Genomic DNA, 57,671 nt, shown 5'->3' on the forward strand with positions numbered 1-57,671 from the left:
AAAACGAATGCCAGGAGATTGTGAAGAAAATAAATGACGCTGTGAAAGCCGCAAAACCATATTTTGATTGGGTCGCAAATGAAGCTGCAAAACAATCTAATTTAAATGTTTTAAATCTTAGTCTAAGATTATATAGTCGGTACATCTTTTTTCTTGAAGAATATAAGAAAAAAACTCAAGAGGATGTATCTCATAAAGATGCAGAAGAAACACTAGATATTGGACAGTTTTTAAGCATTTATGCAGAATCTAAGGAACTTAAAAAAGAAACAGAATGGTTAGCACTATCAGTAATTGATGCATTTTATAGTTTTACTGAACATATATTCATTCATGCTGCAATAATAAAGGGTGCTTTGTTGACAGGAGAAGATGTAGGGCGGCTTGCTCAAGATGACTGGGCAACTAAATTTAAAACATGTCTTGATGTCCAAGATAAATTGGTTAGACCACATTACGATAAGTTAGCTTTGATCAAAAAACAAATAAGAAACTATATGGCTCATGGAGCGTTTGGTAAAAATGGCGAAGCTTTTCAGATTCACTCTAAAGTAGGTGCTGTTCCGTTACTTATGACTAACCAGAAAAGTGGTTCACGATTTTCTATCCAACCTGATACCGAATTTGAGGAAAAGGAAGCACTCAAAGCGATAGAAGATTTTATACATTTCTATTGGGATTCAGACGACTTTTTAGAAATTATTTATATAAGAAGTGCTTTGCCAAGTATCCTTACTTTCACCAATGACTCCACTTATGAAGATGCTCTGAAATCACTTAACAATATGGAAAGTCTAATTGAGCACTTAAATACAGTCAGTGATAATAGTGCAAATATGGATTGGTAGATATTACTTAATAGACTTTTTATTTTCAAGATTACTCAAGCTTGGACTGGAAGCTAGAATCTTTTACTAAAGATTTATAAATTCTTCTATATTAAAATACTGGCTTAAAAACTACTTGATAGCAAAGTTTTAGACACAAAAAAGCAGCAAGATAATCTACCTTGCTGCTCTCATAACTTCTAACTTAAACCTTAAATCGCTGCCGCAACCTCAGCACCATCACGAATCGCGCGTTTGGCATCCAATTCAGCGGCAAGCTTTGCACCACCGATAAGATGGTATTGCGCGTCCGGTGCATCACCGACATTTGGCATTAACTCAACGACAGACTCTTGACCGGCACAGACTACGACGCTATCGACACGGAGCAGCTGAGTTTGGCCTTGATTATTGGTAATCCAAACACCTTCATTGGTGATTTTGTCATACTGCGCCCCCGATACTTGAATGACACCATGCGATTTGATATGAGCACGATGTACCCAGCCCGAGGTTTTATTCAGACCACTACCCAAGCGACCTTTGGTACGCTGCATCAGATAGACTTGGCGAATAGGCTTGATGGCTTCAGGCTTAATCAGACCACCCTCAGTTTGGTAATCGGTATCAGAAGTTACGCCCCACTCTTCACGCCACTCGCTAACTGACTGCGCTTTTGGACGATAGCTTGGGTCTTTCAACAGCTCAGGGCCTAGCTCATCAAGCGGCTGACCATGCTTAGCTGTGAGATATTCACTGACGTCAAAACCGATACCACCCGCGCCAATAACGGCAACCGTATCACCGACTGATTTTTCACCAGAGAGCAATTCAGCATAGCTCATCACTTGTGGCAAGTCAGCTCCTTCCAGCTTACCTGCGAGACTTCTAGGCACGACACCAGTAGCGACGATGACATGATGGAATTTGGCTTTTTCTAGCATGGCTTTATCGACTTTGGTATTGAGTTTAATCTCAACGCCTAAGTGTTCAAGCTCATTGATATAGTAGCGAATGGTCTCAAAGAATTCTTCTTTACCCGGGATGACTTTGGCATAATTGAACTGCCCGCCCAAGATATCTTTTGCTTCAAATAGCGTGACCTTATGACCACGTAGCGCGGCGACGTGAGCGGCTGACATGCCAGCGACACCGCCACCAATGACTGCGACCTTTTTAGGTTTTTTGGTTTTCTTATAAACCAATTCAGTCTCGTAGCAGGCTTGGGGATTGACCAGACAAGTTGAGCGTTTATTGGCAAAAGTATGATCGAGACAAGCTTGGTTACAGGCGATACAGGTATTGATGCGATCGGCTTGACCGTTTTTGGCTTTATCAACCCAATGGGCATCGGCTAAGAATGGACGCGCCATTTGAATCATATCCGCCTGACCACTGGCGACAATATCTTCAGCGGTTTCTGGCATATTGATACGGTTAGCCGCCATCATCGGAATGTTAATATGCTTTTTAATTTCAGCGGTAAAATCAACAAACGCCGCACGCGGTACACTAGTGACAATCGTCGGAATGCGAGCTTCATGCCAGCCGATGCCCGTATTCATGATGGTCACGCCCGCCTCTTCTAACGCTTTGGCAACAGTGATGACTTCGTCCATGACGTTACCGTCTTTGACCAAGTCAATCACTGATAAGCGAAATAGAATAATAAAGTCTTCACCGGCAGCTTCTCGCACCGCTTTGACCACATCAACCGCAAACTTCATACGATTTTGAATGTCACCGCCATACTCGTCCGTCCGTTTATTGACATGGCGCGATAAAAACTGATTCAGCAAATACCCTTCTGAGCCCATGATTTCGACACCATCATAACCCGCCTGCTTAGCAAGCTTTGCGCAACGGGCATAATCTTTTACCGTTTGCTCGATATTTTTAATGCTCATCTTACGCGGTTTAAATGGCGAGATTGGTGATTTTATCGGACTCGATGACACCACAAACGGTTGATAACCGTAGCGTCCACTGTGCAAAATTTGCATGATGATTTTGCTGTCATACTTATGTGCTGCACGAGTGACACGCTGATGATTAATCACATCAGCTTTGGTATTCATCGTGCCACCAACAGGCGACAACCAACCTTCACGATTCGGCGCAATACCACCGGTGATCATCATCGCCACGCCGCCTTTGGCACGCTCTGCGAAATACGCCGCTAGTTTGCCGTAATTATAAAAACGGTCTTCAAGCCCCGTATGCATCGAACCCATCACCATGCGGTTTTTAAGCGTGGTAAAGCCCAAATCTAGCGGCTCAAATAAATGTGGGTAGTGTTCGTTGGTGCTGGTGGTCTCAATAGAATTGGCAGTACGGCTGGCGGACATATCATTTTCCTTATGAATGGTTTATGAGAATATTTTTTAGGAATGCTTTGTAAGAGTGCTTATATTGCTCGTGCTATAGGATTTAGCGTTACAGTATCGTACCACACCGCTATTATCATCAGCTATGCAGACAAGCGACTGATGAGTGAACACTAATTAATAGCAGCGCTGAACGATCCTATTAATTAGTGAGGTTTTTTGCAGATAGTTAAATAAACTCCACAAAACCTGTCCAAACTTTGCCTGCGACTGTCTATAATAATTAGATCCTGATACAGTTGATTGGCGACAGCAAAGCACCATTACTGCGTCATCGACTATAAAAACATACGATAAAGGACTATCTGCATGACAGACTTCCATACCGGTCTCGGCAGAAATGCTGCCAACCATCAACCGCTTACTCCTATTGATTTTATCATCCGTAGCGCGCAGGTCTATCCTGACAGAACCGCTATTATCTATGACGACTTAGAACATAATAACCTCACCCAAACGTGGCAACAGACTTATGATCGTTGCAGACAACTGGCGGATGGTCTGCGTAAATTAGGCATTGATAAAAATGACACGGTTGCAGTCATGATGCCAAACACCCCAGCGATGGTCGAATGCGCTTTTGGCGTACCCATGTCAGGTGGCGTACTTTGTACGCTGAACACCCGCCTCGATATCAACGCCCTGACCTTTTGTCTACAGCATTCAGAAGCAAAGGTCTTAATTTTAGACAGCGAGTTTGCTGAACATGCTGAAATGATCGAAGAAGCATTTCCTAATCTCATCGTGATTCATGCGACAGATGCGGCGCTCGATATTGAAGGTTTTGGACAAATGAGCTACGAAGCATTAATCGCCAGCTCAGACAGTTTGGATAATTGGGAAAAACCATTAGATGAATGGGATGCTATCGCGCTCAACTATACCTCTGGCACGACGGGTAAGCCCAAAGGCGTGGTCTATCATCATCGAGGTGCGACGCTCAATGCCGTCTCCAATATTTTAGATTGGGATATGCCAAAGCACCCTATGTATCTATGGACGCTGCCATTATTTCACTGTAATGGTTGGTGCTTTCCGTGGACGATTGCCGAACGTGCGGGCGTCAACGTCTGCTTGCGTAAGATTGATGCTGATTTGATTTTGCAGCTGATTGCCAAGTATAAAGTCAGTCATTATTGCTCAGCACCCGTGGTACACAATATGATTGCAGGCGGCAAGTCTGAATATAAAGACGCCATTAATCATGAAGTCAAAGGCTGGGTTGCTGGTGCGCCGCCGTCTGAAACCATGCTTGCTGCCATGGAAGCAATGGGCTTTCATATCTCGCACGTTTACGGTCTTACCGAAGTATATGGACCGGTTACTGTATGCGCTGAGCAGCAAGAATGGGATGAGCTGGATGTCGCTGCTCGTGCGCAAAAGAAATCACGTCAGGGCGTAACGTCACATTTGATGAGTGGCTTTGAGCTGTTTAAACAAGGGACTACTGAGCCAGTTGCTGCTGATGGCGAAGAGATGGGCGAGCTGGCACTGCGCGGTAATATGGTAATGAAAGGTTATCTAAAAAGTCGTAAAGCCACCGAAGAAGCCTTGACTGATGGCTGGTTCCGCACCGGTGATTTAGGGGTCAAATATCCTGACGGCTATATCAAAATCATGGACAGGCTTAAAGATATTATCATATCAGGCGGTGAAAACATCTCTAGTATCGAAGTCGAGAACGTCCTATATAAAATGCTAGAAATTCAAAGCTGTGCGGTCGTCGCCGCGCCGCATGATAAATGGGGCGAAGTACCTGTCGCCTTTATCGAGATTCATGAAGGCAGCACTTTACAGCGCGATCATGTGATGGAACATTGCAAACAGCACCTTGCTGGTTTTAAAGTACCAAAATATATTGTCTTTGCTGAAATCCCAAAGACAAGCACTGGTAAAGTGCAGAAGTTTGAGCTGCGTCAAGCGGCCAAATCCTTAGCACATGAAACGCCAAAAGTAACGGCTAGTGCTAAGTAAGTGTTTATCATTAAGCCTTAATAATACGGAAGTATCGTTAATATTAATGAATCATCATTGATAAAAAAGGTCAGCCTAATGAATGTAGGCTAACCTTTTTATTGTGCTAAGAAAACCAAGCTTATTATTAATCAAAAAACTAATTAAGCCTTGGCTCCAGCCATTGATACACCAGCATACCGATTATCATCGCTGGGATAAAAACATATGCCTGCCATTGTCCTGTGCCGAGCAGCACAATACCAGGACCTGGGCAAATACCTACCAAGCCCCAGCCGATACCGAATAGCATCGCGCCGATTAACAGTTTTTTATTAATCACTGTTTTGCTGGGCATCTCAATTAAGGTGCCAATCCAGCTGGTCTGTTGACGCTTAGCCAATTGTACACCGACTATCGCCACCATTAGACCGCCACCCATCACCAAGGCAAGGGAAATATCCCATGCACCAAAGACGTCTAAAAAGCCCTGTACTTTAACAGGATCAGTCATACCTGAGATTAATAACCCAATACCAAATAGCAGACCTGCCAGTAACCCAATTATATTTTTTAGCATCATTATGTCTCGCACTTCATTCGTGGATATAAGCTTTTATGAATCCTATTCAACGTTGTCTTAGCAATGTGTTGTTTAAATTAAGCCCAAGAGATGTCGACCAATATAAACCGTCACAATACCAAATAACATAAAGGTCACTGTTGCCGCCATCGACCGTGGCGACAGTCGCGCATTACCACAAATACCATGTCCGCTGGTACAGCCTGAACCTAAACGCGTCCCAAAACCAACCAATAGCCCTGCACCGATTAATAACGGTATCGAGGTACTGATTTCGATATCAGGTAACGGTCTAAATAAACTATATAATAATGGCGAGAGAATCAGACCTGCAATAAATAATACCTGCCACATCTCGACGCGCTTGGGTTTAAGAAGACTTGAGAAAATACCACTAATACCCGCAATACGACCAATGCCCAATAGCAAGATAACCGTTGCAACGCCTAGCATCAGCCCGCCTACCAAGGAAATTGGCGTAAAAGCTTGCCAGTCTATTTGTATACCCATAATGATTACCTAAGCTGATTTTTTATTAAAAATGGTTTTATATCTTCAATTGAGTTTAACAACGATATTGTACTACTGCTATAAACGATTTTTTATTGTTTATATCTTACTACATATTATTTTATATAAATACATTATATTATAAAACATAATGAAAAAGTAAAAAAATACTGAACATTGCGTCACGCATTGCTCAGTATCTCTTCATTTGATGGCTGACTGGCTTAATAAATATAGTCGTTAATAAACGAGTCAGCCTCTCAAATCATTTTGCTAGGACTTCATCAAGCGCTTTTTCAAAACGCTCTACCGCGCCGTCGATATCGGTTAATTTATCCAAACCAAATAGACCTAAACGGAACGTTTTGAAGTTATCAGGCTCACCGACTTTTAGCGGTACGCCAGCAGCGATTTGCAATCCAGCTTCAGCAAAAGCAATGCCTTTATGGATGTCATCACGGTCGGTATAAGATACGACAACGCCTGGTGCTTCAAAACCTTTGGCAGCAACGCTTTCAATACCTTTATCTGCCAGTACCTTACGGACGCGGTTGCCAAGCTCCCATTGTGCATCACACAATTTATCAAAGCCAATCTCTTTTGCTTCCAAGATAGTATCGCGGAATTGACGCAAGCTATCGGTTGGCATAGTCGCATGATAAGCGTGACCGCCGTTTTCGTACGCACGCATGATGGTTAACCATTGCTTTAAATCAAGGCTAAAGCAGTTAGACTCCGTGGTTTCTACCTTTTTGATAGCAGCGTCACTGAGCATAACCAGACCTGCACATGGTGTGCTACTCCAGCCTTTTTGCGGCGCACTGATGAGCACATCAATGCCCAATTTTTTCATATCTAACCATACACAACCTGAAGCGATACAGTCAATAACCAATAAACCGCCAACACTATGTACGGCCGCGCTTAATGCTTTGATGTAGTCTTCTGACAAGATAATGCCCGACGACGTTTCAACGTGCGGTGCATAAACGACAGCAGATTTGTCTGCTTTAATTTTGGCAACCGCCGTTTCGATATCCACTGGCGCAAATGGTTTTGGCGCTTCCGTCTCTTCTGTACGCTCAGCCGTTAGTACCGTAGATGATTTGGCAAATTTGCCTTTTTCTAATATTTGCGTCCAGCGATAGCTAAACCAACCGTTACGGATAATGAGACAATCTTCATCAATGGTCAGCTGACGGGCGACTGCTTCCATGCCGTAGGTACCAGAACCTGGAATAATAACCGCGGCTTCAGCGTTATAGACTGTTTTTAGGTTGCTGAGCAAATCATTCATCACCTCTTGGAAGGCTTTTGACATATGATTAAGGGCGCGGTCGGTATAAACCACTGAATATTCTAATAAGCCGTTTGGATCAATATCTTGACGTAATGCAGTCATGTGACGCTCCTGTCTGTTGTAATATTTTTTAAGTATGAGTGATAACAAAATCTAGATACTGTCTTAGTCAATTTAGGTCAGCTATTATTTTAATCAAACATTTTTTGACCAACGTAATATGATAGCCAGATACGTTTATAGATAGCATTCACTAAGTACGAATATCGAGTAATAATTGAGAATATGACGCAGGGTGGACGATGTAGCACTTTATCCTAGCGCTATTGCCGTTGACGGTGGTATCTTTTACGTCGTTGATGTCATCAGATATTGAGTGAAAGCGCATAAGATACGCAAACCATTATCGTTGCTACGCGGTAGTAGACTGATAACAGTAGTGATTGAAAATGATTGATTGGATAGATAAAAGTTAAATAGTATAAAGACGCTAGTGTTGTAACGAATACCGCTCGAGTATCCTAAAAACAGTCCCTATTCATCAATCAAGCATCATCACTTAATATCGTCATAACAGCTCGATATTAGCACTGATAATGCAGGTTGACAATGCTATGTTTGCGTTAAAACCATACTGATACAATTTATTATTTTTGATGATAAAAGGCAACTATCAGTGATTCCGATGGGCGTCTTGTAAACCTGATACCACAAAATCGAGTAATTCATTGTCACCTTCGCGTGCCGCCTTACGCATGAGCTTGGAGGGCGCATGGGTCAAGTTTTGCGTTAAGCGCCGCGTTAGCTCAATCATAATATCTTCAGGGTTAGCATTATCGCTTTGCAGCTCTGCGATAGACGCCTGCAATAGTTTGTTTACCTGCTCATGAGTACGCGCGCGATATTGCTGAATATCCTTGCCTACTTGGCGTACTTGAAAGCGGCGATCCATCTCAACCACCAATTGACTGACTAACAGCTCAGCATCTACTGCTGCTTGACGGCGTTGTTCAATATTACCGGCTATCACATGTTGTAAGTCATCGACAGAATATAGATAAACGTCGTCTATCCGGCTGACAGTCGAATCAATATCACGCGGCACCGCCAAGTCAATCATCAGCATCGGCTGATAGCGACGGCTTTTCAGTGCTCGCAGCGTCATGGTTTTATCAATCAATATGTCCATGCTACCGCTACAGCTGCTCACAATATCGGCTTCTGCCAATACTTGTGGCAGCTCTTGCAGCGTTCTGACTTCGATCCGGCGATTGGGATTGCGCAGCTCAGCCGCTAACGCTTCTGCGCGTTCAGGATTACGGTTGCAAATAATAACGCGACCGACTCCAAGACCTGCGATATGCGTCGCTACCAAGCGGTTCATCTCGCCAGCAGCTACCACCAGCAAAGTACGACTTGGCAAATCATCAAAGATTTGCGTCACCAGTTTGGCAGCAGCATAGCTAAGTGATACGGCTTGTGCGCCAACTTGGGTCTCATTACGTACTCGTTTTGCCGCTGCAAATACCTGATCAACAATCCAACCTAGCTGATTGCTAAGCGCTTTTTGATCTTGCGCCATATGCACAGCGCGCTTGATTTGCCCCAGTATCTGCGGCTCACCGAGTATCATAGAGTCAAGACCTGCAGCCACTCGTAGCCAATGGGTTAAGGCATGCGTATCTCGATGGACATACAAATAAGGGTCAATCTCATCCAGTGATAATTGCTTAAAACCTGCAAGCCAAGTTTTAATTTTTAGGATGTGAGCACTGATGATAGTCGATGAAAGGTTGGCGCTGTTGTTAGCCGTTACACTAGACTCTATAACTGAAGTCTCTACAACTGCTGAGGCTGAATTTGGCAATAATGTTGTGTTTGGGGATAATATGCTTTCTGGGACCAATGCATAAATCTCTGTCCGGTTGCAGGTGGAGACTATTACGCTACCGTCGCTAAAGCCTTGTAGCTGCGCAAGTGCGATATTGACCTCGTCACCGACAAGCGCCAAGCGCTCTCGTAGAGCGACTGGTGCAGTTTTGTGATTGACCCCAATGACCACTAATCTCATTATTGACAGACCATAAATATGATATTCACTCGCCAACCAAACACCTTTAGCGGTTTTTAAAAAATTAAAATCCCGTTTTTCAAAGACAGCTTTTGACAAGAAATCTTTGAAAAATAGCTTTTATTAGGCAACTTTGAAAGTAAAATAATAAAAAGCGTTTATTATATCATTATTGATAGCTTTATTTAACACTCACCTCTATAAGCCAGCACTTTGTCTGTATCTGGGCGCATGGCTTACAAATCAACTGCGATTACTGGCTTAACATTCAAACACTTGCATATAGGTTTACTTAAAGCTAACAATGTTACCCTTAAATTCGGGTGCTACTATAGTTGATCCACTTTTAAAAGAATACAGAACTACTGGGGTTGATTATTCGCAGCCTCTGTCTGCGCAGGCACAGCGTAATCACAGCAAGCAAGAAAAATTAACCCCAGTAGTGATTGATAACATTTGTATTTCTTTTATTCAGGACTGTCAATAGAATAAATTTGCCCTATTGCTGATGCCTAAGTAACACGGCTGCTATTGTGTATCCCTTCATGCTACTCTTATAATGTTTGACATCATTATTCGTCACAGATATCTGTTTTTAAAACGATTATAATAAACCCAGCCTTCTATGCTGCAAATCCTTTTACTAGGCATAGAAACAAGGTCAGAATAGGTGAATACTGTACGCTATGGTCTTTTTTGGGTCTTCATTTAGACGACAATCTATGCATAACGCTCAATCTAGCCTTAGCGCTTTGTTGCATGCTCTCATTGATCGGCTATGCCAACGTTATAAGCTAGCGTTTTCGTTGGCGGTTTGTTTGTGCCTAGGATTCCCTGCCTATGCTGACCATGCCATTGTCTCACCAAACATAGCTTTGCCCAAAGTCTCTCCCACTAACACTAGTAGTGCCACCGTTACCAGAACCATTAATGCCTCTAGTCAAGTCATTAACAGTCACACACCAGTGACTAAAAGCATCGATAATAAAAATTTGATAACTGATGCTTCGATAACCGAAAGTACTCCGTCATCTGACCTCAATAAAATAAGCAATGAACCAAGCTTGTATGCCTTATTAGATGCAGAATTTTCTGCAAATCGTGATGATACCGAGCGTGCGCTGATTATCTATAAGCAGCAATCATTTAAACAAGACGCCACAGCCGTATTTGAGCGCGCGCTGAGCTTGTCGTTACGTAATGATAGGGTCGAAGAATCTTTACAATTTGCCAAAGCATGGCAAGATGAAAACCCAGACCATGTGCCTGCTTGGTTTTATGTTGCTCATTTGGCACTGCGGGCGCACGATTATGAGTTGGCAGGCGAAACTCTAAATCGCATCTTGAGCTATGATCCTCGCGCCGACCTTAGCGAAATTCTGATTGGCATTTACCCAAACAGCGATGATGATAAGCGTGAATTACTCGCCGCTCTGCAACCTATCGCCAGTGAACAAAATGCCTCGCTGTCAGTCTTAAAAGCTGGCTTGCTTTATCAGTTTAATGAACCTGAGATTGCCATTGTTCATATCAATCGAGCAGTTGAGCGCCAGCCGGATTATGTGCCTTTTATTACCTTAAAAGCAGATATCTTGCGCAAAATCGAAACGCCAGAAGCAGTCATTGAGTATCTCAGACAAGCACGCTTGCGTAATGCTGACAGTAAGAATCTATACTTGTATGAGATTCGCTATTTGCTTGATTTAAAACAGAATGAGCAAGCGTGGCAGCTATTGTTAGACGCTCATCAGCGCTTTGCCGATGATGCTGAGATTACCTTGTTAGCGGCGCTGGTTAGCTTAGATATTGAAAAATATACTAGTGCCGATCAATTGCTTAATACGCTTGCCAAAAATCCCGCTTATTTAGATCAATCTTATTATTATCTGGGCATCAGTGCCGAGCGTCAGCAAAACTTTGAGCAAGCCAAATACTATCTCAATGCTGTCATGCAAGAGGACTTGGTATTGGAAGCTCGACGAAAAGTGGTCGCATTAGACTTACTCAATAATAATATTGATGCCGCTATCGCAACGTTAGAAAAGCTGCGTAAAGACTTTAGCGTCTTCGCTCCTGATAGCTTTGTGCTACAAGCGGATATCTTATGGCAACAGAATGAACCTGCAGAAGCCTTACGCCTATTAACTAAGGCTGCTCGTAAATACCCTGATAATGAGATGCTGCTTTTTGCACGCGCCCAGCTCCTTGATGATAAAGAGGACTATATCGTCAAGCGTACCTTACTTAATCACTTGCAAGCGCTTGACCCCAGCAATCCTGCTTATCAGCTAAGTTACGCCCAGTTATTGCTGGCCAATGAGCGTGGTTCTGAGCAAGGATTGGCGTTGGCGACAGCGATCATACAAATACGCTACGATGACCCTCGCTATGACAATGAGCTGCACCTGCAAGCCCTCAATGTACTGGCAAGTAATGCGCTGGCAAACGAGAATTATCAGCAAGTGATCGACTATCTGCAAACGCCTTACGATGTGCTCCCTACTTTACGCTCAGGGACATTGCTATTACGCGCTTATCAAGGCTTAGGCGACAATGAAAAAGTTGACGCTATACTTGCCGACTTGCAGCAGCGCTTCTCATTTGGGCAACACAATATCAATGACCGTATACAATTGTATTAATAACAAACGATATAATTAATAAGCAATGGCATAGTGCTTCTAAGTCCTCAAATACGACATCCTATTATTACAAGTCATGTATAAGAAGCTAACAGCCACGCATAACTGAGTAACAAATAACACTTAAGCTAACCTGCTTTCGAAACAAAAATTTTGCAAATTTGTCTATTTTTGAGGAAACATCATGTCTACCCTGCGATCTTTTTATAAACCTAATAAATTGGCCCTATTTGCCGCTATGACAGCAGCAATGGTAATTACCTCTGGCTGTCAGTCTATGAAGACCGCCAACGCGACCAACCAGCCTAGCACAACCATTCAAGGTCAAAATACTGAGCAACCAAAGAAACTTGAGAGCTTTAATATTACAGGTAAGATTGGTGTTACAACGGCTGCGAGTGATACAACAGGGGCGCAAGGCGGCAGTGCATTTTATGCATGGGGTCAACAGAATGATCGCTTTGCCATTGAACTCATTGGTGCGTTAGGCATTGGTAAAACCAATATCGAATACAATGGTCAATCTGCGACTTTGGTGAGCGAAAAAACCGGTACTTTGAATGCGGCTGACCCTGAAACCCTGCTTAAAAAAGCCACCGGTTGGCAAGCACCTATCTCTCAGATGCCTTACTGGATTTCTGGACGCCCAGCACCTTCAGACAGCGCACCGCAGCTTGATGTCCAAAAACGTCTAATTAGCTCGGTAAATGGCGAATGGCGTGCCAGCTTTAGCTACAAAGGCAATGATAAATTACCAAATAAAATCAGTGCCGTTCAATCGCAAGGTAATAAAGTTGTTATGACAATTGATCATCAAAAGTAATAGCACCAATTAGATTTGATCGCTATTGCAAACAGCCATTTTTATAAATGGCTGTTTGCGTTTTAAAATTGCACCTGAGAATTGTGACCATCATTTATGATTAAGAACGCTACTAATTCATCTGTCATCATGCGCTTATCACCAGCAAAGATTAATTTATTTTTGCATATTACCGGTAAGCGCGCTGATGGTTATCACAATTTGCAAACGGTGTTTCGCCTGCTCGATTGGGGCGATTATTTGCATTTTTCAGTAGCAGATGAATTAATAATTACTATTGATAGCGTAGCAGACAATAGCGCTGTAGATAATAGTAGCCTGTGTGGTCAGCTGCTTACGCTAAGTGGTGCCGACACCATAACCAGCAGCATAGAGGACAATTTGATCTTTAAAGCGGCTAATGCCCTACTGACAGCTGCCATAGACTCAAATTCGCTACCTAAGAATCTACCGAAAGTGTCAGTGAGGTTAGATAAGTACTTACCAATGGGCGCAGGCTTAGGTGGTGGCTCGTCCAATGCCGCGACGACATTATTAGTCTTAAATAAAATATGGCAGATTAATTTTGATCAAGATAGGCTGATAAAAATTGGCGCAAGCATTGGCGCTGATGTGCCGATATTTATTTTTGGACAAGATGCTATTGCGATGGGCATTGGCGAAGAGCTGACAGCGATTGATTTGCCCGAGCAACAGTATTTAGTATTGACCCCTAATGCTCACGTTAATACTGCCAAGCTTTTTGTGCACCCCAAGCTACAGCGAGATATCGCTCCGCTATCAATTAAGACCATTCAAAACCAGTCCAATGACTATGTGCAACCTTTAAACACGCCTTATCAAAATGTCTTTACTCCAGTGGTCACCAGTCTTGCTCCTGCCGTCAATGAAGCACTACGCTATTTGCAAGAGTTAGAGACTCAAGCATTGGGCACAGCTCGTATGACTGGCTCAGGCAGCGCAGTGTTTTTGCCATTGGATGCAGGTGTGATATCTGATAGAGCGCGTTTGGCAAAGTGGATTGAAGGGGCGCCCTGTCCTGCCTATTTAGTTCGTAATTTATGAGTTAGATTTGAGCTATAGTGTGAAAGTAAAGGGCTATAGATACAGCGTAAAAAGTTTTATGAATCCAATACCCGTTTTATTTCTAACCTATTTTTTAATAAAAGCTATAAAAAGGCGCAAATGACTTGCAAAATCTGAAAATTTAATTATAATAGGTCGCCTCAATAGGGGTATAGCCAAGTTGGTAAGGCATCAGGTTTTGATCCTGACATCCGTTGGTTCGAGTCCAGCTACCCCTGCCATTTTTAAGCTCAAAGCATTAGATGTGTGCTTATTATAAGCAGTTTATAGACAGCCGCTTATCTTATCGACATTGACAATGTTATCCCAGTTTCGGTATAGTTCGCAATGAACACCGTTAGGGAAAAGTTATGTTTTAGACGGTTTTTCCGTTTATCAGATAACGAACAGGTCGTGACGCTATTCTAATAATAACTTTTATTAAAAGTTGCTTTTAGATATCGACGTACACAGCCTAGACATTACAGGGGTATAGCCAAGTTGGTAAGGCATCAGGTTTTGATCCTGACATCCGTTGGTTCGAGTCCAGCTACCCCTGCCATTTTTTACTGTAATAGTAGTCATCAATCTTTTTCACCACTCTTTTCTGAATTTGAGCAGTTTGACACTGCTTAGCGGTCGCTGCTTGAGTCAATCAATAGGACTTCTGTCATGCCTTATTTGGCGATTTTTACGGGCAATGCCCACCCAGAATTAGCAAAAACCGTAGCCGATCATCTCCATATACCTCTTGGTAAAGCTGACATCACGCGTTTTTCTGATGGCGAAATTGCCGTAGAAATCAAAGAACACGTGCGCGGTAAAGACGTGTTTATCATGCAGCCTACTTGTGCACCGACCAACGACAATTTGATGGAAATCATGATGATGGCAGACGCTTTGCGTCGCTCTAGTGCTGGTCGTATTACAGCAGTCATGCCGTATTTTGGTTATGCCCGTCAAGACCGTCGCCCTCGTTCAGCTCGTGTGCCTATCTCTGCTAAAGTCGTTGCTGACATGTTGAACATCGTTAGTATCGATCGTGTGATGACCGTTGATTTGCACTCAGATCAGATTCAGGGTTTCTTTGACATCCCAGTCGATAATATCTACGGCACGCCTGTATTGCTTAACGATCTACAAAAACAAGATTATGATAACATCATGGTTGTCTCTCCTGACGTTGGCGGCGTGGTTCGTGCACGTGCGATGGCTAAGCAGTTGGGCGATACTGACATGGCGATTATCGATAAACGTCGTGCCCGTGCCAATGAGTCGCAAGTGATGCACATTATTGGTGACGTCCGTGACCGTGATTGTGTCATCGTTGATGATATGGTCGATACGGCTGGCACGCTATGTAAAGCTGCCGAAGCGCTTAAAGCAAATGGCGCACGCCGCGTAGTGGCTTATATCACCCACCCTGTATTATCTGGTAATGCGCTTAAGAACATCAGTGAATCAGAATTAGATGAGATTGTCGTTACTGATACCATTCCATTGTCTGATGCTGCCAAAGCTTGTAGCAAGATTCGTCAAGTGAGCATCGCGCCAATGTTGGCTGAAAGCTTACGCCGTATTAATAACGAAGAATCTATCAGCGCGATGTTTGACGCTTAAGAGTTATCGTAGATTGAAAAAAGCGCCAAGTTTCATTACTTGGCGCTTTTTTTGTTTAATGATTTTAATTAACAGTTTTGCGCTGTTGTTCGTATAGGTGTTTTTCATAAGGATCTTGCATAAGGGTTTTGCCCAGCTATTTTACGTAGGTCTTTCTTATTATTAGCCAATCACGTATAATGCGCGCCTGTGCTGACCGTTTTTTATGATTTAAAACAGTCGGTATTATTAAAAGTGCTGATCACGTTTAAAATAATGATTTTCTTGATAATTTTTATCATGGCAATCATTAGGTTAAGCACATGGCTAGATTTGATTATCGGCGTTTATCACGCACGACAAATACTAGCTATCATCACGTATTAGTGGATTGGTCGCAAATCCACTTTTTTATGACCAGACACTTCATCATTTTTCTATAGGATTACATCCATGACTATTAATCATTTTGCATTAAACGCAGTTGATCGTTCTGCTGAGCTTCAAGGTAAAGGTGCGAGCCGCCGCCTACGTAAGCAGAACCTAGTTCCTGCTATCATCTATGGTGGTGGTGAGCAGCCAACCGCTATCTCTATCAAAATCAATGAGCTAGTAAAATCACTAGAATTTGAAGCTTTCTTCTCACACATCTTGACTTTGAATGTAGATGGCGAAGAACATCAAGTAGTTATTAAAGACTTGCAACGCCATCCTGCTAAAGGTTTCCCAATGCATGCTGATTTCCAGCGCGTTGTGAAAGGTCAGAAAATCAACATGAATGTTCCTGTTCATTTCTCTGGTCGTGAAGAAGCGCCTGGTACTAAGGCTGGTGGTGTTCTATCAACACTAGTAACTGACATCGAAATCGTTTGCATACCATCACAGTTACCTGAATATCTAGAAATAGATGTATCTGGTATGGAAATTGGCGATTTGTTCCGTCTGTCAGACATCACTCTTCCTGAAGGCGTGGTTATTGCTGAGCTTGAATTAGAAGATGGTCATGACCGTACGATCGTGAACATGCAGCCACCAACGGTTGAAGAAGTTGACGAAGCTGCTGAAGTTGATGCCGCTGACGTACCTGCGACTGAGCAAGGTACTGACGAAAGCAAAGACGGCGAGTAATAAACCGGCTTTATATAGCGACTTATTGTTGTCTATATAATGTAAGGTTCGTTCAGTCAAAAAAAATAGCAGGTGATGAATATCTCCTGCTGTTTTTGTAAGTAAGGTTTGAGAAATCAGACCTGACCACTCATTTATTATAGTCAAGCAGGGTGTTTTTATGGCCATAAAGCTTATAGTCGGTCTTGGTAATCCGGGTCAGGAATATATGTTTACGCGCCATAATGCAGGATTTTGGTTCGTCCTTCATTTGGCTCAGCAGTTTAATATCACTCTCGCCCCCGACAAAAAATTCCATGGAGTGACAGGACGCGGGCAGATTCATGGGCATGACGTGCGTCTATTGATGCCGCTGACTTTTATGAATAAATCAGGTCAGTCGGTCGTGCCCATGGTTAAATTTTATGGCATTGATAATGACGAGCTGTTAATCGCCCATGATGAGCTTGATATTCCTGCTGGTAGCATCAAACTCAAAACTGACGGTGGTCATGGCGGTCATAATGGTCTGCGTGACATAACCCCCCATATTGGCAACGACTTCCATCGTCTGCGTGTGGGTATTGGTCATCCGGGTCACAAGTCTAAAGTCAGTGGTCATGTGCTTTCAAAAGCTGCGCCAGATGAGCAAATTGCTATTGATAGTGCATTATCTGCTGCTTTTGACGCCCTGCCTTTACTATTAGGCGGTGATGTCGAAAAAGCACGTTCGCAAATTAATGGTTTTAAATTACCTGAATGAATGGTGTTTCAATTATAATAGCCTTTTATTTTAGCAAGTTAATCCCCATTAACGTTTTGATTTGACTCATTTATATCCGTTACACTAAGGAAGCAATCTATGCTACTTAATATGCTCAAGTGCAAATTACATCGTGCCCGTGTTACTCATGCCGAACTTCACTATGAAGGCTCATGCGGTATCGACGGTGATTTGTTAGACCTTGCCGGTCTGCGTGAAAACGAATCTATCGACATCTATAACGTCACCAATGGCAAACGCTTTCGCACCTATGCTATTCGCGCTGAAGCGGGCTCTGGTATTATCTCCTTAAACGGTGCAGCGGCTCATATGGCAGACCTAGGCGATATCGTTATCATCTGTGCCTATGCACATTTTGATGAAGTTGAAGCGTCAACGTATCAGCCAAGACTGGTGTATTGCAATGAAGACAATACAGTTAAAGACACCGCAAATATTATTCCAGTACAAGTGGCCTAAGAAAATCATTTAAGAACTTGTTACATAAACCATGAGTAAATACATGGTCACACGGTTGCCATTTCTGTCAAAATCCCATTAAAATACTTGTACTTATATCGAAGCTGAATCCAGATTGTGATTCAGCTTTTTTTTATGCCATTTTTATATGACATAAGCTTGCTCAAAATCCAATATCTGTTTTTTATCTCTAACGAAGGAGTTATCTAAATGTGGTTGGCAGTTATTGCAATATTGATTGGTCTTGCGATTCTTGTTTGGAGTGCCGATGTCTTCATTGATGCCGCAACAGCATTGGCAAAAAAGTTTAATGCGCCCAGCTTCTTAATCGGGGTTATCATATTAGGAGTAGGCACATCTGCCCCTGAGATGGTCGTTCTGCATTGGCAGCATTGGAAGGCAGCCCTGAGCTAGCACTGGGTAATGCGTATGGCTCTAATATCATCAATATTGCTTTGGTCTTGGGTGCAACGGTACTCATTAGCCCTATTATCATTCATAAAGGTGTCATCAAGCGCGATCTGCCAATACTGGTAGTCATCACTGCATTGGCAGCGTGGCAGCTTCGTGATGGGCTATTAAGCCTAACTGATGGTCTAGTACTATTGGCATCATTGGTTATTGTGTTGGGAATTCAGATCATTCTTAGTTTACGTGAAAGCAAATCAAATGATGAAGAGGCTACTACAGAAAATTTGAGCGGTACAGAGGACAACCATCCTAGCTTGATGCGCGGTTTAGGCAGTTTAGTCATTGGCTTATCAATGCTGGTAGCAAGCTCGCAAGCCATCGTCTGGGGCGCTGTTGAGCTGGCAACGTTTTGGGGATTGAGCGAGCTGATTATCGGTCTGACTATTGTTGCTATTGGAACCTCGCTACCTGAATTGGTCGCAAGCTTATCAGCCGCGCGTAAAGGTGAGCACGACATGGCACTGGGTAATATTATCGGCTCTAATATATTTAACACCTTGGGCGTCGTTGGTCTCGCAGCGCTTATAGCGCCAATCACAGTCAGCCCAATTATCTTATCACGTGATATATTGGCGATGGGTCTGGTCACGCTCTTACTGGTAGCTATGGCGGTTTTTGCCTTTATGAGTAAGCGTCCATTCAGTCGCACTTCTGGCTCGACTTTGGTCTTATTCTTTGTCGGCTATACTTTATGGCTGATGCAAACAGCCAATATGTAAGGCTTAAAGTATGTTGACAGACTATGGCAATGATAATGCGGTTTATTTTCCTCGCTTGCGGTTTCTAATCACTCGCCATAGTCCTTCATTCTCTGTTTTTGGCATTTTTAAGGTAATGGTATTCGATAGCATATCTTGCACTGCGAGACCACGTGAGTTGAATAGGCAAAAAGCATAATTAAAAACAAAGCCCAGAAAGACACTGGTCAATAAAATAGCACGCGAGCCACCGATGACACTACCAATGAGACCAAATATAAGTGGCATGATACTGGCTGCTAGAACACGCTTAAAGGATTGCCCCCACGTGAGCAGATGACCGTTGTTATTAACGGTTTTAAGCCGCCAAGTCTGCATACCTAATGTCTGCCCACCGCGACGCCAGAACAACCCATAAAACCCTACCAACGTCAGGATAAAAGAGGGTGTCATAATAACGTTTTGATACCATGTTGGCAGTGATTGAGCTTGTGACGACTCGCTACCCGTCTCCATCGTCAACAAGGTGCCAACCACTGTCAGCACCGTCCCTACCAAAAATAATAATGCTAAAATCAGCATACCATCATAAAGAATCGCTGCCATGCGGGTGCTGGGTTTAGCAATCGCTAGCTCTTCAACCTCAGAGATATGAGTTGCAGATTTTTTGGCTTTAGCAGCGGATTTAGACGGACGTTTAGATAAACTCTTTGACATGGTACCAGCTCATAGCAAGCAATGAATAATAGCGCTATTGTACCGTAATTCAGGCACTTATCGTACACTATACTCAGGATAGTCGATTGGATATAAAGAAATCGCAGACGTAAAAAAACCGCCAAATTGTCATAAGACAGGCGATTGATTTAGTAAATAGGCGATGATGTAAAATGGTGCGCTTGGAGAGATTCGAACTCCCGACCCCTTAGTTCGTAGCCAAGTGCTCTATCCAACTGAGCTACAAGCGCGTACTTTACACATCATTTACTGCTTTGTTAATAACAATTACAGTAAATTAGGTTGGTCATTATATAGATAATTTCGCTTGTGTCAATATCTTTTTTTATTAAAATCAAATTAATTTTTATTTTAACAAAACAGAAGATAATTAACGCCGTTTTTGCGTGATTACTCTAATAACAACGAATAAATGGCGGTGAAGGAGGGATTCGAACCCTCGATACGCTTACACGTATGGTTCCTTAGCAGGGAACTGGTTTCAGCCACTCACCCACTTCACCTAACGATTTAAGACACTTATCAAAGTATTTTTTATAAAAACACCTCTTTAAACATAGTACTGATGCTAACAATACGTCTTATGCCGTGGGCGAGTATTATAGCAAAGCCAAAACGAATTGCAAGCATTGTCTGTCCTTTTAATCATGCTTTTTGCATAATTATCGATTTATCGGTCTTTATGGCTTTTTTGGCAGTAGATGGCTATAGTATTTACCACTTATTATAAAAGATATCAAAGGATGTGTTATGCGACCAGTCGTATTGTGCTTTTCAGGCTTAGACCCCTCAGGTGGTGCTGGATTACAAGCGGATATAGAAGCCATCGGTCAAGCAGGCGCTCATGCTGCTATCGCTTGTACGGCTATTACCATACAAAACTCGCAACAGGTATTTGGCTTTGAAGCTTGTGCCGCAAATTTAGTTAAAGATCAAGCCAGCGCTGTACTTAATGACTTATCTGTCAGTGTCATTAAGTCAGGCATGCTTGGTACGACTGATAATATCACTATGCTCACCCAGTTATTTGCTGACGAGATTATTGTTAAGGGTACTCCTTTTGTATTGGACCCAGTATTGGTCGCCAACAGTGGTGGTAGCTTAGGCGATGAGCAGACGCTAGTCAGCGCCTTTAAACAGCTGCTACCCTATGCCACCTTGATTACCCCTAACACTCATGAGCTGCGCGCCTTGAGTGCTGAACAAGACTTACATATAGGTGCTCAGAAGTTATGTGCACAAGGCACTCATGCAGTACTGGTCAAAACCTCACACGACTTCGATAGCGGTGATATTGAGCAGTATTTATACATAAAAGGCGAGATGGTACATAAAAGTGTCTTACCACGTCTAAAAGGCGAATTTCACGGCTCTGGCTGTTCACTAGCGAGCTTTATCGCTGGGCGCTTAGCGATGGGTGATGCGCTTATTAAGGCGATAAAGGCGGCAGATAGCTGGATTACCAAAACGCTGCGCGCCGCTGATGCACCGTACCCTGAGGATGCTAACGCCCAATTGATACCCAACCGCTTTGTACGCTTTTAGCACTTAGTATTTATCGTATAATTTTATCTAAATAACGAACATAAAAAAGGCGCTCTATCTTGTATAGAGCGCCTTTTTTATTTGAAATTTTATTATCTCGAAAATCTTTTTAACTTAACTGGCTTAACCTAACATCGGCATAAAGCTTGATGCCAAACCACCGATGAAGATTTCGAGTAGGTAAAAGGCAAAAAAGGCAATCATCGGTGATAAGTCAATCATGCCTAAGTTTGGCGTAATACGGCGAAACGGTGCCAAAATAGGTTCTGCTAAATTAACAATAATACCGATAAGCGGATGCTGAGACTGTGTAAAAACCACAATCCAGCTAACGATGATAGAACCAATCACCAAGTAGCGGCACATACGTAAAAAGTCTAAAACCAAGCTGATAGTACCGGTAAAAAACAATGGGACTGGCGCAATACCCTTATGTGTTAATGCTGCTTTTCCTGCGATATCAATCAGACGAATCAAAAACATCAGGACGATGGCAGCGATACTAATACGACCTTGTGCAACGGTTGGGAAAATACGTCCAAAGACATCGACGATATGGGTCGCTTTATAGGCAGGCGCAATCATAGGATTGCTAGCATCCATCCCTGCAAACTGCAGCATAAAACGAATAAACACCAACATCATGGCGAAGGTGGTGACCAAATCAAAAATTTGCAATAACATGTTGTTCATGAAGCGCTACTCAATGTGACATTATTAACAGGTTTTAGAATGACGAATGTCATTATCAGGCATTTATTATAACCAGTCAGAGGCAGCATTTTATAAAATACTACCTCTATTATAAAGATGATTATTTGCTCATCTCTTCACTCAAGGCTTGGCTGCGATCGTAGCACGCTTGCATGGCTTCACCAATTTGACGACCAATGTCATTGGCTTGCATTGATTCAATGGCGGCTTGGGTTGTGCCGTTTGGTGAGGTCACTTTACGACGTAGCTCGCTTGGCGCATCTTCGCTACCCATTGCCATTTTTGCCGCGCCTAACATGGTTTGCATCGCCAATGCTGAAGCCTGCTCTTTATCCAAACCTAAAGCCACTGCCCCATCAACCATAGCTTCAATAAAGTAAAACATATACGCTGGTGCTGACCCTGATACGGCTGTTACCGCATGCATTTGTTCTTCATTATCGACCCACATGACCAATCCTGATGCTTCCATGACCGCCGTTGCCAATTGCTTCTGTTCAGCAGAAATATTATCAGTACCGTACAGACCCGTTGCGCCCATTTGAATCATTGCAGGTGTATTTGGCATTGCACGGACAATATTGTCATAGCTACCCAACATGTCAGATAGAAGCTCAGTTGACAAACCTGCTGCCACTGAAATCACCAGCTGCTTGTCTAAGACATCCGCAAAGCTACTGACCACCGCTTTCATCACTTGCGGCTTAACCGCCAGCACCACAATGTCAGCATCGATAACGGCAGCTTTTGCATCAGCAGTTGGATCAACCGTATTCAATCCCTTAGCAACCAATTGCTCGCGCGCCTCGCTACTCGGATCAGCAACAGTAATCAGACTCGGTTTGACGCCGCAGCTGACTAGCCCGCTAATCAAAGCCTGCGCCATATTACCGCCACCGATAAAGCTGATTTTCTTATTATCTAATACTGACATACATGTCTCCTATTCAAAAAACCAAAGGTATTCAAACTAACATAATGATAGGTAAAATGACACTCAGTTTACCATACTGCTACTGGCGCTGTTCGGGAAATTCAAACGCTAACTAATAGTACTACTAGTACTACCGTTTAATTGAGATACTAAATTAACATCAAATATCACACAGCTTACCTGTTAGATTAAAAAGTCGTTTAAGTAGAGTGGTACAGGGGAAAAACATGTTTTGCATTCGTAAAGCTCATTCAAAAGATTTTGCGGATATTGCTCATATTCATTGTAAAAGTTGGCATGACGCCTACTTGAATCTGCTACCTAAGTCTTATATCAATCATAAAAACAATCTTCTTGAAAAAACGAAAATGTGGCAGGAAGTGATCACTCATCCGGATGTCATCATTTGGATAGCCTATGATGCTAATCATAAGAGCCTGGGATTTATTGGATATTTTACTAAAAATAATAGCTATGAAATCACAACTCTCTATGTTTTATCAGAATATCACGGGCGAGGTATAGGCACCGAATTGATGAACACTTCATTGCAAGCCATATTGAGTTTTAATATCAATGCAAATTTTTATTTATGGGTATTAGAGGATAACGCGCCTGCCATTCATTTCTATAAAAAATTCGGTTTTATCTGTAATGGTGAAAAAAGTGGAGAAAATTATAAAGATACACAAATAGTAGATATCAAAATAATCAAAAAAAATGAAGATCTACCCTACTCAAGTCTTTGAGTAACAAACATCAAAACGAGCTAGGTACAGTTAAACAGTTGCTAATAGCACTTTCTATATAATGAGGATTGCTTTCTAACAACTTATCAGAAGCTAATACCCAGTTTTCAAGAGGTGATAATAATAAAATAGGTTGTTCTATCGGGCAATCGTTCTCTAAAAGCTCGTTTTCACTACTTTCTTTATTTATCAAAGTCACGCTAACGACTACCAAACTCTCACGCATCCATGATGGAATACCTAAGGTTTGATAGAGCTTTTTGCCCGATTGTGGACGCGACGCCAATGCGGTTTGCACACGCTGATTGCGATCTAATGGCGCAAAGGTAATCCTAAGCTTATCTTTATCGCTTTCTAATAGTCGCGTTACGTCATTTGGCATAATCTGCACGTGCCAAGCAAATGTATCATCACTACGTAAGGTCATTGAAAATGATTCACTATCCACCTTATAAGTATCAGCCACAGTAAGATCGAGTAAGGTTTGCGTTCGTTCGATAAGCGGGATTTTTAGCCATGCTAGCCACTCATTACTAAGTCGATAAAGCTGCTGACGATAACGGCGAATAGTATATGACTGTTTGCGTCCTTGCCAAAACAGTTCCGTTTGATGATCATGATCATGACGCTGGCTTAAGCTCAATACGTTATCGACAAGCTGCTTAGCAGGCGGTAATGGCTCATCTTGACCAAGCCAATAATGCAATAGTTGTCGTTGGCGATAAAGTGGTAGCTTTTGTAGTTCATCTATATCTAGCACACGCTGGGCAGATGATAGCTGTAATGATGCTACCTCTGTCCACTGTAAATCTTTTGCCGCTTGTGCATTAACCGTTAATTGCGCATCGCTTAGTAGCTGCGCGCTACGCGCTATGTTATCAATAACGTTAGGATTGTATTTCGCTAATACTGGCATGATGTCACGGCGCAGTCCACTACGAACATTATCACCGCCGTCATTGGTGGGATCATCGATATAAGGCAGCTTTAGGCGCTTAGCATAGGCGCTGATATCGGCGCGCTGTATAATGAGCCAAGGTCGCCATAATATGATGCGATGCGCGTCCTGCGTTTGTACACGCCACGGCTGCATACCCGACAGACCATTTACTCCTGCGCCTTGAATCAACCGCATCAACACAGTTTCAGCTTGGTCATCAGCATGATGGGCTAATAGTAATACATCATCTTGATTGAGTTGCGCACGCATCACATCATAACGTGCTTGCCGTGCGGCTTGCTCATCATGTCCATTTACGTGTGCTTGCAAAATAGTGCATGGTATCTTTTGAGCTTTTGCCCAGTTAGCAACATGCCTCGCCCAAATAGCGCTATCCGCTTGCAAGCCATGGTTGACATGCAATAGTTGCGGTAAAAATGGCAGTTGACCTTGCTGATAGAGTTGCACACATAGAGCTGCCAGTGCCAATGAATCACGCCCACCACTACAGGCCAGCCAAATTCGCCGACCCTGTAGCTGCTCGCCATACTCAGACATACTGCTCAATAATGCCTTTGCCAAATTATCGTCAATCGGCAGTTCAGCTATTGGCTCAATAGGATGTGGTAGGATTGCACTGCTGCTCATCATTGACCTTATCTCATTAGTTAGTATATGAATTAATTGACAAAAAAAACGCGCCATAACATGACACGTTTTTATTTTAACATTAAGCGTAAGCCTCTAGTGCTAAAAGCTGATTGTCAACTATTTAGACACAGGACATACTAGCAAGGCAACATGACTTCTGAGTTAAACGATTTGAATTTCTCATAACGTAGTTCACAACGCGTATGGGTATCTAAATCTTTCAGCTCATCCAATTGCTCAACCAATAGAGCTTTTAATGCCGTCATTACTGGCTGTGGCTGAATATGAGCACCTTCACCTTCGTCGATGACCGCATCAATCAAGCCCATTTGATACAGATTGATAGCATTTAACTTTAAGGCTTCACTGGCATCTTGCGCTTTTTCGGCAGTTTTCCATAGAATAGAAGCACAGCCTTCAGGAGAGATGACGGAGTAAATACTATTTTGTAGCATATTCACTTTATCACCAACGCCAATCGCTAATGCGCCACCTGAGCCGCCTTCACCAATAATGGTGACGATGATAGGCACTTTTAAACTAGAAAACACAGCGATGCTTTCAGCAATGGCTTGTGCTTGTCCACGCTCTTCTGCGCCAATACCCGGATAAGCTCCTTGAGTATCGACAAAGGTCATAACCGGAATATTAAAGCGCTCAGCCATTTTGACCAAACGAATGATTTTTCGATAGCCCTCAGGGTTTGCCATACCAAAGTTATGCTCAATACGCTCGCGTGTGCTGCGACCACGGTGTTGACCAACGACCATCACTGGCATACCGTTTAGGCGCGCAAGTCCACCCAGGATTGCCTTGTCATCAGCAAAAGCGCGGTCGCCGTGCAACTCATCAAATTCGGTAAACAGCTGATTCACATAGTCCATAAACAATGGACGTTTGGCATGCCGTGCAAGCTGAACGCTATCCCAGACGGTACTCATAGACGCTTCCCTTTCTTAGTTATACTTAATAGAGCTATGTTCAATATGGTTATATTTAATAATAACATCGTTATCGGCTTTAGGATAATGAAAGTACAGTTGTAAACTCAATAAAAACTATAATAGCACATCTTATATGCCATAACATTACCGACAACACCGCTTTTGTTATGTTATTTCTAACCGCATTAATCAAGTAATCTATTAACAGTTTTAGCTGATAAAAAAATTAAACCTCAATGACGCTTAGTTTGACGCCCCATTTGGCAAATTGTTCTATTTCAGTCTGCAAATCAGATAATAAGAAAGCGTAGTGCTCGCTGCTATCACCAACCATGATTTGCCAATGATTGTCATCATCTACTTTTAATTCTAATGTTGGTAATTCATAATCACTGCGACTGTGATGTGCCAGTACTGCCAAACGTAACAGCAAGCACAGATAAACGAGCTGATCACCGCCGATAGTACACGTCTGCTCTAACATATCTGCTTTGAGCTTACGGCGATGATTTAACATCAGCTGTGCCATACGTTTTTGGTCGACTTGTGAAAACCCTGGAATATCAGAATGTTCCATCAAATACGCACTGTGTTTATGATAGCTACTATGAGCAATCGCCAGTCCTATCTCATGTAAAAATGCAGCTCGCCTGAGTAGATCGCCATCTTCCGTACTGAGTCCAAGTTTAGTTTGCACTTGCCCAAAAAGGTGTCGACTGGTTTTGACTACTTGCTTAGCCTGCTTTTTATCGCCTGAATAGCGCTTAATCAGTGCCAATACACTGCGGTCACGTACGTCTTCACTGGCAAATCGTCCAAGCATATCGTACATGACACCTTCGCGTAGCGCGCCATCTGAGTAAGTAATAGCATCTACGCCCAACACCTTCATGACTGCTCGTAATACCGCAACGCCTGCTGGAAATACGGCTTTACGGTGCTCTTTGACGCCTTCTAAATCAATGTCATCAACGTTGCCAATTTTAAGCAATAATCTTTCTAACTTTTTAACACCTTTATAAGTGATGCGCTCTTGCTCGTCTGCCCAACCTTTTGAAACAAGGACGTTACGTACCGCTTTAATCGTACCACTCGATCCAATGGCGCTGCTCCAGCCTACTTTTTGGTAGCGCCCATTGATCGCCAGTACTTCTTTGCGCGCAGCCGATATGGCGTTGTTAAAGGCTTCTTTGGTAATTTGCCCATCAGCAAAATACTTCTGCGTAAAGGCAACACAGCCCATCTGTAAGCTCTCAGTCAATAATGGATCAAACTCTTGACCAATAATAAACTCTGTTGAGCCGCCACCAATATCGATAACCAGACGCTTGTCACTACTGGCATTGGTATGCGAGACACCTAGATAAATCAAACGCGCTTCTTCTCGTCCCGCGATAATCTCAATAGGCTTGGGTAAGATTTTATTGGCACGGCTGATAAAATCATTGGCATTTTTGGCTTGGCGTAAGGCGTTGGTCGCAACAATACGAATACGCTCAGGAGGCACCGAATCTAGACGCGCCACAAAGCGGCTGAGACAGTCTAAACCGCGCTGCTCCGCTGCTGCACCCAAAATATTATGCTCATCCAGTCCTGCAGCTAACTGAACTTTTTCAGACATAGACACCACTTTTCGCACTTCACCATGATCGAGGCGAGCAATGGCTAAATGAAAACTATTGGAGCCAATATCAATGGCTGCCATCAGTTCATCTTCTGCGAGTGGTGGATTTTTTAGGTTGTCTTTGGGCATAAGTAAGGTCGTTACCGTGTCAGATCAAAAGATAATTAAAAGGGTTTAGGCTTTTAAAATAGAAAGTACGTTGGATTAAAGTAAGGACTACCATATATAAAAAAGATAATAATCACATAAATGATGGCAAGTTTTGCCATTAAAACATTTATGCCAAACGCTGGCAAGTAAGCGAAAACAACCGCTAAACAGCGGCTAAAAACAGGATAGATACTTTTTGAAGCAAAAAACATCTTCTACCCTTAGCCATTATTTGTTTAATATTGGCTTGCTACCACCACTATTGTCTATATTATAATAGAGAACAAGTACTTACCTATGAGCTTTATGGTATCAAGCTATTTCATTCTACTGACAAGACTCATTACGGATAGATGAGACATAACCTACAAGGAAGCCAAATCGATGAATAACACCCCTACGCAAACGTCACAAACTAAAGAAATTACTGCTGAAAAAGACAGCCAGAACAATCTGATAAAAATGGATAGCTCAGACAAACCGTCATTTTATGACTTTTATCTTGATGAGCATCAAAATATGGCTTGCCGTCGATTGCATTTTGCAGGCAGTAGCTTTGGGTTAATTGGACTGGCAAAATCTGTTAAGAATCGCTCAGCAAAACCCTTACTTAAAGGTATTGCCGCAGGATACGCTTGCGCTTGGGTCGGACATTTTTTCTTTGAAAAGAATAAACCCGCCTCTTTTAAATTTCCTTTAAAAAGCTTTGCTAGTGATTTTCGTATGTATGCGGATGTGCTGCGCGGTAATTTGAGTCTGAGAGACCGTAAGTTTGATAAAGTGCGATAAACACAACTGCCTTTATTATTCATAAAAAAACCAGCACAGTAATCTTGTCACTATGCTGGTTTTTTTAAACGCCTAAAACTGCTGTGTTACGCTTTTGCCATTTCTGCAAATATTTCATCAGCGGCTTTAATAGTCGCCTCGATATCTTCGTTACTATGCTTGATAGACATAAAGCCTGCTTCATAAGCAGACGGTGCCAGATAAATACCGCGATCAAGCATACCGTGGAAGAAGGTATTAAATAGCTCCATATCACACTCAGTCACATCATCAAAGTTTTGAGGTACAGTCGTCGCACTGTCTTTGACAAAGAACATTCCAAACATACCGCCCAATTTATTGGTACGCATATTGAGGCCATGCTTGTCAGCAGCCGCTTGGAAACCATCAACCAAATGATCTACTTTCGCTGATAGTTCATCATAGAAACCGTCTGCCGTTAAATCCTCAAACATGGCGATACCGGCGCGCATCGCCAGCGGATTACCGGATAACGTACCCGCTTGATAGACACCGCCAAGTGGCGCGATGCAAGACATGACTTCTTTTTTGCCGCCAAAAGCACCAACTGGCAATCCTGCACCGATGATTTTACCAAAGCAAGTCAAATCAGGGTCGATACCGAAGTGCGCTTGCGCACCGCCAAGTCCAACACGAAAGCCCGTCATCACTTCATCAAAAATCAATACTGCGCCATTGGCAGTACATTCTGCACGCAAGGTATCATGGAATTCTTGGCTTGGAATGACCATATTCATGTTACCAGCGATAGGCTCTAAGATAACGCAGGCAATCTCTTTACCCCATTTTTCAAAACAATCTTTAATCGCTTGCGGATTGTTATACGGAAGCGTAATAGTATGCTTAGCAAAATCTGCTGGAACGCCTTTTGACGTTGCTTCACCAATATCAAGCATACCTGAGCCCGCTTTTACTAGTAGACTGTCTGAATGACCATGGTAGCAGCCTTCAAACTTGACGATTTTGTCACGCTGAGTATAACCACGTGCCAAACGAATCGCACTCATCGTCGCTTCCGTGCCTGAGCTGGTCATACGAATCATCTCAACACTCGGGACGATTTCGCAAATTTTATCGGCAACGGTGGTCTCAAATGGCGTTGGCGTACCAAAGCTCAAACCATCATCAGCCGCTTTTTTGACCGCATCAATAACTTTTGGATGGGCATGACCCAAAATCATTGGACCCCAAGAGCCAACATAATCAATATAAGCATTGTCTTCGGTATCATAGATTTTGCTACCATTGGCACGGTGCATAAAGATTGGCGTACCACCGACACCCGCAAAAGCTCGGACAGGCGAATTTACACCGCCAGGGATATGCTTACGTGCTTGCGCGAATAATTGTTCATTTTTAGTGCTCATAGTTATTCTCTATTTAATCGTTTTTTATTTAGTGATTTTATACGTAAGGATTGTCTATTCAGTAATTTGTATTATTTTTTTCACAATAAATGTATAGCTTAAGCTTTTTTAACTACCGATGATTTAAGTTTCATCGGACCATAGCCATCAAGCTTACAATCAATATCATGACCATCGGACGCATCTGGCAATAGACGAATACTTTTTGCTTTTGTTCCTACTTTGATGACGGTTGAAGAGCCCTTGACTTTCAAATCTTTAATCACGGTCACGGCATCGCCGTCTTGCAGCTCATTACCAACGGCATCGCGAATGACCGCGTCTTGATCTTCAGATTGTGCTACATCGGTTTCTGCCACTGTCCATTCATGAGCACACATCGGGCATACCAGCAGCGCGCCATCTTCATACGTATATTCAGCATCACATTTCGGACAATTTGGTAAGCTCATAATTTCCTCGGCAGCCATCATATATTAGGTTTATTCCAGAGCTCACATTGTACCGTAACTCGCGCTCTTTAACCAATTTGTACGCTTGAAAACCGCTGGCTGTGCCCAATCTAACGCTTGATAGCTATCTTAACGATGACGTTTTTTATGAGGGTGTTTTTTGTGGTACTCTTCTTAGCCTCATCTGATTTTATAATTGTTTATCTTGGCATAAAAATCTGAGCTATCATTTTTTGATACTTATTCTTAACATTTAGTGCTTTATAAAAAACCTCTTTTTAGAAGGATAATAACAATGACTCAATCTATCAATGCGGCGACGTTACCACAGTTTTCCCAATTATCTATCCAAGGTGAGGATGCCGAAAAATTTTTACAAGGACAATTAACTTGTGATGTCACTAAGCTCGGACTCAGCTATCAAGCCGCAGCCATTGGGAATTTAAAAGGTCGCATAGAATTCGGTATTTGGATTAAAAAACAAGCTGAAAAGCATTTTGATGTGGTCATCAGTGCAGATTGCGCTGAGGCTTTCCAAGGACATTTAAAAAAATTCGGTGCCTTTTCAAAGTTTGATACTAGTGCCCCGACCTCTATTTATCCTTGTGTTATTGACGAAGTGCCGACTTTTAGCCATCAGGACGACCATAATACATCTAAGGATATCCAAGCTTGGATGCAGTCTAGTATCGCAACTGGTAACTATTGGATAGTAGCGGCGACGCAAGGCGAATTCCAACCACAAGAGTTGCGTCTGCATCAGCGCGGCGGCATGGACTACGACAAAGGCTGTTATTTGGGTCAAGAAGTCATCGCCCGTATTTACTTTAAATCAGCGCCGAAAGCGTTTTTGCACTATGTAAAAGGAACAAGTGTAAAAGGGTCAGGTACAACCCCTGCCGCTGGTGAAAAACTGGATAAAGTACAAGTCGTCAATGCGATTACTACTAGTGAAGGCTTTGAAGCATTGGTCGTGGCTCGTCCAGAACAGTTGGCTGAAAGTAGTCTGACCATATTGGATTTACCATTGGCGTTACAAGCGGATGTCGCTCGCCCCAAGTAATACCAGATAACAACGCTCTCATCTAATTTCACCAATCGCAGCAGAGTAATCTATGACCCATATTGCGGTACTCGGAGCAGGCGTGGTGGGCGTGACCACCGCATGGTATCTACGCCAAGCAGGCTATGATGTGACCGTGATTGAGCGTGAGTCAGCCGCTGGTATGCAAACCTCATTTGCCAATGGCGGACAAATATCAGTCTCTCATGCAACCCCTTGGGCAAATCCTACTGCACCGATAAAAGCACTCAAATGGTTATTTCGCGAGGATGCACCGCTGCTTTATCGATTGCGTGCGGATAAGGCGCAACTTAAATGGGCGATGCAGTTTTTGCAAGAGTGCCGTGCAGATCGTGCGGATGCAAATTTAGTACAAATGGTACGTTTGGGATTGTACTCACGCGACGCTTTACAACAATTACGCACGGATATTGGGATTAATTACGAGCAGCAAACGCGCGGTATTATGCATTTTTATACCAATCAAGCGGAGTTTGATGCTGCAATAGCGCCTACAGAGCGTATGCAGGCGCTCGGCTGCGAGCGTTATGTGATTGACATCAATAATGCCGTTAGTCTCGAGCCAGCACTTTATCCCATTGCGCATAAGCTCAAAGGCGCGACGTATACCAGCCATGATGAGTCAGGCAATGCCCATCTATTTACTCAGCGTTTAGCTGAACGCTGCGCTGAGGCTGGCGTTAAGTTTTTATACGACACTGAGATCTTAGCGATTAATATGGATGCTGACTCTGCGCGTCCGCACGTACATAGCATTACCATTCGACCTAATGGCGAAAATGCGCAAACCTTTAGTGCAGATAGCCATGTACTGGCGCTTGGTAGCCATAGCGTCGCTTTAATGAAACCTCTTCGTATGCATCTGCCTATTTTCCCTGCCAAAGGCTACTCGGCCACTTATCAAATCAACCCACGAGCACCCCATTTAGCACCCTTTGTCAGTCTCATTGATGATGAATTTAAGCTGGTCACATCGCGTCTCGGTGATAAATTGAGAGTGGCGGGGACAGCAGAATTTAATGGCTACAACTTAGATTTGAATACCATACGCTGTGAGGCCATCACTCGCCGCGTGCAGCAATTGTTTCCCAAAGGCATAATTGCCAACTCTGTACAATATTGGACAGGGTTACGACCAATGACGCCCTCAAATGTCCCGTTAATAGGGCGCGCGCATATGGGTAAAGTCCGACATGGTAGTCGAAATATTGACGCTACTTTTGATAATTTATGGCTCAATACTGGTCATGGCACGCTTGGCTGGACGCATGCATGTGGTTCGGCTAAAGTAATTAGCTTATTGATACAGGGTGAGATACCTGAGGTTGATTTTGATTTTATCGGTATCTAGATTTAGTCTAAGACAAATTAATAAGGTAAATAAAAAGCGCTTATCATTATAAATAAGCGCTTTCGAGTCCAATCTTAACTATAGGACTGATTGTATTTATGCAGCACTACCCGACTCGGCTTTTGAATGTGACGAAGAGTTCGAACTATTTGACTCAGCAGCTTCTGAGAATATAGTTTCTGCGTGTATAGCTTCTAATTGCACAGGGACGCCATTTACAGCGGCATTACCGCTTAACTCATCAATCAACGTATCATCTGTCAGATCATTCACACTGACGCCTGCATGCGCTTGAGCGATTTTTTGTTTAACGCCTTTACGGCCGTGACCAAAGCCATGCGGAATACTCACTACCCCCGCCATCAACTCATCAGTGATTTCTGCTGCAACAATCACGCTACCGACGCGCGAGGTGACTTTCACGTCTTGACCATCCTCAATACCATATTGCGCAGCAGTATCTGGATGCAGCATGAGCGTACAGCGCGGCTTACCTTTTACCAAGCGATAGCTGTTATGCAGCCACGAATTATTACTACGGACATGGCGACGACCTATCAATAAAATCTCGCTGTCATCATAATCTTGCATCATCGCTTGCACGCGGGCAAGATCTGCTTGGTAAAAATCGACATTCAGATGAATCTGCTTATCTTTGTGCCGTAAAGCTTGCGGCAACATGGTTTTAAGCGGTCCTAAATCAAGACCATGAGCATTTTTCTTGAGCTTGTTCAGTGTCATGCCAGCATAAGGTCCACGCCGCAATCCTTGATCGAGTATGAATTTCGGTCCTAATCTCTCTATTAACAACTGTTCGACTTTGGTTGCTAAAGACGCTTTTTTATCCAAGCGTTTTGCTAGCTCCAGATAGATTTGCCAGTCATGCTTGGCGTGCTTATTTTTACGAAACAACGCTTTTGAATATTTAGCGACGTTGTGTACGGCAAAATTATTAAAGGTAACGTCGTAGTGCTCGCGCTCTAAGGGTGAGACTGGTGGCAAAATAATATTAGCATGGCGACTGGTTTCATTGACAAAATAATCAATGGCGACCATAAAATCTAACTGTTCAAAGGCTTGATCTAATTTTTCGCCATTGGGTGTACTCAAGACAGGATTACCTGCCACAGTCATAAAGCCTTTTAATTGCCCCTCACCTTCGATCAATATCTCATCACTCATGGCAACCACGGGATATTCACCATTAAAGTCAGGTAGCTTGCTGACACGACTATGACGCTTACCCAAATACCCCGGACCAGAATTATTCACCACATCGACTGCAGCATTCGGGAACATCAAACCACCCACCTCATCTAAGCGCCCTGTCACGATATTAATAACCATAGACAAATACTGGCTTAATAAACCAAATTCCTGCACTGATATACCCATCCGACCATAGCAAACCGAGCTTTTTGCTTCACAAAATTCTGTGACCAGTTGCTTGATGTCAACCGCAGCTATGCCCGTAATAGCGGCAACTGACTTTGCACTATAGTCTTTGGCAAAATCTGCCAGTCGCTCTATTTCTGGCGCGAGTGCTGCTGCTCTATTATTGATACTTGCTTTATCAGCATAGCCTTGCAAATAAATCTCATTGAGCATCGCTAATAATAGCAACACGTCAGTCGCTGGACGAATAAAGTGATGCTCGCTTGCGATATCAGCGGTTTCAGTACGTCTTGGATCGATGACGACGACTTTGCCACCACGTGCTTTAATGTCTTTTAGTTTTTGGCGCATGTTTGGTGCCGTCATGATACTGCCGTTAGACGCTAGCGGATTGCCACCTATGATAAGCATATAATTAGTACGGTTGACATCAGGCACAGGAATACGCAGCATATGCCCAAATAAATGCATGCTAACGATATGGTGTGGTAATTGATCGACCGAAGTGGCAGAGAAGCGACTGCGCGTTTTGAGGCTGTTTAGCAGATGCTTAATCGTTAGCATGCCACCCAGATTGTGTACGTTGGGATTGCCCAAATAAACACCAAAAGCATTTTTGCCATGTTGTTTTTGCACTGCACCAATACCAGCTGCGACTTTATCTAACGCTTCAGTCCAGCTAATTTCTTTCCAGCCTTTAGCCGTTCTTTCAACAGGATGACGCAGGCGGTCAGGATCCTCATGCAAATCTTGCAAGGCAGTCGCTTTTGGGCAAATATACCCTTTAGAAAATGGATCGCTCTTATCCCCTTTAATCGATAAAACCTTTTTTCCATCGTGCTTTATCTCGATACCACACATTGCCTCACACAGAGTACAGGTTCTAAAATGCGTCTGCTCTTTGGATTTGGTTTGTTCAGTCGCCACGGTCGCGCTCCCTGTTTTATATTATCATTCTCAATAAATCGATACTGAATTCCTTTTTAAGACTGTGATTACTGACAGTCTATTCTCTACTATATCTCGCTAATGCTGTAACTCATAGTCAAATGTGTGCACTGTAGTTATGCACCTTAGTTACGTACCTCACTGACAAAACATCCTAATGATTACATAACTAGACTGCTCATAACATAGTCATGATTTTTTTTATAATTGAGCAACAGTATCAACATTGTCCATACAGACAAAGCATTTTGAAATTCATATATTAGTAGCACAAGTTAGCCATTGGCTATTTGTAACGTAGTTAAGTGTTTTAAAATGCGCTATATAAGAAATAAGCTATCTAACAGCCATACTGTACCAGCAATAAGAATCATAAATAATAATTTGGATACTAAAGCGTGATGCAACCTGTTGATTTAACTTTTAAATAACAGCTACTGTAAAAGACGCAATAACTAAAACAAGGAAAATAGCAATGAATGAACATACTCTAAAAGGCGAGTGGAACCAAGTGAAAGGCTCAGCAAAGCAGAAATGGGCTGACCTTACTGATGACGATTTATTACATGTTGAAGGTAGCCGTGATAAGCTCGTTGGTAAAGTACAAGAGCGTTATGGTCATAGTAAAGATGATGCTGAGCGTGAAGTAGATGCATGGCGTACTGAAAATAAATACTAGTAAATAGTGATGCTTGTAACAAGAGTTAAGATAAAATTTTTATAGGCAGATTATTTAAACGAAAACCGCATTAGAAACTAATGCGGTTTTTTTATGTTCAATGTATCAGCAAATACTTATCAGGGACAAAGCTCAAACCTCAGACACGATAAAACCGCATAGCAATTAATTGTTATGCGGTTTTATTGTTAACTATCCTTGTTACCCACCACGGCTCTAATCGCTGCATCCTTGCAAGATATTGAGCATATTGTGACAGTTGGGCATCCTGCCCTTTTTACTACTAGTGGCATTATCTGCCTGCAACACGGGTTATGTGTCCTTAATCCAATTGCTATTATCATCCTGATGCTAGCCGTTGAAATATTATCCTTAATACGGTCAACTCAATCCTTGAGTCACATTCCCTTATGCCGTGTGTGTATAGTGTCAAATTATTGAGCTACTGTTAAGTCGCGTAAACGTCATTGCGTGTAAGCATATGCTTACGTGAGCTTAAATTCAGAATATCAATAAACTTAACTATATGATATTAATATATTTTAATATAAATAACTATTTTTAAGTTAGAAAAAATTAATACAAACCACCTAAGTATTAGCGATATTTGCTGTTCTAAGCAACACCTTAGTCACCCAAAGTATCGAATGCTTACGCAATTATTTGCAAAATTTACAACTTCTTAACACCAACGACACGTATTAATGAGCTTTAAGTCTTACTATGTGTATGTAAGAAAATATTTCAAGAATAACGGTAATTAAGAACAAACATCCATAGCTTATAAGCATATCTTGCGTATTATTCATGATTGTTAGCGTTATTCTGCATTATATATTGACAAAATTTTGCAACTGTATATAAGCACTTTTTAAGTCAACTTATATCTTAGGAGATTTCATCATGAAAACGTTAAAACCTTTCTCGTTTAAAACTGTCCTTTCTGCCTCACTTGCATTTTCACTCATTGGTATTACTGCTGGCTGCGCTGTCGCTGGTCCAGGTTATGACAATTATCCGATATACAATGACAATAGCGGTTATAACCACGCTGAAAATAGCCGTGCCATTCAGCAGCTGCGTCAGGATTTACGCCGTAAAGGTTATAACGTGATGGACATCAGAACAGAGAGCTATCGCGGTAACCGTGTGCTGACGGTTCTTGCTAAGAAAAATAATCAAGCGTATGAACTAAAATACAGCTCACCAGATCTCAGGCTGATCAGCTCGACCAAAAAACCTTGGTCTAATGTCTGGGATGATAAAAACGACTATAAAGATAATGGCAAATACAAAGATAAACATTATAAAAATGAAGATAGCATCAAAAACGAATCACGTTATCCAGCGATTAAACGCCGTGCTATCAATAAAGTTGAGGGTATGGGTTATCGAGTCAAAGATATCGAGTTTGAACAAAAGAACAATCGTGGCGTGTTTGAGATTGAAGCCAAACGTGGCTCACAAGAGTATGAGATTACACTTGGCTATCCAAACTTGAATGTAATCAAGATTAAAAAAGATTAATGTTAAAGCCATAGCATCCGAATAACATTTATTCGTTCTATTATTTATCAAATTTTGGCATCATTTAGTATTTGATGTCCGCGGTCAAATAAGCCAGCCCTTGGTTTATTTGACCATTTTTTATCGCTTTTTCTTATTTATCGTATACTATCTATTTATCGTCGTTTCATACGCAATTTTCATATCATCACTGAGATCATCTTATGAACATTAATTCTTTACTAAAAACCACAGCAGCGGGCAGTATGGCAGCAGTGCTATTAACGATAACCACAGGTTGTGTTACGACACCTGGATATAACCCTTATGGCGACCTTTATGAAGATATTTATAAAGACAGTAGCGTCTATAAGAAACATAAGGAAACCATCAATAACGTTGATAAAGATATTTACCGTCCTGCTATCGAGCAAAGAGCAGCAAATAAAGTCCGTAGCATGGGTTACCGTGTTGAAGATGTTAAATACAAAAAAGGCGACAACAAAATAAAAGTAAAAGCATACCGCGGTGGTGAAGATTATAAAATCGAGCTTAGCTATCCCGGCTATAATGTCTTAAAAATAAAAGAAGACTAATAGTCTGTTTTAAGAAGCATTGAAAACTGCGATCAAAAATCTAAGACTTCAATCACATCATAAGCAGGTGTTTCATAAGGGTGCGCCTGCTTTAATGCGATAATGACATCACCAATATTAACCTTAGCAACCACCATCTCTACCCGCCATTCATTGACTTTCTCTAAACTGTCCTGTGTACCAATATGTGGCGTGCTACCTACGAGTGGCATGAATTGCCCTATCCCCTGCACTTGCCAACAACACTGCTCATAATCGCCAATTTTGCCAGCACCTGCTGCAAATAGCGCCGACTTTACCTGCTCTGATACTGAGTCTGGTACAAAAACGGTGAGTTTATACATGTCTTAGCCTCATTAAATAGCAACCTTATTAAATTAATCGCCTCATCAAATACTTGAAAATTAAGTTAAAACTATAAAAAATTTTCTACTTTTTTGACAAAGAAGGGTGATCAGTCCATATATAACGCAGCAACCACTCTTTTGCGTCGCCAGCATAATCAATGCCAATACGGGGGCGTAATGATACTAGTGGCTGACAACCATCATCCTCCACCCAAACTTTTGAAGCGGGCGTGATTGGCTTACCGTATAACGTTCTATCTATCTGTAAGCCCTTGGTCAGCTTGCCAGGACCTGCCAACTGTTTGATATGATTAAGTTGTTTATTAACGTCTAATAATTGCTCATTCATTAAGCGAGCGCTACCCTCTATTAAAAATCCAGCACGTATTAAAACAGCTTCTGGCGATTCTGTTGGTCCGCTGACCAAATTGAGCATATGATGAATACCATAAGTCAGGTATACATAAAAAACACCGCCTATATGGTACATAATCTCTGTACGCAGCGTACGTGTGCCTGCATGCGCATGACACGCAGCATCCCCCTCGCCAATATAGGCTTCTGTCTCTGAGATACGCATACGCAAGATTTTTTGTTGACCATCGCTGTCTGTCAGCTCTCGACACAACACCTTGCCAATTAAGTCGGCAGCTACCACGCAAGTGGGACGGGCGAACCAAGATGGCTCCAAAACACTCGATACAACTTGAGACGCTAACATCAGTCATAACCTTTTTATAAGGGTTTGTATTTACACTCTATTATCACAGCAGCATAAATTTAACATAAAAAGCCATCAAAGGCTGTCTGATAGCGACCACCATTACTTATTGCAACTGATGTTATACAGACAGTTAACTCAATATAATAGTAATCTTGATCCCAGATATACCACACTAAAAAACATAATTAAATTAAAAGGATATAACAATGAGCAACTCTAATAGCCAAGGCAATAAGCAGCAAAATGGTAGTGATAAAGCAGAAGACAAAAAAAATGATGTAAAAGACAACAACACTACCAATGACACTAAAGATCAGAATACTGATAAAGGTTCTGACAGTAAGAATTCAAATAATAGCTCAGACAACAAAGACAACAAAGACAACAAAGACAACAAAGACAACAAAGACAACAAAGACAACAAAGACAACAAAGACAACAAAGACAACAAAGCATCAGATAAAGACGATAGTAAAGATAGTAAGTCTTCAGATAAAAATGCTAAAAGTAAGGGCGATAAAGACTCTTCTTTAGCTGATACTGCTACTACAAAGGCAAAAGAAGTGGTCGGTACATTAGCAGATAAAGCGGCAGATGCCATGGAGTTTGCTGCTAAGAAAATCAAAGACGCTCGTAAAGACAGCTAATAAATTTAAGTGCAAAAAAAACTGAGCCATGGCTCAGTTTTTTTATGTCTTGACGGTTTTAATTTTTCTACATTTAGCTCAGTGGTACACCGATACGGCTTGCCACTTCTTCATAAGCTTCGATGACATCACCTAATGACTGACGGAAGCGGTCTTTATCGAGCTTCTTCTTAGTGGCTTTATCCCAAATGCGGCAGCCATCTGGTGAGAACTCATCACCTAAGACGATACGGTCATGAAATACACCAAACTCTAGTTTGAAATCTACTAGTATCAAATCACCAGCATCAAACAGCGCTGTCAAAACTTCATTTACTTGATGACTCAGCTCTTTCATTTTAACAAGCTGTGCGTCATTTGCCCAGCCAAGAGAAATTGAGATTGACTCATTAACCATCGGATCGCCAAGCGCATCATCTTTATAGAATAGCTCGTAAGTCGGTGGCGTCAAAGCCTGACCTTCTTCCAACCCTAAACGACGTACCAAACTGCCCGCAGCAAAGTTACGCACAACGCATTCAACCGGAATCATATCCAAACGCTTGACCAACACTTCATCGTCAGACAATTGCTTTTCAAAATGCGTCTCGATACTAGCGTCAGCAAGCTTTTGCATAATAAACGCGTTAAAGCGATTATTAACCACGCCTTTGCGTGCAAGCTGTTCGATACGCTTACCATCAAGCGCTGAGGTGTCATCACGGAAATGTAAAATCAGCAGGTCGTTGTCTTCTGTTTCATAAACAGATTTGGCTTTGCCTTTATAGAGCAGTTCTTGCTTTTGCATTAGGAGGTTTCCTGTTCGTTCAAGCTTATGTGGTAAAAACGCGCAGCGACCGCTGATAACTTATAAAACCAATGAGATACATTGGTATTGATAAAAGCATCAACGGCATAGATAAGGTTAAAAAAGACTTTATTCAGTACGACTCGCAACAGCGCGTTGCGGTTTTGGTAGCTGGTACTGTTTACCAGACTCGTTCTGTAATGTGAGCGTATTGGCGCCTGCATTAGGGGTTGGGTAAAGCGGTACAAAGGGTGCAGTCTCTTGAGCAGCTGGCAGCTGTAGCGGCGCCAACTTTTTACTTTGCTGATACTCTAGGCTACCATTGTCACGCTTACCAATAAATTCTTTTGTCGCTTGGCAGCCGCTTAATATTAACGTACTACCCAACAGGACCGTCATTACAGCAGGGAATATTTTTGCAGTCATTGATGATACTTTCATCATATTATCTCTCTGAGTTAGCATTTACACGCATCATTTTATAATAAGTTTGCACGAACCAAAGCACTATCAATCGTCGCGTGATGTTGCTCGGCTAGCCATACTAGCGGCAGGCGAATACCTTGATCTATCATACCCATTTTGTGCAAAGCATACTTGGCTGGAATAGGGCTTGATTCGATAAACAAGTCACGATGTAAATGTTTAACGATATCATGTACTTGATTTGCGGTATCGAAATCACCGCGCAAGGCTGCTGTAAAAGTTTCACTCATCGCTTTTGGTGCGACGTTGGCAGTCACAGAGATATTCCCTTTACCACCAAATTTCATCAACTCAAGGGCACTACCATCATCACCAGACAAGACAACAAGACGATCGCCAACTGCTTTTATTAATTGTTCACCGCGAGCAACAGAACCTGTCGCGTCTTTGATAGAAACGATATTATCGATATCCGCTAAACGCTCGACTGTTTCTTGCGCGATATCAACGACGGTGCGTCCAGGGACGTTATACAGCATTTGCGGGATATTAACAGCTTCAGCAATGGCTTTGTAATGTTGATATAAGCCTTCTTGTGGCGGCTTATTATAATAAGGGGCGACCAATAATGCACAATCTGCACCGGCATCTGCGGCATCTTGGGTTAGCTTAATGGCTTCCACCGTATTGTTCGCACCAGTACCTGCAATCACCGGCACACGACCTTTAACATGCTGTACAAAATAGCGAATGACATCGCTATGCTCTTGCATTGACAAGGTTGCAGATTCGCCAGTCGTACCAACAGCGACAAGGCAATGTGTGCCTTGTTCAATCTGCCAATCTATGAGGTCTGCCAGACGTTTATAATCGACCGTGCCGTCACGAAGCATGGGCGTTATCAAAGCTACCATTGAGCCTTGTAGTCGGGTTTTAATATCGTCGTATGCTGTGCTCATAACTGTGCCTTACTCTCGTATCCTAGCTTTGATTAAAGCTATCACATGATAGGTCGTTTGCAAGTACCAATGCATATTTTGAAGTATTCATTGTCAAATAGCTGCATGGATACTATAAATAATATGCATGCTCATAAACATCATTGGTAAGATCTTGCTCGAGGTTAATACTGAATGTTCGTATGTCTTATACCGTCCTTGACGCCATTTTATCTGACATTAATAGGATGATTATCTCGCTATAAAAACGCCTGCTAGTGTAGCATATTTTGGATTGACCGCTATCAATCAATTAATGCCAAAGCAAGCCATTCTGAAAATAATTGCCCAGCTGCTTCAATCTCATTTGCCATTAATATACAGTAAAATGGATAACCTCTAGCTTTTAAACCAAACCGTCAGTTTAGCGTAATTGCCAAGGGTCGATAAAACCTTTTTAAGCCTTTTAACCAATCGTCAACACATCGTTGGCTAGCCGATACAAGCAAACAAACGCTTATGTCCTTTTGTGCCACAAGTAATAGCAATATCTTTAACTACTCTATCCGTAATCCAATAATACCGGGGATACCTTGACGCATAACTTCGATCGTCACCACTCCCTTTTTAGGCAATACCGACACCGCACTCGAAACATCATTAACGGTTTTAATCGGTTTTTGATGTAGGTTGGTAATGATATCGCCTGCTAATATACCTGAGCGTGCTGCCAATCCAGTTGGTTCAATCGCTGTGACCAAGACACCAGTTTTATTATCAGAAGCCAGCTCTGCTTGTTCCTCTGGGGTCAAATTACGTAAGGCTAAGCCCAGACTTATCTCGTTATTTTGCTGACCACGGCTTTGTGATTGCATGTCATTTGAGGCATCACTCAGCTTGCCAGTGACAAGCGATTGCTTACCATTACGCTGGATTTGCATGCGAAAGCCATCATTGGGACGCGCGCGATTAATCAGGTTCAATAAATCAGAGGCTTCCATAATTTGGACATCATTGTAGCGTAAAATAATATCCCCTGATTTTAGTCCTGCTTTTTGGGCAGGTGAATCAGGCGACACGCGTGTCAGTAACGCCCCTTGCGGACGCGCTAGGTTATAGGCTTCGGCGAGATTGCGATCGATATCTTGCGGATAAATACCTAAATAAGCACGCTCAACCTTGCCATTGGTTTTGAGCTGCTCATAAACATCCATTGCCGCATCAATCGGGATGGAGAACGACAATCCCATATAACCACCGGTGCCACTAAAAATACGTGAGTTAATGCCAATCACTTCACCGCGCTGGTTAAATAAAGGTCCGCCTGAGTTACCAGGATTCAATGCCACATCGGTTTGAATAAATGGCACACTGGTTTCACGCGAAAAGTTACGTGATTTGGCGCTGACAATACCTGCTGATGCTGAATAATCGAAACCAAATGGCGAGCCAATGGCCAGTACTGGTTCACCGACTTTTAGGCTATTAGAATCACCAATCGGTAGCGCTGGGAATTTTTTGCCTGTGACCTTTAATACTGCCACATCCGAGCGCTCATCGCTGCCAACTAAGGTCGCATCCAGCTCAGTTCTGTCATTGAGAGTCACTGTAATTTTGTCTGCGCCCGCCACTACATGGTGATTGGTCAGCATATAACCATCATCGGTCACAAAAAACCCCGTGCCATACGCATGCTCAATCGCTGGTGTCGCAGCTTGATCAGGGATACGTAGGCGATCACCAAAGAATTTCCGTAACAGCTCAGCCGTTTGGGCTTTTGCAAGCTCAGCCTCACTCACAGTTTTGGTCACATTGACGCGTGCCACCGCTGGCGTGACTTGCTGTACCAATCCTGAAAAATCCGCTGTGGTGACAGCTGCTTGCGCACTTGGCATAGTGTTGAGATTAATACCAACAACCATGGTAGTAGCGACAGCGATTGCCAAGGTGCTGCGTTGAAGCAAGCGCTGCATGGTAGCTATGGTGATTTTCGATTTAGATATGTCGATTAGCATCTTATCCCTCATCCAAGTGATTTTTATAATTTTTGTGAGTGGCTATGCTATTAACTTATAGCACGGCTTGGCATTTTAATTCATGATTAATAAATAGTACTTTCATCTTAGTTTATAGAGTATTTTTGCTGACTGCAGCTTAGTTTGTCATCTATCTCAATACGGTAAGTTAACTTGAATATGCTAATTGCACTATACGCTAAACCACACACTGCAAACTCAGAATCATCTGAATACGATTATTACTTGCGACGTCACTTAAGGACTTCATCGAGCTATCATGCTAGCTATTAGAATCACTGATCAACCATAGCTAGTGAACAACATCGTTGCAGCATTCAGTCGCTAGTTCATAACCAAAATGACTTATGCTGTCTGTCTTTTTAAGAGTCTTGTAACGCTTTGGGTGACAGTGAGCACTCAGTTATATAAAATAAAATCATGGTATGATAACCAGTAAAAAACATTTAAAACAAACAAAAGTTAGCGCTGAAACTTATTAATGCTTCATTGTTTAAATTGGCTATTATTTTACCGTATCTTCTCTCTTTTGCGCTTCTGGCTATTAGATCTTATATTCTAAAGCTCCACGACTTTACCTAGAAGCGTATTCATCTTTGCTATTATTCTGTGTTTGCTACTATATAGTATACATGACTCATGCTGTGACTCTTGCGGTAACTGTCGATAGCGATTTTTGATAATGATGTGAATGAATCATGAACTAAAAAACTGTCTATGCTAAATGCTATAGCCTCGAATCGCTCTACAGCATGACTATATTATTATAAAAGGATTAATTTATGGATACCGCCCTATTGTTATCCGGCGTGGTTGGGATTGGCATTGCCGCCCAATGGTTGGCTTGGTATTTAAAGCAACCGTCCATTTTGTTTTTATTACTGATTGGTATTATAGTTGGTCCAGTATTAGGGGTTTTCGATCCTGACTTAGTACTCGGCGAACTGATGTTTCCCTTTATCTCACTAGGCGTAGCGATTATCTTATTTGAAGGATCGCTGACCTTAGAGTTTGAAGAGATTAAACAACACGGCTCTGTAGTACAGATGCTGGTTTCCGTCGGTGTGCTAATCACTATCGCTATCGTGTCGCTGTCGACGTACTTGCTCTTTGATATCGACCCGATTATTGCCTTATTGTTTGGGGCATTGGTCTGCGTGACTGGTCCAACGGTCATCATGCCGTTACTGCGCAGTGTACGACCCAATAAAACCATCTCCAATATCTTAAAATGGGAAGGTATCATTATCGACCCTATCGGCGCGATTGCGGTGGTATTGGTTTATGAATATATTATCTCAGGTGGTGAAGCCAGTAGTATTTTGCTGTTTGCTAAGATTGTGGTATTGGCAGTAGCAATGGGGCTAGCTGGCGCGTGGGCATTAGCGTTTTTGATGCGTCGCCATATGATTCCTGAATTTTTACGCAATGTTTTTACCCTTGCTTTTGTACTGGTGTTGTTTTCAATCTCCAACCATCTGGAACATGAATCCGGTTTATTGACGGTGACTGTACTTGGGGTTGCGCTGGCTAATTGGCCAAAATTCCCACGTGATACGATTTTAGAGTTCAATGAATCGCTCACCATCTTATTGGTGTCGGTCTTATTCATTATTCTTGCAGCGCGTGTTGAGCTGGAAAGCTTATTGAGTGTCGGCTTTGCAGGTCTCGTGCTACTAGCGATTGTAATGTTTGTCGCCCGCCCCCTATCGGTTTGGGTGTCGTCTATCGGCTCTAACCTAAAGACAAAGGAAAAGCTGATGATCAGCTGGATTGGTCCGCGTGGTATCGTTGCTGCTGCCATCTCATCACTCTTTGCCATTCGTTTACAAGAGTATGATATTCAAGGGGTTGAGCTACTGGTGCCTTTGGTATTTTTGGTCATTATTGGTACGGTGATGATTCAGGGTTTGGGCGCAAAAATGGTAGGGAACTTTTTGGGTGTCCGTGAGCCTGAAACCAACGGTATCTTGGTTGTTGGCTCAAACCCTGTCGCCTTGTTGGTCGCTACCTCGCTAAAGGATCAGGGCTTTGATGTCATCGTTGCTCATAATAACTATACCAACATCGCTAGCGCACGCATGAGTGGCTTGCGTACTTACTTTGGCAATCCCGTCTCTGACCACGCTGACCATCATTTGGATCTCATCGGTATCGGACGTTTATTTGCCATGAGTATGGATAAAGAGCTGAATACTTTATCCGAGATTCACTATCGTCATGAGTTCGGTGAGCGCAAACTGTACCGATTAAAGTTTAGCGATGAAAAAATCAAAAGTGAGCGCGATGATAAGCAAGGAAACTTCCATTCGCAGTGGCTATTTGGCAAAGATGTAACCTATACCAAGCTTGCCAGTATGCTGTCCAAGAAAGCCCGTATTAAAATCACCAATATCACCGACAGCTATAGCTTTGAGCAATATAAAGCCGATAATAAGCAATTTGTGCCGCTTTATACGGTCGATAAAGAAGGCAAGCTACATGTAATTACTGACAAATTCGATGGTACGGTGCCGCGTGATCGCAAGCTTGTTTCATTGGTCGTCGATGATGACGTACAGCCAAAACCGGTCGATGTGACGCCGCAACAAGAGCAAGCGCGCGCTGCAGCTGACGCAAGCTTTGAGTCCGACTCTAAAGCGCCTGAAAAACGCCAAGAAATAGAGCTGGCGGACGATGATAGTGATGTAGAGGAAGCATCTTTGATAGATAACGACAAAGACGCTGAACAAAATCTACCTAATAATGTGTCAGCTGATGCTAGCTTAGCGTCTAATCCATCTTCAACCATGCCAACAGCATTAAATGATGAAGGAGCTAACGAAAAAATAGCAACCGCTGAATCTGCTGGTACTAGTCAGGTCAATCCCGAAGTATTGCCAGCGAATCCCAATACGCCAGTAATACCGAAAACAGCCAGCAATAATAAAAACATTGGTAACGGTAATGGCAGTGCGCCTAAAAATAAAAACGGCTCTCTAGACCCCAACCGTTTACCGGACTCAGGCCAAGATAAAGCAGCCAAGAGTAATACTGCTGAAGCTGTATTAAGTAAAAATGTAGGTAAAAATGATTGAGATACTAGTCATATAGATAAGACCTGAATAAACAACGCTTAAATAGTGTTTATTAAATGCCTATCAATGAACAAAGCCCCAACTAGTTAGTTGGGGCTTTTTATTGGAGCAAGCTTATTTCTTTATGAAAATGTCTATTAAATATCCAACTTCTCTTCGATCGTCTGCCATATTCGTGCGCTGACCTCATTAGCGCTGCCTGAGGCATCAATACGCTGGATACGTTCAGGCTGCTCGCTAGCAAGGACGCTAAAACCTTGATGTACTCTGGTAAAAAATTCCGTCGCTTGCTGTTCAAAGCGGTCAGCGGCACTGCGTTTATTAGCACGTGCCATGCCTTCTAATACTGGTAGATCTAGCCACAGTGTAAGCTCGGGTAACTGCACCACAAACTGCTCGATAAGCATGTCAATTTTAGCACGGACAATCGCATCGCCATCTGCACGTCCAAAGCCTTGATAAGCAACCGTCGAGTCGGTAAAGCGGTCACATATTACCCATGTACCACGTTGCAGCGCTGGCAAAATGACTTGCTGCATATGATCACAGCGCGCAGCAAACATGAGTAGCAACTCTGTATCATCATTGATAGCGGTATTCGGGTCTAACAATATCTCGCGCAAACGTTCAGAAAACGGACTACCACCCGGCTCGCGGGTGCGCACATAATCAATGCCGCGCGCTTGCAGACGCGCACATAGTTGCTCAATCGCCGTGGTTTTACCAACGCCTTCTGTACCCTCAAAACTAATAAAACACCCTTGAGTGGGCGTAGTGGTGGTTTGAGAAAACGGCGCTTGTATGGATGCTGACATGATATGACCTTATGTCATTGTTGAGCGTTATCATTACTTTTATTTTTATAACGATAATACTCAATAAATGATGGTTTTTTAAAGCAATATAAATAACAACATAAAATAGTGTTACTGCGGCGATGTTTGAGCTTTCTTCTCACGCATGACACCGAGATACTCTTTAACTGCTTGATTGTGCTCAGCTAGGCTATTGGTAAATTTATGCCCGCCATTGCCTGTCGCCACAAAATATAGCGCTGCGCTATCGGCAGGATGTAAGGTTGCTTCGATAGAAGCCGCTGACGGCAGTGCAATGGGTGTCGGCGGCAAACCATCGATTTGATAGGTGTTATAGCCTGTTTTTTCATCGATGTCTTTACGGCGAATGTTGCCTTCATAGCGGCTGCCCATACCATAGATAATGGTAGGATCCGTCTGCATACGCATATTTTTGTTCAAGCGATTATTAAAGACGGCTGAGACCAAAGGACGCTCTGCTGCCACACTGGTTTCTTTTTCGATAATAGATGCCATTACCAGTGCCTCATAAGGAGTCTGATAAGGGAGATTTGGCGCACGGTTTTCCCATGCCTTGGTCAGCGCTTGCTGTTGGCGTTTGTACAAGTCGGTCAATACCTTCTTGTCGGTAGTGCCTTCCCCATAATAATAAGTATCAGGGGCAAACCAGCCCTCAAGATTGTGATTGACGATAGGATCATTACTATTGGCAACTGCATCCGGCAATATACCAACCAAATCTAACGCTTCTGCGATGCTAGCATTCGTACTGTCAGCGGTTAGCACTTCTTTTTTGATGCCTTTGTTATCACGTAGCGCCTGATACAAATCTTTTGAGGTTTTGCCCTCGATAATTTGCACTTTGACCATCGCCGCTTTTACCCCTTGCCCAAGCACGTGTAGCGCTTCAGCAATGGTAGGGTTTTCCGGTAATTGGTAAATACCTGCGTGCAATGGACCATCGACTTGCGTTTTCATATAAAGCTTGGCAATCGTGGCAGAAAATAGCGGAATTTCCTGTTGCCACTGCGGTAGCAACCCGTAATAGGTCTGACCCTTTTCAATCGTCACCATTTGCTGCGGCTGTTCAATCCGACCAAATAAGGTCTGATAAACCATGACTAAGAAAAATGCCGCAATTAACCCAAGTACCAACAACACTTGATAACCACGCTGCATAAAGAATGAAGGATTGTCGGCTTTATAATGGCGTGGTTTATTATTACCGCTTATGAGCGAGACATCTGTAGGCGGAACTTCCTCTGAACCTGTCTCATCGACTGGTTTTGAATTCAAAGGTGCCCCGTCGACACGTTCATCAACAGTGCCTTTTTGGTCATTCGATAGCGTATCATTAGGACATTCAGGAGGCGTTTCAGGGGTTGGCGTGCTCATGGTCACTCGCGAGGCAGAAGTTTGCTAGAATTTAGCACTGAACCGCTTATTTTTCAATGGGATTTGCTTAGCTTATCCATTAACTTAGCGTTTAAGCTCATTTATATGGCTTAATACTCATATCGCTTATGTATCCCTTTAAATCTTTCCTTTAATAAGAAAACGGGTTATGAACCTAAATTTTAATCAAAGTCTTGCCAAAAACTATAAATCTGAACCTCAAAAAATTCGTGTGCTTAGCGAAGATTGGGTCGCTAAGCAAAGTTATTGTCCTAATTGTAATGCCGAACCATTGGCTGCATTTACGAACGGCAAACCTGTCGCTGACTTTTATTGTGCAAACTGTGATGAGCAATACGAATTAAAAAGTAAGAAGGCAAAATTAAGTAACATTATTAATGATGGCGCTTATGCCACCATGATTGAACGTATCAATAGCAAGGATAATCCCAGCTTTTTCTTTTTGACCTACTCTCAAGAATATAAGGTTAATAAATTCTTAATCATTCCCAAACAATTCTTCAAGCCCGATATGATTATAAAGCGCAAACCGTTATCCGTTACGGCCAAACGTGCGGGCTGGATTGGCTGTAATATTGACTTGCGTAAAGTGCCCTAATCAGGAAAAGTATTTTTAGTCAAAGATCAGCAGGTCATACCACGAGATAATGTCACTGAGCAATTTCAAAAAACCTTATTTTTACGTACACAATCTATCGCCTCACGCGGCTGGACACTAGATGTACTGCAATGTATTGATAAGCTAGAGGCTAATTTCTCTCTCAATCAGGTTTATGCATTTGCTGACTTATTAAAACTCAAATATCCTGAAAACAACCACATTAAAGATAAAATCCGTCAGCAATTACAAGTACTACGCGATAGAGGCATTATTGAGTTTGTTCAGCGTGGTCATTATCGAAAAGTATACTAAGTTTGATTATCATCCCAAAGTGGCAAATAAGCGCTTGCTACCAATCGTTCATAGAATTTGTGCGGAGGATAATCCATTTCCAACTCATCATTTACTTTAAAAAAAGTGTCCATATTGTCTTTAATACATTTAGAGGATTTGTTTTTTACCTGTTTATTCCAGCCTATTAATAGTCCTAATGGCGTACGAGAAGCCTTGGTAAAAGCTTGTCTTTTTACGGTAAGCGCACACATCACAGGTTCATCATGAGGTAGCTTGTCTACGCCTTGCTCTATGACTTCTTGGCGTATATGTGCATACTTAAATACCCCACCAAATGCTGTATATTTTTTATCTTTCTTAGAGTAAACAATATTGAATGCTATCTTTGAATAACCAGCTAAGTGAACGACTTCATCAGGATATTTTTTTGCTTTACGACATATTTCACTAAATAGCATTAATCGGCGGATTTGTAGTGGGATACGTTTTTCTTCATAGGCAGTGCGCATTTGTTATCTCCTGTTCAATAATATTTAATAAGGTACGATCAATTTCTACGTATTTTAAATTATATTAAGCGTTTCTCATTAAAGCGTTCAGGTCTCGGTTGCCCTTTATTATCACGGTATACATCTGCAATTAATTCCTCTCTATCGTCCCATAAAGGTAAACGTGCCGTTGCAACGAGACGGTCATGAAACTTATGCGGTGGGTAGTCTGAGTCAATTTCATCATTAATCCGAAAAAACACTTCTTCACGATAATCGACGTAAGCGTGCATTCTATTTTTAACATAGTTATTCCAATACCAAACCAGCTGGATAGCTGTGCGCGCGGGCTGAGTAAACTGTTTCAAATTGACTGTTAGTGCACGCGTGACTGGTTCGTCGTTAGGAAAAACTCTAATACGTTGCTCGATAACTTCCTCTCTTGTTTCTGCGTACTCAAACACACCGCCAAACGCAATAAACTTTTTAAAGTCTTTCAAATACATAACACCGAGCGATAATTCCGTGAATCTTGATAAGTGAATAATTTCATCAGGTTGTTTTTTTGCTAATTTGCAAATCTCATCAAAAATTAACAGTCGACGGATTTGTAAAGGTATACGTTCATCTTCGTAGACGTAGTCCATTGATTTCTCTCCTTATCAAAACACTATCATTGATCGATTTTCCTTATCGCACAAGTCTACGTAACAAAAGACGATCACTTCTTTTTAAGCACCTTTGCTAACCTATAGTCAGTGAAAAGTAATATCGACACATTATGTACTGCGGGTATCAATTTTTCTTGCTTGCTGTGCCTACGCAGACAGAGGCTGCAAAAAATTTATACTCGCAGCACCGTAGCGTTTTTAGAGTATTTTGACTATAGCGGATATAAATACTAAAGAAATTTTGATAAGCGTATATCGGGAATAGTAATGATGAAAATAGATAAGAAATTAAAGAGAGTTTTTCAGATAGAGGTTGTTGAAACATTGAGTAATATCGTGGAAGTTAATGCAGAGAACGAGCAAGAAGCACTGTTAAAAGCGCAAGATATGTATCGCAATGAAGAAGTTGTTTTGTATCCTGACGACTTTATTGACACCAAATTTAATATTTTTGATTAGGATGAAACAGATTAAAAACCCACCATCTCACCCGACAATAACATCAGACTGCTCATTGGCATGATGCCGCGTAAAGCATTGCAAAAGAACAGCTGGCTTAAATGTGGCAAATCCTTATCTTGTAATGACCGCACAACAACTGGATATTTCGTCGTAGATAACTCATCAATGATTACTTGCCGCATCACCCCAGCGACACCCGACTGTGCCATTGATGGCGTGTACCATTGCCCTTGCATTAAGTCATTCGCATGAGTTTTATTAGCATGAGTTTTATTAGCATGAGTTTTATTAGCATTACCTTTATTAGCATTGCCTTTATTAGCATTGCCTTTATTAGCATTGCCTTTATTGGTATTAGAGGAATTGATCAGCTCTGATGACGGCGACTCTACCAATCGGCAATCGGATAATTGATAAAACACATTGCTCATCGTACCCTCAACCCAGCGTCCACTTATATCACGCAGCAAACCCTCACTGATATCTCTCTCGCCATTAGATGTGAATACATTCGCCTTGATACCCTGCAATTCCGCACTCGCCAGCACATTATCAAGACGATTAAGACTTTTTAGTCCAGCAAGAGACGGCGGCAGACAAGCGAGTTGCGAAGATAAACAAACAGCCGTACTCACAGGTTGTACAGGAATAAAGCGTTCATCATTCAATGACCATTGCTCAGCAGTGCTCACTGTCATCACAGAGGATTTTAACCAAACCTCACACTTGCTACCACACTCACTTGGCACATAGCCATAACCACGGATGTCTTGCACAGCGCGCGTAATGACAAGCTTAAGCATGCCTTGTTGTAGCTGCGTAGCATACGTTTTTAGTATCGTTAGTATCGCATGACTATCTAAAGCAAGCTGCAAGGCTTTGGCGTGAGAGATGAGGCGCTGATGATGATAATCCGCCCACAGTATCTGCCCATTGATAACACCCATGGTGGTAAAAAACCCATCAGCGTATGCCAATCCGCGATTGTCTAGTGAGGCGGTATCGGCTTTGGTCGGCTTGTCTGATGCAGATAAACAAACCCAGCTATTTGATGGCTGCATGGCTTACTGAGTGTTTTGGCTAGCGGATTTATTGACAATCATCATACAGCTATAGAACTCACATTTTGCCAGCTCTACTTTTTGTCCACCGATGACTTTGTTTTTGATAATTTGACCGCTTAGCATATCAGCCACCAGCTTACCGCCCTCATCACCCATTAATTGAAGAGCAAGTTGATAGGATTTTTTGGCATGTCCTTGACTGAGTGATTTTTCTTTATCCGAGTCGGTAGGATTGGCAAAGTACCAGCCAAGCTCGAGATATTTTTCAGAATCGATAAGATCTAAATAAGGTGCTTCGGTATTCATAAAACGGTATTTGGACGCAGGATTACTGGCATAATCCAAGCTATTTTCATCGGTGCTGACCACTTTACCAAGTGTTGATTTGATATCGTCTAGTTGATCGACACGAAGCGGCTCGACTTTCTTAGGACCCCATGACGCGACATCATATTTGACTGGGGTGCCTTCTTGCGCCGTTGCACCATCTAAATCAGCATTTGGCGCAGGGTCTTTTGGTTTTGGTGTATCGGAGACGGTCTGCTTATCCGCACTTACCTCCTCTGTTGATACTTTGCTGCTTTTATTGTTATCACAGGCGCTTAACGATACGCCAACTGCCATTATCGTACTGACCATAAGGGTCTGTAGGGTGTTATTCCACATGGGCAACTTACTCACACTTTAAGATAGTTCTGAAAATGGTATTAACAAGCAGCTAGGTATGCCGCTGATAATGAATAGTGTCTGTTATTGAAATCTTGCTATCACTGAATTCTATACATACGCTTTTTCTGTTTAAATATTCTATAAATCACATTAAAAAAGCACAGGGAAAAATAATATGGTTACTTTTTCATGCTCTCTAGTTTACCCAACTGCTTAGCGCTTGACCACCCTTTACCTTACGGATAACACTCGCAGAGAGTACAGATTTGTTAAGATGCTAACGTCATAAAAATTTACCCCGACTCAGCTAGTTATATCAATAGCTTCAGGTTTGTCAAACGGCGCGTTATCCCTTATGATAAGTGAGCTTTGATACCCTTACTCTATCACCCTTACTTATGCCCTGTACCGCCAGTGGAGCCTTTATGACCCAGCATTTTATTGTTATTGGTAATCCGATTGCCCACAGCAAGTCTCCTGAAATCCATACATTATTTGGTACGCAATCAGGACTTGATATCTGTTATCAACGACAATATTGTCCAGATGATGCGGCAAGTTTTACGGCAGTGGTAGAAGCGTTTTTTCACGGTGGCGGCGTGGGCGCTAATGTAACTGTGCCTTTTAAACAAGTCGCATATGAATGCTGTGCAGCACGAGGCGGCTTATCTGAACATGCCAAAGTGGCTGGCGCGGTCAATACTTTATTGTTAGATAAAGCACTATTGGCAAAAGGTGTATCACCAGTAGAGGCATTATTTGGTGACAATACTGATGGTCAAGGATTGGTCAATCATATGCAGCGTTTAGGCTGGCCATTGAATGGTGCACGCGTGGCAATCATTGGCTCAGGCGGTGCAGCGCGCGGCGTGGTATTGCCGCTGATAGAGGCTGGTATTGAAACGCTGACCATTGCAAATCGTTCAGTGAGTAAGGCAGAAATATTAGTCGATGAACTTAGCACCGCAAGCGAAAAGATAAATCAACATACTATTCAGACCTATGCGACGGCTGATTTAAGTGGCGACTTTGATATCATTATCAATGCCACATCCATCGGACTATCAGGTGAAACCTTGCCATTAACCGATAAGCTAAACTGCCAATATGCTTACGATATGATGTATGGACGTGAGCTGCCATTTTTACAACATTTTTCTATCCGTGGTGCTCAGACATCGGATGGTTACGGCATGCTGATCGGGCAAGCGGCGTTAAGTTTTGAGCGTTGGACAGGACGCGCTATTGATGTTGCGCAAGCGACTACCGCATTAGAAAACGTATCAACATAATAAACGGTGCACGAGTATAGCTACCACCTATCTAAATGACAAAAAAGATCTACGTTTTTATACTAGCCAAATCGTATCAGTAGCCATTTTTCTATACGGCGCAGCGGTACACGCAAATTCGTTGAATGCATGACAACCCCGCCGCCAAGACCCACCATACAGCCAAGCAGTGTATCCAACAAGCGTGTGTGCGTGACCTCTTGATAGACCGCTGGCGTAAGCGGCAACCCACTGCCATATTCTGCAATGAATATCGTCAGCGGTGTGATAAATACAACGGCTAGTCCATAATGACGATCTACCAAGGATTCAATACAAAGCATCATAACCAATATTGAAATAGCGATACCCCATATCGACAGCCCCCAAGATAGCATCCAACTCGCCAGACCCGCGCCCACCAATGTCCCTAGTAAACGATGTAGTTGCTTAATCCACATCGTCCGTAAGTGGATACCCTGAATGATCAGAAAACAGCTAACCGCTGCCCAGTACGGATTAGACATATTTAGCATCAAGGGAATCAAGAGCGCTAAACTGACAAAACCCGCGACAATAATGCTTTCACTAATAGTATCAGGCTCATAGCTATAAGTTGGTGTCGGCGTAGCAGGACGCGTCGCTAATAAAAATAGTGAATACAGCAACCCCATGATTAAGGCAAAGCCACTGCCCAGCATCACAAGCCCAGTGGCTGACATGATTTTCTCTAATGGCAAAGGTATAAATAATGCTAGCGCCCCAGCCATCATTACGAACAAGCCAGCTGGCGGTGGCTGGCGATAATAACGTCCAAACATAACCACACCAAAGGCTATCAGCATAAACACTGGCAGCCTAAGAATAGGTACTTGCTGTGCTGCCAAGCCGAATGCAAAGCATAACGACATGGCAAAGCCCCATGCCATTAAAGTCACTAAACGATAAGGCAGCTTGCCTATTAAAGGCAAATTCAAGATGACCATTGCCCCCAAAGACGCCTTGATACCTGATGGCAAAGCCTCAAAGTAAGCGCCCACAAATACGGGGAAACTGATGGTAATGGCAGCGATAATGGGCATATGCCATGGTCTCTTGCTTTGATTGACTGTCAGCAAATGAGCAAGCTCACCATCTATCAAAAACTTCAGGCGAGTCAATAATATTGTCAGCCAAGACACCCGCTTTGTCTTGGACTTTGGTGCGCTCATACAAGGTCTTCCTTATATTGTAAATGCATTAGAATAATGGGCTTACCGTTCGCCTTGATCATACGGTTATTCTTATAATAGATAATGGCTTAGCAAAACATGAGGTTAAAAAGCTCATTGACACAATAATAACTTAATGTTGTAATTATACTAATAAACTATGAATATTAGTTATTAGTTATATATTTGTCGCTATATAAGATTTATACTGCATCAATGCGTAACGACTGTTTTTTTATCAAGGATAACTTAACAGTTTCCAAAATAGACAAGCTAGCCTTAACATATCCACCCATTGACTCAAGATATTCTCTGTTTTTATTCCAAATAATTAAAATCGTTTCCATAAACTCTGGCTTAAAAACTAAGTCAACCGTCTATGATAGCGAACAACTAAAGAGAACGACTATGTTAACTTACAAAGCACCTTTACGTGATATCAAGTTTTTAATTAATGATGTATTTGATTACCAAACGCATTATAAAGATTTGGATAATGGCGAAAATGCAGATCCTGAAACCGTTGATATGATTCTTCAAGGGATGGCAGATTTTGCCGAAAACGTTTTGGCACCTTTATATCAGCCAGCGGATGAAGAAGGTTGTCATTTTGAGAATGGTGTGGTGACTACACCTAAAGGTTTTAAAGAAGCATATCAGCAGTTTGTTGATGGTGGCTGGCAAGGTATTTCTTACCCTGAAGAATATGGCGGTATGAACTTACCGACCTCATTGAACCTTATCAAAGCTGAAATGATCGGTACGGCTAACTGGCCTTGGGCAATGTATCCTGGTTTATCAACCGGCTGTATCAATACCATTATGCAGTATGGTACGGATGAGCAAAAAGAGACGTATCTACATAAATTGGTCGAAGGCTCTTGGGCAGGCACTATGTGTCTAACTGAGCCACAATGTGGTACAGACTTGGGTCAAGTAAAGTCAAAAGCTATTCCACAAGACGATGGCAGCTATAAACTTAGCGGTACTAAGATTTTCATCTCAAGTGGTGAGCATGACTTAACTGAAAACATCATTCATATCGTTTTAGCACGCTTACCGGATGCGCCAGAAGGCACCCGCGGTATTTCATTGTTTATCGTACCGAAATTTTTGCCAAATACTGAAGGCGAAATTGGCGAACGTAATGGCGTCTCTTGTGGTTCTATTGAACACAAAATGGGCATCAGCTCATCAGCGACTTGTGTCCTAAACTTTGATGATGCCGTTGGTTACTTAATTGGTGAGCCGAACAAAGGTCTAAAAGCCAT

At 42.3% G+C, this 57,671-nt stretch carries 52 protein-coding genes, 4 tRNA genes and 1 pseudogene (2 of these 57 cut by a window edge); 27 read left to right on the forward strand and 30 right to left on the reverse strand.

The genetic code is table 11. The annotated features are described in order from the left end of the window. Nucleotides 1-848, forward strand: partial view of a hypothetical protein gene (locus FQ083_RS04275; RefSeq protein WP_010196034.1) — the 3' portion only. Its footprint begins 316 nt before the window's first position; the window shows 848 of its 1,164 coding nt (coding positions 317-1,164); the start codon falls outside the window, past its left edge; it ends in the stop codon at nucleotides 846-848. Between the two features lie 191 nt (nucleotides 849-1,039). Here FQ083_RS04275 and FQ083_RS04280 read toward each other — a convergent pair whose 3' ends face one another. After that, nucleotides 1,040-3,175: an NADPH-dependent 2,4-dienoyl-CoA reductase gene (locus tag FQ083_RS04280; protein WP_149408967.1), complete on the reverse strand. Its 2,136-nt coding sequence runs from the start codon at nucleotides 3,173-3,175 to the stop codon at nucleotides 1,040-1,042. A gap of 348 nt (nucleotides 3,176-3,523) precedes the next feature. Here FQ083_RS04280 and FQ083_RS04285 point away from each other — a divergent pair, with 348 nt between their 5' ends. Next, nucleotides 3,524-5,188: an AMP-binding protein gene (locus FQ083_RS04285; protein ID WP_149408968.1), complete on the forward strand. Its 1,665-nt coding sequence runs from the start codon at nucleotides 3,524-3,526 to the stop codon at nucleotides 5,186-5,188. Nucleotides 5,189-5,327: 139 nt separating this feature from the next. On the opposite strand, the gene FQ083_RS04290 is transcribed toward FQ083_RS04285, so the two are convergent. The 4 genes from FQ083_RS04290 to hemA form a co-directional block, all read right to left on the reverse strand. Continuing rightward, complete coding sequence (locus tag FQ083_RS04290; RefSeq protein WP_011512565.1) at nucleotides 5,328-5,750, reverse strand: DUF6691 family protein; 423 nt, start codon at nucleotides 5,748-5,750, stop codon at nucleotides 5,328-5,330. A 72-nt stretch (nucleotides 5,751-5,822) separates the two neighbouring features. Further along, nucleotides 5,823-6,260, reverse strand: coding sequence for a YeeE/YedE family protein (locus FQ083_RS04295; protein ID WP_011512564.1), 438 nt, complete (start codon nucleotides 6,258-6,260; stop codon nucleotides 5,823-5,825). 265 nt (nucleotides 6,261-6,525) lie between these two features. Beyond that, complete coding sequence (locus FQ083_RS04300) at nucleotides 6,526-7,662, reverse strand: aminotransferase class V-fold PLP-dependent enzyme (protein ID WP_149408969.1); 1,137 nt, start codon at nucleotides 7,660-7,662, stop codon at nucleotides 6,526-6,528. A gap of 571 nt (nucleotides 7,663-8,233) precedes the next feature. After that, a complete protein-coding gene (gene hemA / locus FQ083_RS04305; protein WP_149408970.1) occupies nucleotides 8,234-9,631 on the reverse strand; it encodes a glutamyl-tRNA reductase in 1,398 nt (465 codons plus the stop codon). A gap of 722 nt (nucleotides 9,632-10,353) precedes the next feature. On the opposite strand from hemA, the gene FQ083_RS04310 reads away from it, so the two are divergent. The 10 genes and pseudogenes from FQ083_RS04310 to FQ083_RS04355 all read left to right on the forward strand — a co-directional run bounded on the left by FQ083_RS04310 (nucleotide 10,354) and on the right by FQ083_RS04355 (nucleotide 19,300). Next, a complete protein-coding gene (locus tag FQ083_RS04310) occupies nucleotides 10,354-12,273 on the forward strand; it encodes a tetratricopeptide repeat protein (RefSeq protein ID WP_262880840.1) in 1,920 nt (639 codons plus the stop codon). 184 nt (nucleotides 12,274-12,457) lie between these two features. Beyond that, nucleotides 12,458-13,096, forward strand: a complete 639-nt coding sequence (lolB, locus tag FQ083_RS04315) for a lipoprotein insertase outer membrane protein LolB (protein ID WP_149408972.1) — start codon at nucleotides 12,458-12,460, stop codon at nucleotides 13,094-13,096. Nucleotides 13,097-13,192: 96 nt separating this feature from the next. Further along, the gene (ispE, locus tag FQ083_RS04320; RefSeq protein WP_149408973.1) at nucleotides 13,193-14,161 is read left to right on the forward strand and encodes a 4-(cytidine 5'-diphospho)-2-C-methyl-D-erythritol kinase; all 969 of its coding nucleotides are present in this window, start codon (nucleotides 13,193-13,195) and stop codon (nucleotides 14,159-14,161) included. A gap of 166 nt (nucleotides 14,162-14,327) precedes the next feature. After that, nucleotides 14,328-14,403 (forward strand) — tRNA-Gln (locus FQ083_RS04325). A gap of 244 nt (nucleotides 14,404-14,647) precedes the next feature. Continuing rightward, nucleotides 14,648-14,723 (forward strand) — tRNA-Gln (locus tag FQ083_RS04330). Between the two features lie 110 nt (nucleotides 14,724-14,833). Beyond that, complete coding sequence (locus tag FQ083_RS04335; RefSeq protein WP_011512558.1) at nucleotides 14,834-15,781, forward strand: ribose-phosphate pyrophosphokinase; 948 nt, start codon at nucleotides 14,834-14,836, stop codon at nucleotides 15,779-15,781. Between the two features lie 432 nt (nucleotides 15,782-16,213). Beyond that, nucleotides 16,214-16,888 carry a 50S ribosomal protein L25/general stress protein Ctc gene (locus FQ083_RS04340; protein WP_011512557.1) on the forward strand — a complete coding sequence of 225 codons (675 nt, stop codon included), beginning with the start codon at nucleotides 16,214-16,216 and terminating at the stop codon, nucleotides 16,886-16,888. A gap of 160 nt (nucleotides 16,889-17,048) precedes the next feature. After that, complete coding sequence (pth, locus tag FQ083_RS04345; protein ID WP_011512556.1) at nucleotides 17,049-17,630, forward strand: aminoacyl-tRNA hydrolase; 582 nt, start codon at nucleotides 17,049-17,051, stop codon at nucleotides 17,628-17,630. A 99-nt stretch (nucleotides 17,631-17,729) separates the two neighbouring features. Beyond that, the gene (gene panD, locus FQ083_RS04350; protein WP_011279481.1) at nucleotides 17,730-18,110 is read left to right on the forward strand and encodes an aspartate 1-decarboxylase; all 381 of its coding nucleotides are present in this window, start codon (nucleotides 17,730-17,732) and stop codon (nucleotides 18,108-18,110) included. 210 nt (nucleotides 18,111-18,320) lie between these two features. Next, a pseudogene (locus FQ083_RS04355) lies at nucleotides 18,321-19,300 on the forward strand (calcium/sodium antiporter). 42 nt (nucleotides 19,301-19,342) lie between these two features. Here the strand turns inward: FQ083_RS04355 and FQ083_RS04360 are convergent. From FQ083_RS04360 to FQ083_RS04370, 3 genes are all read right to left on the reverse strand, one after another. Next, complete coding sequence (locus FQ083_RS04360) at nucleotides 19,343-19,996, reverse strand: RDD family protein (RefSeq protein WP_149408974.1); 654 nt, start codon at nucleotides 19,994-19,996, stop codon at nucleotides 19,343-19,345. A 174-nt stretch (nucleotides 19,997-20,170) separates the two neighbouring features. Beyond that, nucleotides 20,171-20,247, reverse strand: a tRNA-Arg gene (locus FQ083_RS04365). A 183-nt stretch (nucleotides 20,248-20,430) separates the two neighbouring features. Next, nucleotides 20,431-20,520: transfer RNA gene (locus FQ083_RS04370), tRNA-Ser, on the reverse strand. Nucleotides 20,521-20,767: 247 nt separating this feature from the next. On the opposite strand from FQ083_RS04370, the gene FQ083_RS04375 reads away from it, so the two are divergent. Next, nucleotides 20,768-21,562 carry a hydroxymethylpyrimidine/phosphomethylpyrimidine kinase gene (locus FQ083_RS04375; protein ID WP_149408975.1) on the forward strand — a complete coding sequence of 265 codons (795 nt, stop codon included), beginning with the start codon at nucleotides 20,768-20,770 and terminating at the stop codon, nucleotides 21,560-21,562. Between the two features lie 123 nt (nucleotides 21,563-21,685). On the opposite strand, the gene FQ083_RS04380 is transcribed toward FQ083_RS04375, so the two are convergent. Further along, nucleotides 21,686-22,255 (reverse strand): YggT family protein, encoded by a 570-nt coding sequence (locus tag FQ083_RS04380; RefSeq protein WP_011512552.1) that lies wholly within the window; start codon nucleotides 22,253-22,255, stop codon nucleotides 21,686-21,688. A 121-nt stretch (nucleotides 22,256-22,376) separates the two neighbouring features. Further along, a complete protein-coding gene (gene proC, locus FQ083_RS04385; RefSeq protein WP_149408976.1) occupies nucleotides 22,377-23,210 on the reverse strand; it encodes a pyrroline-5-carboxylate reductase in 834 nt (277 codons plus the stop codon). A 227-nt stretch (nucleotides 23,211-23,437) separates the two neighbouring features. Here proC and FQ083_RS04390 point away from each other — a divergent pair, with 227 nt between their 5' ends. Further along, entirely contained in the window at nucleotides 23,438-23,959 is a 522-nt protein-coding gene (locus tag FQ083_RS04390; protein ID WP_149408977.1) for a GNAT family N-acetyltransferase, read from the forward strand. Nucleotides 23,960-23,969: 10 nt separating this feature from the next. Here the strand turns inward: FQ083_RS04390 and tilS are convergent, their stop codons facing one another. The 3 genes from tilS to ppx all read right to left on the reverse strand — a co-directional run bounded on the left by tilS (nucleotide 23,970) and on the right by ppx (nucleotide 28,247). Next, entirely contained in the window at nucleotides 23,970-25,547 is a 1,578-nt protein-coding gene (gene tilS / locus FQ083_RS04395; RefSeq protein ID WP_149408978.1) for a tRNA lysidine(34) synthetase TilS, read from the reverse strand. 140 nt (nucleotides 25,548-25,687) lie between these two features. Continuing rightward, nucleotides 25,688-26,491, reverse strand: a complete 804-nt coding sequence (locus FQ083_RS04400; protein WP_011512548.1) for an acetyl-CoA carboxylase carboxyltransferase subunit alpha — start codon at nucleotides 26,489-26,491, stop codon at nucleotides 25,688-25,690. 229 nt (nucleotides 26,492-26,720) lie between these two features. Next, nucleotides 26,721-28,247: an exopolyphosphatase gene (gene ppx, locus FQ083_RS04405; RefSeq protein WP_133103900.1), complete on the reverse strand. Its 1,527-nt coding sequence runs from the start codon at nucleotides 28,245-28,247 to the stop codon at nucleotides 26,721-26,723. Between the two features lie 405 nt (nucleotides 28,248-28,652). On the opposite strand from ppx, the gene FQ083_RS04410 reads away from it, so the two are divergent. Next, a complete protein-coding gene (locus FQ083_RS04410) occupies nucleotides 28,653-29,057 on the forward strand; it encodes a DUF962 domain-containing protein (protein WP_011512546.1) in 405 nt (134 codons plus the stop codon). Between the two features lie 86 nt (nucleotides 29,058-29,143). Here the strand turns inward: FQ083_RS04410 and hemL are convergent, their stop codons facing one another. Both hemL and FQ083_RS04420 read right to left on the reverse strand, forming a co-directional pair. Next, on the reverse strand, nucleotides 29,144-30,445 hold the full coding sequence (gene hemL / locus FQ083_RS04415) for a glutamate-1-semialdehyde 2,1-aminomutase (protein ID WP_149408979.1): 1,302 nt from the start codon (nucleotides 30,443-30,445) through the stop codon (nucleotides 29,144-29,146). Nucleotides 30,446-30,543: 98 nt separating this feature from the next. Further along, nucleotides 30,544-30,897, reverse strand: a complete 354-nt coding sequence (locus FQ083_RS04420; RefSeq protein ID WP_149408980.1) for a zinc ribbon domain-containing protein YjdM — start codon at nucleotides 30,895-30,897, stop codon at nucleotides 30,544-30,546. A 295-nt stretch (nucleotides 30,898-31,192) separates the two neighbouring features. Here FQ083_RS04420 and FQ083_RS04425 point away from each other — a divergent pair, with 295 nt between their 5' ends. Then, the gene (locus FQ083_RS04425; protein WP_149408981.1) at nucleotides 31,193-31,960 is read left to right on the forward strand and encodes a YgfZ/GcvT domain-containing protein; all 768 of its coding nucleotides are present in this window, start codon (nucleotides 31,193-31,195) and stop codon (nucleotides 31,958-31,960) included. A 52-nt stretch (nucleotides 31,961-32,012) separates the two neighbouring features. After that, entirely contained in the window at nucleotides 32,013-33,332 is a 1,320-nt protein-coding gene (locus tag FQ083_RS04430; RefSeq protein WP_149408982.1) for a D-amino acid dehydrogenase, read from the forward strand. A 96-nt stretch (nucleotides 33,333-33,428) separates the two neighbouring features. Here FQ083_RS04430 and FQ083_RS04435 read toward each other — a convergent pair whose 3' ends face one another. Then, entirely contained in the window at nucleotides 33,429-35,654 is a 2,226-nt protein-coding gene (locus tag FQ083_RS04435) for a molybdopterin oxidoreductase family protein (RefSeq protein WP_149408983.1), read from the reverse strand. Between the two features lie 496 nt (nucleotides 35,655-36,150). On the opposite strand from FQ083_RS04435, the gene FQ083_RS04440 reads away from it, so the two are divergent. From FQ083_RS04440 to FQ083_RS04450, 3 genes are all read left to right on the forward strand, one after another. Next, nucleotides 36,151-36,354, forward strand: a complete 204-nt coding sequence (locus tag FQ083_RS04440) for a CsbD family protein (protein ID WP_011512540.1) — start codon at nucleotides 36,151-36,153, stop codon at nucleotides 36,352-36,354. A 903-nt stretch (nucleotides 36,355-37,257) separates the two neighbouring features. Next, complete coding sequence (locus tag FQ083_RS04445) at nucleotides 37,258-37,881, forward strand: hypothetical protein (protein ID WP_149408984.1); 624 nt, start codon at nucleotides 37,258-37,260, stop codon at nucleotides 37,879-37,881. A gap of 203 nt (nucleotides 37,882-38,084) precedes the next feature. After that, nucleotides 38,085-38,456, forward strand: coding sequence for a hypothetical protein (locus FQ083_RS04450; protein WP_149408985.1), 372 nt, complete (start codon nucleotides 38,085-38,087; stop codon nucleotides 38,454-38,456). Between the two features lie 32 nt (nucleotides 38,457-38,488). Here FQ083_RS04450 and FQ083_RS04455 read toward each other — a convergent pair whose 3' ends face one another. Further along, on the reverse strand, nucleotides 38,489-38,800 hold the full coding sequence (locus FQ083_RS04455) for an NGG1p interacting factor NIF3 (RefSeq protein WP_149408986.1): 312 nt from the start codon (nucleotides 38,798-38,800) through the stop codon (nucleotides 38,489-38,491). Nucleotides 38,801-38,885: 85 nt separating this feature from the next. Next, nucleotides 38,886-39,524, reverse strand: coding sequence for a DNA-3-methyladenine glycosylase (locus FQ083_RS04460; protein ID WP_149408987.1), 639 nt, complete (start codon nucleotides 39,522-39,524; stop codon nucleotides 38,886-38,888). Between the two features lie 209 nt (nucleotides 39,525-39,733). Between FQ083_RS04460 and FQ083_RS12630 the strand changes: the two genes are divergently transcribed. Further along, nucleotides 39,734-40,174, forward strand: coding sequence for a hypothetical protein (locus FQ083_RS12630; RefSeq protein WP_188004064.1), 441 nt, complete (start codon nucleotides 39,734-39,736; stop codon nucleotides 40,172-40,174). 73 nt (nucleotides 40,175-40,247) lie between these two features. On the opposite strand, the gene purC is transcribed toward FQ083_RS12630, so the two are convergent. The 4 genes from purC to FQ083_RS04485 form a co-directional block, all read right to left on the reverse strand. Continuing rightward, the gene (purC, locus tag FQ083_RS04470; protein WP_149408989.1) at nucleotides 40,248-40,961 is read right to left on the reverse strand and encodes a phosphoribosylaminoimidazolesuccinocarboxamide synthase; all 714 of its coding nucleotides are present in this window, start codon (nucleotides 40,959-40,961) and stop codon (nucleotides 40,248-40,250) included. A 129-nt stretch (nucleotides 40,962-41,090) separates the two neighbouring features. Next, complete coding sequence (locus tag FQ083_RS04475; protein ID WP_149408990.1) at nucleotides 41,091-41,426, reverse strand: hypothetical protein; 336 nt, start codon at nucleotides 41,424-41,426, stop codon at nucleotides 41,091-41,093. A gap of 14 nt (nucleotides 41,427-41,440) precedes the next feature. Beyond that, complete coding sequence (gene dapA / locus FQ083_RS04480) at nucleotides 41,441-42,346, reverse strand: 4-hydroxy-tetrahydrodipicolinate synthase (RefSeq protein ID WP_133103913.1); 906 nt, start codon at nucleotides 42,344-42,346, stop codon at nucleotides 41,441-41,443. Between the two features lie 536 nt (nucleotides 42,347-42,882). Further along, nucleotides 42,883-44,340 (reverse strand): Do family serine endopeptidase, encoded by a 1,458-nt coding sequence (locus FQ083_RS04485; protein WP_149408991.1) that lies wholly within the window; start codon nucleotides 44,338-44,340, stop codon nucleotides 42,883-42,885. Between the two features lie 803 nt (nucleotides 44,341-45,143). Here FQ083_RS04485 and FQ083_RS04490 point away from each other — a divergent pair. Beyond that, complete coding sequence (locus tag FQ083_RS04490; protein ID WP_149408992.1) at nucleotides 45,144-47,438, forward strand: cation:proton antiporter; 2,295 nt, start codon at nucleotides 45,144-45,146, stop codon at nucleotides 47,436-47,438. Nucleotides 47,439-47,575: 137 nt separating this feature from the next. On the opposite strand, the gene tmk is transcribed toward FQ083_RS04490, so the two are convergent. After that, nucleotides 47,576-48,253, reverse strand: coding sequence for a dTMP kinase (gene tmk / locus FQ083_RS04495; RefSeq protein ID WP_149408993.1), 678 nt, complete (start codon nucleotides 48,251-48,253; stop codon nucleotides 47,576-47,578). A 111-nt stretch (nucleotides 48,254-48,364) separates the two neighbouring features. Further along, complete coding sequence (mltG, locus tag FQ083_RS04500; RefSeq protein ID WP_149408994.1) at nucleotides 48,365-49,648, reverse strand: endolytic transglycosylase MltG; 1,284 nt, start codon at nucleotides 49,646-49,648, stop codon at nucleotides 48,365-48,367. Nucleotides 49,649-49,817: 169 nt separating this feature from the next. Between mltG and FQ083_RS12800 the strand changes: the two genes are divergently transcribed. After that, complete coding sequence (locus FQ083_RS12800) at nucleotides 49,818-50,267, forward strand: DpnI domain-containing protein (protein ID WP_262880842.1); 450 nt, start codon at nucleotides 49,818-49,820, stop codon at nucleotides 50,265-50,267. 135 nt (nucleotides 50,268-50,402) lie between these two features. After that, a complete protein-coding gene (locus tag FQ083_RS12805; protein ID WP_262880862.1) occupies nucleotides 50,403-50,582 on the forward strand; it encodes a hypothetical protein in 180 nt (59 codons plus the stop codon). Here FQ083_RS12805 and FQ083_RS04510 read toward each other — a convergent pair. After that, nucleotides 50,579-51,073 carry a hypothetical protein gene (locus FQ083_RS04510; RefSeq protein WP_149408995.1) on the reverse strand — a complete coding sequence of 165 codons (495 nt, stop codon included), beginning with the start codon at nucleotides 51,071-51,073 and terminating at the stop codon, nucleotides 50,579-50,581. The two genes, FQ083_RS12805 and FQ083_RS04510, sit on opposite strands and share 4 nt — an antisense overlap. A gap of 59 nt (nucleotides 51,074-51,132) precedes the next feature. Then, nucleotides 51,133-51,699 carry a hypothetical protein gene (locus FQ083_RS04515; protein WP_149408996.1) on the reverse strand — a complete coding sequence of 189 codons (567 nt, stop codon included), beginning with the start codon at nucleotides 51,697-51,699 and terminating at the stop codon, nucleotides 51,133-51,135. 291 nt (nucleotides 51,700-51,990) lie between these two features. Between FQ083_RS04515 and FQ083_RS04520 the strand changes: the two genes are divergently transcribed. Then, nucleotides 51,991-52,182: a DpnD/PcfM family protein gene (locus FQ083_RS04520; RefSeq protein WP_262880843.1), complete on the forward strand. Its 192-nt coding sequence runs from the start codon at nucleotides 51,991-51,993 to the stop codon at nucleotides 52,180-52,182. A gap of 11 nt (nucleotides 52,183-52,193) precedes the next feature. On the opposite strand, the gene FQ083_RS04525 is transcribed toward FQ083_RS04520, so the two are convergent. Both FQ083_RS04525 and FQ083_RS04530 read right to left on the reverse strand, forming a co-directional pair. Further along, entirely contained in the window at nucleotides 52,194-53,246 is a 1,053-nt protein-coding gene (locus FQ083_RS04525; protein WP_149408997.1) for an aminotransferase class IV, read from the reverse strand. Between the two features lie 3 nt (nucleotides 53,247-53,249). After that, nucleotides 53,250-53,915 carry a hypothetical protein gene (locus FQ083_RS04530; protein WP_149408998.1) on the reverse strand — a complete coding sequence of 222 codons (666 nt, stop codon included), beginning with the start codon at nucleotides 53,913-53,915 and terminating at the stop codon, nucleotides 53,250-53,252. Between the two features lie 428 nt (nucleotides 53,916-54,343). Here FQ083_RS04530 and aroE point away from each other — a divergent pair, with 428 nt between their 5' ends. Beyond that, complete coding sequence (aroE, locus tag FQ083_RS04535; RefSeq protein ID WP_149408999.1) at nucleotides 54,344-55,210, forward strand: shikimate dehydrogenase; 867 nt, start codon at nucleotides 54,344-54,346, stop codon at nucleotides 55,208-55,210. Between the two features lie 62 nt (nucleotides 55,211-55,272). Here aroE and FQ083_RS04540 read toward each other — a convergent pair whose 3' ends face one another. Both FQ083_RS04540 and FQ083_RS12635 read right to left on the reverse strand, forming a co-directional pair. Continuing rightward, entirely contained in the window at nucleotides 55,273-56,400 is a 1,128-nt protein-coding gene (locus FQ083_RS04540) for an FUSC family protein (RefSeq protein ID WP_149409000.1), read from the reverse strand. A 203-nt stretch (nucleotides 56,401-56,603) separates the two neighbouring features. After that, complete coding sequence (locus FQ083_RS12635; protein ID WP_188004065.1) at nucleotides 56,604-56,747, reverse strand: hypothetical protein; 144 nt, start codon at nucleotides 56,745-56,747, stop codon at nucleotides 56,604-56,606. Between the two features lie 61 nt (nucleotides 56,748-56,808). Between FQ083_RS12635 and FQ083_RS04545 the strand changes: the two genes are divergently transcribed. Then, a protein-coding gene (locus FQ083_RS04545) for an acyl-CoA dehydrogenase C-terminal domain-containing protein (protein WP_149409001.1) crosses the window boundary here: on the forward strand, nucleotides 56,809-57,671 show its beginning. Its footprint extends 958 nt past the window's final position; only the first 863 of its 1,821 coding nucleotides appear in the window; its start codon is at nucleotides 56,809-56,811; its stop codon lies off the right edge, out of view.

Origin of the sequence: Psychrobacter sp. ANT_H59, from assembly GCF_008369225.1 — a bacterium.
Classification (GTDB): Bacteria; Pseudomonadota; Gammaproteobacteria; order Pseudomonadales; family Moraxellaceae; genus Psychrobacter; species Psychrobacter cryohalolentis.

Bases quoted from the DNA above. Each gene is read 5' to 3' on its own strand.
- FQ083_RS04280 (WP_149408967.1), bottom strand. From the start codon at position 3,175: ATGTCCGCCAGCCGTACTGCCAATTCTATTGAGACCACCAGCACCAAC.
- FQ083_RS04285 (WP_149408968.1), top strand. From the start codon at position 3,524: ATGACAGACTTCCATACCGGTCTCGGCAGAAATGCTGCCAACCATCAA.
- FQ083_RS04290 (WP_011512565.1), bottom strand. From the start codon at position 5,750: ATGATGCTAAAAAATATAATTGGGTTACTGGCAGGTCTGCTATTTGGT.
- FQ083_RS04295 (WP_011512564.1), bottom strand. From the start codon at position 6,260: ATGGGTATACAAATAGACTGGCAAGCTTTTACGCCAATTTCCTTGGTA.
- FQ083_RS04300 (WP_149408969.1), bottom strand. From the start codon at position 7,662: ATGACTGCATTACGTCAAGATATTGATCCAAACGGCTTATTAGAATAT.
- hemA (WP_149408970.1), bottom strand. From the start codon at position 9,631: ATGAGATTAGTGGTCATTGGGGTCAATCACAAAACTGCACCAGTCGCT.
- FQ083_RS04310 (WP_262880840.1), top strand. From the start codon at position 10,354: ATGCATAACGCTCAATCTAGCCTTAGCGCTTTGTTGCATGCTCTCATT.
- lolB (WP_149408972.1), top strand. From the start codon at position 12,458: ATGTCTACCCTGCGATCTTTTTATAAACCTAATAAATTGGCCCTATTT.
- ispE (WP_149408973.1), top strand. From the start codon at position 13,193: ATGATTAAGAACGCTACTAATTCATCTGTCATCATGCGCTTATCACCA.
- FQ083_RS04335 (WP_011512558.1), top strand. From the start codon at position 14,834: ATGCCTTATTTGGCGATTTTTACGGGCAATGCCCACCCAGAATTAGCA.
- FQ083_RS04340 (WP_011512557.1), top strand. From the start codon at position 16,214: ATGACTATTAATCATTTTGCATTAAACGCAGTTGATCGTTCTGCTGAG.
- pth (WP_011512556.1), top strand. From the start codon at position 17,049: ATGGCCATAAAGCTTATAGTCGGTCTTGGTAATCCGGGTCAGGAATAT.
- panD (WP_011279481.1), top strand. From the start codon at position 17,730: ATGCTACTTAATATGCTCAAGTGCAAATTACATCGTGCCCGTGTTACT.
- FQ083_RS04360 (WP_149408974.1), bottom strand. From the start codon at position 19,996: ATGTCAAAGAGTTTATCTAAACGTCCGTCTAAATCCGCTGCTAAAGCC.
- FQ083_RS04375 (WP_149408975.1), top strand. From the start codon at position 20,768: ATGCGACCAGTCGTATTGTGCTTTTCAGGCTTAGACCCCTCAGGTGGT.
- FQ083_RS04380 (WP_011512552.1), bottom strand. From the start codon at position 22,255: ATGAACAACATGTTATTGCAAATTTTTGATTTGGTCACCACCTTCGCC.
- proC (WP_149408976.1), bottom strand. From the start codon at position 23,210: ATGTCAGTATTAGATAATAAGAAAATCAGCTTTATCGGTGGCGGTAAT.
- FQ083_RS04390 (WP_149408977.1), top strand. From the start codon at position 23,438: ATGTTTTGCATTCGTAAAGCTCATTCAAAAGATTTTGCGGATATTGCT.
- tilS (WP_149408978.1), bottom strand. From the start codon at position 25,547: ATGAGCAGCAGTGCAATCCTACCACATCCTATTGAGCCAATAGCTGAA.
- FQ083_RS04400 (WP_011512548.1), bottom strand. From the start codon at position 26,491: ATGAGTACCGTCTGGGATAGCGTTCAGCTTGCACGGCATGCCAAACGT.
- ppx (WP_133103900.1), bottom strand. From the start codon at position 28,247: ATGCCCAAAGACAACCTAAAAAATCCACCACTCGCAGAAGATGAACTG.
- FQ083_RS04410 (WP_011512546.1), top strand. From the start codon at position 28,653: ATGAATAACACCCCTACGCAAACGTCACAAACTAAAGAAATTACTGCT.
- hemL (WP_149408979.1), bottom strand. From the start codon at position 30,445: ATGAGCACTAAAAATGAACAATTATTCGCGCAAGCACGTAAGCATATC.
- FQ083_RS04420 (WP_149408980.1), bottom strand. From the start codon at position 30,897: ATGAGCTTACCAAATTGTCCGAAATGTGATGCTGAATATACGTATGAA.
- FQ083_RS04425 (WP_149408981.1), top strand. From the start codon at position 31,193: ATGACTCAATCTATCAATGCGGCGACGTTACCACAGTTTTCCCAATTA.
- FQ083_RS04430 (WP_149408982.1), top strand. From the start codon at position 32,013: ATGACCCATATTGCGGTACTCGGAGCAGGCGTGGTGGGCGTGACCACC.
- FQ083_RS04440 (WP_011512540.1), top strand. From the start codon at position 36,151: ATGAATGAACATACTCTAAAAGGCGAGTGGAACCAAGTGAAAGGCTCA.
- FQ083_RS04445 (WP_149408984.1), top strand. From the start codon at position 37,258: ATGAAAACGTTAAAACCTTTCTCGTTTAAAACTGTCCTTTCTGCCTCA.
- FQ083_RS04450 (WP_149408985.1), top strand. From the start codon at position 38,085: ATGAACATTAATTCTTTACTAAAAACCACAGCAGCGGGCAGTATGGCA.
- FQ083_RS04455 (WP_149408986.1), bottom strand. From the start codon at position 38,800: ATGTATAAACTCACCGTTTTTGTACCAGACTCAGTATCAGAGCAGGTA.
- FQ083_RS04460 (WP_149408987.1), bottom strand. From the start codon at position 39,524: ATGTTAGCGTCTCAAGTTGTATCGAGTGTTTTGGAGCCATCTTGGTTC.
- FQ083_RS12630 (WP_188004064.1), top strand. From the start codon at position 39,734: ATGAGCAACTCTAATAGCCAAGGCAATAAGCAGCAAAATGGTAGTGAT.
- purC (WP_149408989.1), bottom strand. From the start codon at position 40,961: ATGCAAAAGCAAGAACTGCTCTATAAAGGCAAAGCCAAATCTGTTTAT.
- FQ083_RS04475 (WP_149408990.1), bottom strand. From the start codon at position 41,426: ATGCTAACTCAGAGAGATAATATGATGAAAGTATCATCAATGACTGCA.
- dapA (WP_133103913.1), bottom strand. From the start codon at position 42,346: ATGAGCACAGCATACGACGATATTAAAACCCGACTACAAGGCTCAATG.
- FQ083_RS04485 (WP_149408991.1), bottom strand. From the start codon at position 44,340: ATGCTAATCGACATATCTAAATCGAAAATCACCATAGCTACCATGCAG.
- FQ083_RS04490 (WP_149408992.1), top strand. From the start codon at position 45,144: ATGGATACCGCCCTATTGTTATCCGGCGTGGTTGGGATTGGCATTGCC.
- tmk (WP_149408993.1), bottom strand. From the start codon at position 48,253: ATGTCAGCATCCATACAAGCGCCGTTTTCTCAAACCACCACTACGCCC.
- mltG (WP_149408994.1), bottom strand. From the start codon at position 49,648: ATGAGCACGCCAACCCCTGAAACGCCTCCTGAATGTCCTAATGATACG.
- FQ083_RS12800 (WP_262880842.1), top strand. From the start codon at position 49,818: ATGAACCTAAATTTTAATCAAAGTCTTGCCAAAAACTATAAATCTGAA.
- FQ083_RS04510 (WP_149408995.1), bottom strand. From the start codon at position 51,073: ATGCGCACTGCCTATGAAGAAAAACGTATCCCACTACAAATCCGCCGA.
- FQ083_RS04515 (WP_149408996.1), bottom strand. From the start codon at position 51,699: ATGGACTACGTCTACGAAGATGAACGTATACCTTTACAAATCCGTCGA.
- FQ083_RS04520 (WP_262880843.1), top strand. From the start codon at position 51,991: ATGATGAAAATAGATAAGAAATTAAAGAGAGTTTTTCAGATAGAGGTT.
- FQ083_RS04525 (WP_149408997.1), bottom strand. From the start codon at position 53,246: ATGCAGCCATCAAATAGCTGGGTTTGTTTATCTGCATCAGACAAGCCG.
- FQ083_RS04530 (WP_149408998.1), bottom strand. From the start codon at position 53,915: ATGTGGAATAACACCCTACAGACCCTTATGGTCAGTACGATAATGGCA.
- aroE (WP_149408999.1), top strand. From the start codon at position 54,344: ATGACCCAGCATTTTATTGTTATTGGTAATCCGATTGCCCACAGCAAG.
- FQ083_RS04540 (WP_149409000.1), bottom strand. From the start codon at position 56,400: ATGAGCGCACCAAAGTCCAAGACAAAGCGGGTGTCTTGGCTGACAATA.
- FQ083_RS12635 (WP_188004065.1), bottom strand. From the start codon at position 56,747: ATGGAAACGATTTTAATTATTTGGAATAAAAACAGAGAATATCTTGAG.